We start from the raw sequence: 56,101 nt of genomic DNA on the forward strand, positions 1-56,101 counted from the left end.
GCCGGGGCCAGCGGCTTCGCGCTCGCGCCCGACGCGGGCGCCGCGGGTGCCCCGGTCGAGCTGCGCGCGGCGGGCCTGCCCTTTGCCGCGCTGGGGCTGGCGCCCGGGCCGGCGGCGCAGGCTGTGGCGCCGCGTCACGGCTTCGCGCTGGCCCTGCCGCAGCTCGCCCGGACCGAACCGGTCCGCGTGGTGCCGCTGGTCGATCCCCCGCCGGCCGCCGTCCTCCGCGTCCTTGCCGGCCTGGGCTGTGCCCTGGCGGACTGGCCGGGGCTGGTCGCCCTGGGCTGGGAGGCGGCCGGGACGGCGATGGCCCCGGACTATGTCCGCCGCATGGTCGGCGCCTGGCTGGATGGCGGCGCCTTTCCCGGGCTCGGGCTGGCCGCGCTGGTCCGTGAGGGGGGGCTGCTGCGCAGCGACGGCCTGATCGCCTGGCTGGGCCATGAGATCGCCTTGCACCCGGCCGCCGGGGAAACGCCGGCCGCCACCGCCAGACGGGCGCTGCGGGCGATGCACGGGCTGGTGGAGGGCGAATGCACCGCGACCACGGTGGGTCCCTATCTTGGCGATTCGGGCCTGGGCGGTGCATTCTCGGCGGATGGACGCCTGCTTACCCTCGGCTGACCCCTGGCGGGGCTTGCCGCGCGGCCGTCTGCCGTTCCGGGCCGTCAACCGGGTGGGCGCGCCGGACTATCATCCCGGGCTGCAACGGCATCACCTGCTGCCGCGCGCCGTGCTGGCCGCGCCATCCTTCGCCGCGCTGTTCGCCGCGCTGGGGCCGGGGTGCGTCGGCTTCGACGATTTCCGCCGCAATGGCCTGCTCCTGCCGGGAACCTGCGAGGCGGCGCAGCGGCTGGGCCTGCCGCTGCACCGCGGGCCCCATCCGCACTATACCGCAGTGGTGATGGACCGGCTTGGCGCGATCGAGCGCGACTGGGCCGGCCAGCACCGCCGCTGCGCCCGCGCGGCCCGGCGCGATGCGCTGTTCCGGCTGGGCCTGCTGCAGCGCGGGCTGCGCCAGTCACTGCTGCGCGAACGCCCGCGCCGCCGTCCGCTCAGCCGCCGCGATCCGCGGCTGCGCGATGACCTGTTCGCCGATCTGGATGCCATGGCCGAAGCGATCTGGGGCGCCTGCGCGCCCTGGTCTTGAGCGCGGGGGGCTGTTTCACTGGGGCTGAACCCGGTCCGGCACCGCCCTGACGCCAGTGCCTGCTGGCCTAGGCCAGCCCCATGGCCCGGCCGAAGGCCAGCTTGAAGCGCTCCATTTCGGCCGCGGTGCCGATCGAGATGCGCACCCAGTTCGGCATGTGCTTGCGCGGGCCCGAGATGAACACCCGTTCGCGCGCCAGCGCGGCCTGGACCTCGCCGCCCGGCCGGCCGACGTGGATCATCATGAAATTGGTCGCCGAGGGCAGATAGCGCACCCCGCGCGCGTCAAGCCATTGCTCGACCCCGCGGCGGACCCGCGTGTTCTCGGCGCGCCGGGTGGGGATCAGCGCGGGATCGAGCAGGCTGGCCTCGGCGGCGACGATCGCGGGGAGCGGGGCGAAGTTGTTGGCATAGCGATCGAGCTGCGCGAGCAGATCGGGGCGCCCGGCGACCAGCCCGATGCGCAGCCCGGCCAGCCCGTAGATCTTGGAGAAGGTGCGTAGCACCAGCACGTCGGCGCCCTTGGCGACGAGATCGAGGCACGAGGGCGCGTCGCTGTAGTGGATATAGGCCTCATCAACGAGCAGGATCGAGCCCTGCGGCTTGCGCGCCAGCAGGGCTTCGATCTGGCTGCGCGGAGTGATCGTCCCGGTCGGGTTGTTGGGGTTGCAGAGGTAGTAGATCCCGGCGTTCGGGGCGGCTGCCAGCAGGGCCGCGGGATCGCCCAGGCCCTGGCCGTCGAGCGGCAGGGTGACCGTGCCGGTCAGGGGCTTGCCGTTGGCGCCAAGGAAGCCGCTGTCGAAGGTGGGCTCGAAATAGGCGATCGGGCGCTCGGCCGAGCTGAAGGCCAGCCCGGCGGCGCGCAGCGGCACGTAGGAGCCGGCATGGACCGCCACCGCCTCGGCCGGGAGGCCGTGCTGGCGGGCGAACAGCGCGCCCAGCCGCGGGCCCAGCGGCATGCCGTAGCGCCCCGACAGCGCCGGCAGCCGCTGCAGCGCGGCCAGGGCAGCGGGGCAGGGGCCCAGCGGGTTCTCGTTGGCGTTGATGTAGATCCCGTCGGTCAGCCCGGCGATCATCGCCTCGGGGCTGTCCGGCGCGGGCGCTGCGGCGAGTGCGGACCCGGCCGTGCCCAGTGCGGGGGCAAGGGCGCCGGCGAGGCTGGCGGCGCCCAGCAGATGGCGGCGGCTGAGAGCAGGCTGGTCCATGGTCGATCCCCGGCAAGGTGCGTCCGGGCGAGACTGCCGCCCGGACCCGGCCTTGCCAAGGGGAGGAACTGCGTAGCGGCCCGCCGCCCCGCCCCGCCGCGCTCAGCGCGCGGCGGAGTTGGCGGCGCTGAGCATGGCGCGGACGCTGGCCGTGGCGACATCCTCGTCGATGCCCACGCCCCAGACCACCGCGCCCGTGGCGGTGACGCATTCGACATAGGCCGCGGCGCGCGCGTCCGAGCCCGAGCCTAGCGCGTGCTCGGTGTAGTCACGCACCTCGAGCGCGACGCCGAAGCTGTCGCGCAGCGTGGCCGCGACCGACGAGATCAGGCCATTGCCGCGGCCCGAGACCGACTGCTCCTGGCCATTCACGCCGATCTTGCCGGCGAAGACCCGGGTGCCGTCGGCGGCGCGGCCCTCGTCCCAGTCAAGCAGCTGGAAGTGCTGCGGCTCGTCGATCCGGTAGACCTTGCGGAACACGTCCCAGATGTCGCCGGCCTGCAGCTCGCGGCCCAGTTCGTCGGCCAGTTCCTGCACGTGGCGGCTGAAATGGGCCTGCATGCGCTTGGGCAGCTTGAGCCCCTGGTCCTGCTCGATCACCCAGGCGAAGCCGCCCTTGCCGCTCTGCGAGTTGACGCGGATCACCGCCTCGTAGCTGCGGCCGAGGTCGGCGGGGTCGATCGGCAGGTAGGGCACCGACCAGAGCTGGTCGTTGCGCGATTCCTGCGCGGCGAAACCCTTCTTGATCGCGTCCTGGTGGCTCCCCGAGAAGGCGGTGTAGACCAGCTCGCCACCATAGGGGTGGCGCGCCGGCACCGGGAGCTGGTTGCAGTATTCGACCGTCTGGATCACCTCGTCGATGTCCGAGAAATCGAGCCCGGGATTGACCCCCTGGGTATACAGGTTGAGCGCCACGGTGACGAGGCAGCAGTTGCCGGTGCGCTCGCCGTTGCCGAACAGGCAGCCTTCCACCCGGTCGGCCCCGGCCATCAGCCCCAGCTCGGCCGCGGCGACGCCGGTGCCGCGGTCGTTGTGGGTGTGGAGCGAGATCACCGCGCTCTCGCGGTTCGGCAGGTTGCGGCAGAAGTATTCGATCTGGTCGGCGTAGATGTTGGGCGTCGCCGCCTCGACCGTGGCCGGCAGGTTGAGGATGATCGGATGCTCGGGAGTGGGCTGCAGCACCTGCATCACCGCCTCGCAGCACTCGATCGAGAAGTCGACCTCGGCGGTCGAGAAGGTCTCGGGCGAATACTCGAAGTGCCACTTGGTCTGCGGGAAGCGCGCGGCCTGGTCGCGCAGGTACTTCGCGCCCTGGCTGGCGATCTCGCGGATCTGCGGCTTCTCCAGCCCGAACACCACCTGGCGCCACAGCGGCGAGACCGCGTTGTAGACATGGACGATCGCCTCGGGCGCCCCGGCGAGGCTCTCGAATGAGGTCCTGATCAGGTCCTCGCGCGACTGGGTGAGCACCTGGACCAGCACGTCGGCGGGGATCCGCCCGGTGTCGACCAGGCCGCGGATGAAGTCATACTCGGTCGCCCCGGCGCTGGGGAAGCCGACCTCGATCTCCTTCAGGCCGATGCGAACCAGCAGATCGAAGAAGCGGGTCTTCTTCTCGGCCCCCATCGGATCGATCAGCGACTGGTTGCCGTCGCGCAGGTCGGTGGACAGCCAGCGCGGGGCCTGGGTGATGGTGCGGCTGGGCCACTGGCGATCGGGCAGGTTGATCTGCGGGAAGGGGCGGTACTTGACCGAGGGGTCTTGCAGCATGGTCATGATCGGGTCTCGGATGGCTTGCAGGCGGCTTGCAGGGCCGGTGCGGTCGGATTGTTGGGGTGGCGGTGCAGGCTCCCTTGGGCGCCGCACGCGCCGGACCGACCGACGCGTCAGCTCACGCCCAAGGGCGGATAAGTCGCAGGGTAAGGCCGGTCCGCAGGATCATCCCGGCTCCTATGGTCATTCGCGCGGCGGCTGTAAAGGGGCCGATCGGTTTCATCCGCCTACCAGTCACGCTGGCGCAGGTTGGCCTGGACCATCCGGCGCCGTTCGAACCGCGGGCCGAGGAAACGGTAGAAGAACCAGTCCTTCAGCGCGAACGGGGTGACATGGTAGAGGATGCGTTCCGCCAGGGTCCAGCGCACGTGGGCATTGGCCGAGCGGCGCGGCGAGGGCAGGCACCACAGGTCGCGCGATCCGGTCGCGGTGCCATGCTTGAGCACGCGCTGGATCAGCTCGTGATCGTAGAGGACATAGGGCCAGCCGGGGCTGAGCGGCCCGCCGGCGGCACGCAGGGCGGGGGTGGGGAAGCACTGCCCGAACGAGCCGGTATGCCCCTGCCGCGACAGCAGCAACTGGGTCAGCCGCATCCGCACCCGGCGGCGCCGGCCTGCCGCGGACAGCGGGTCGGCATAGACGTCGATCGCCTGGGCCACGGCGTGCCGCCCGGAGGCCAGCAGCCGCTCGGCCTCGGCCAGATAGTGCGGCGGATAGGTGGTATCGGCGTCCCAGAAGGCCACGAACGGCGTGGTGACGCTGGCGAAGCCGCGCGCCAGGGCGTGGTTCTGTCCGGGGGTGTCCTCGCGCAGGTAGACCACCTCGAGCGTGGGCGCCGCGGCCAGCACGGCCCGGGCGACCGCCTCGCTGCCGTCGTCCGAGCGGTTGTCGACCAGGATCAGGCGCAGGCTGGTGCCCTGCTGCGCCATGGCGCTGCGCACCGGGACGGGCAGGAAGGCGGCCTCGTTGAAATAGGGGATGATCACTGACCAGCGCGGCCCGGTCCCGCCGCCGATCGCGCTGTCGCTGCCTGTGCCGCTCACATCTACCCCACGCTGCTGTCCCGCGGCCGCGGTTCTTGCCCGATCGTCGTCGCGCGCGCCAGAGGCTTACCGCCGCAGCCAGCGCAGCAGCGGGGCGAAAGGCTGGAGCAGGCGCGGCAGCCAGAACCGGGCCGGTCCGTCCCACGGGGCGGCCCAGGCGAACCACCAGGGTGTCCAGCACAGGTCCGGCCGTTCGACCCGCAGATGGGCCAGGCAGCGCGCCCGCTGCGCCACGCGTTCCTGATCGGCGGTCAGCCCGTTGCGGAACACCTTGCCGTCGCTGGTGATCGGTCGGGTGTGGCGCATCACCACGTCATCGTAGATCACCGTGGTGGGCAGATCGAGCATGCGCTGGAGCATCGGCATGACGAACTGGTCGATCCCGTAGGACGACGTGTTGCCGGCGATCAGGGGCCCGGCGCGGCGCAGCATCTCCCAGCGGATGAACGGGGCCATCACCTCGACCCAGGCGATCGCCCGCTTGCCGCCGCCGGGACGGGTGACGAAGCGGCGGTGCGAAAGGTGGCTGTCGGCGCTCAGGCTGGCCGAGAACGAGGCGTGGCCGTGCCGGCGGGCGTCGGCGAGCATGGCGTTGATCCCCGAGACGCTCAGCACCACGTCATCGTCAATAAAGCCGACATAGCCCAGCGGTGCATCCTCGGCCTCGAGCGCCGCGATCAGGGCGCTGAACGCCTCGCCCTTGCACTGGGTCGCCCGGGCATAGACCGGGCCGCCGCTCCACGCCTCGTGCGGCGCCCCGGTGTAGCAGAAGGCCGCGAGCCGGAACGCGGGCACGGCATCCCGGGCGATCAGGGCGAAGGGATCGCCCGTGCCATTCCAGGCGACCACCACCAGATCTGTGCTCACGCCTGCACCCTCCTCGTCTGGCCTGCCTGCCCGGGCCTGGCCTGCCCGGCCGGGCCGGGCTTAGGCCAAGGTCCCTGCGCCGCCAAGGGGCCTGGCCCGCCAACGGCAAGGGCCGGAGCCGCCCCCGCGCGGGGACCGCTCCGGCCCGGTGCTCATCCTCGCCGCCAGAACGGCGCGGCGATCAGTTCTTGGCCTTGTCGACCAGGGCGTTGGCCTTGATCCACGGCATCATCGCGCGCAGCTTGCTGCCCACCTCCTCGATCTGGTGGCGCTGCGCGGCCTTGCGCGAGGCCTTGAGCTCGGGCTGGCCGGCGCGGTTGTCGAGCACGAAGTCCTTGACGAAGCGGCCCGACTGGATGTCCTCCAGCACGCGCTTCATTTCCTTCTTGGTCTCGGCGGTGATGATCCGCGGGCCGGTCTTGATGTCACCGTATTCGGCGGTGTTCGAGATCGAGTAGCGCATGTTGGCGATGCCGCCCTCGTACATCAGGTCGACGATCAGCTTGAGCTCGTGGAGGCACTCGAAATAGGCCATTTCCGGCGCATAACCGGCCTCGACCAGCGTCTCGAAGCCGGCCTGGACCAGCGCGGTGGCGCCGCCGCAGAGCACGGCCTGCTCGCCGAACAGGTCGGTCTCGCATTCCTCGCGGAAGTTGGTCTCGATGATGCCCGAGCGGCCGCCGCCGACGCCCGAGGCATAGGCCAGCGCCACGTCATGGGCATTGCCGGTGGCGTCCTGGTGCACCGCGACCAGGCAGGGCACGCCGCCGCCGCGCTGGTATTCGCTGCGCACGGTATGACCCGGGCCCTTGGGCGCGATCATGATCACGTCGATGTCGGCGCGCGGCTCGATCAGGCCGAAGTGGACGTTCAGACCGTGCGCGAAGGCCAGCGCCGCGCCGGGCTTGAGGTTCGCGTGCAGGTCCTCGGCATAGATCGCGGCCTGGTGCTCGTCCGGGGCGAGGATCATCAGGATGTCGGCCCACTGGGCGGCCTCGGCATTCGACAGCACCTTGAAGCCGGCGCCCTCGGCCTTCTTCGCGGTGGCCGAACCGGCCCGCAGCGCGATCGCCACCTCCTTGACGCCGCTGTCACGCAGGTTCTGCGCATGGGCGTGGCCCTGCGAGCCATAGCCGAGCACGGCGATCTTCTTGCCGGTGATCAGGTTGATGTCGCAATCGGCGTCGTAGTAAACCTTCATGTCTTTCGTCCTCATGTCGTCATCCCGGCGCAGGCCGGGATCGCTATCGGTTCGCGCCGCCCTGAGGCCAGCGGTCCCGGGTCAGGCCCGGGACGACGCGAGGGTTGAAATCACACGCCCGTGGCGCCGCGGGCCATGCCGACCACGCCGGTGCGGCCCACCTCGACCAGCCCGAGTTCGCGCATCAGGCCGATGAAGGTATCGATCTTGTCGGGCGTCCCGGTCAGCTCGAAGATGAAGCTCGCGGTCGTGGTGTCGACTGGCTTGGCGCGAAAGATCTCGGCCACCCGCAGCGCCTCGACCCGGGCGTCGCCGGTGCCCGAGACCTTCACCAGCGCCAGCTCGCGCTCGACGTAGGGGCCGACCTCGGTCAGGTCGATCACCTTGTGCACCGGGATCAGCCGCTCGAGCTGGGCATGGATCTGGTCGATCTGCGCCGGCGGACCGTGGGTGACGATGGTGATGCGGCTGACCGCATGGTTCTCGGTGATGTCGGCCACGGTCAGGCTGTCGATGTTGTAGCCGCGCGCGGTGAACAGCCCGGCGATCTTGGCGAGGATGCCGGCCTCGTTGTCGACGATGACGGTGAGGACGTGGCGTTCCTCGGCTTCGTGGGTGATCTTCATAGCGGTTCTCTCAGGCCCAAATCACACCAGTGCCTTGGCTTCATCGTCCATCGTGCCGGCCACGGTATCGCCGTAGAGCAGCATCTCGGTATGGGCCGCGCCCGAGGGGATCATCGGGAAGCAGTTGTGCTCCTTGGCCACCAGGCAGTCGACGAAGACCGGACCGGGATGGTCGATCATCGCCTGGATCCCGGCGTCAAGCTGGTCCTCGCGCTCGATCCGGATGCCCTTCCAGCCATAGGCCTCGGCCAGCTTGACGAAATCGGGCAGGCTGTCGGAGTACGAGTTCGAATAGCGGCTCTCGTAGGTCAGTTCCTGCCACTGGCGAACCATGCCCATGTATTCGTTGTTCAGCGTGAACACCTTGACCGGCAGGCGGTACTGCGTGGCCGTGCCCAGCTCCTGGATGTTCATCTGGATCGAGGCATCGCCAGCCACGTCGATCACCAGGCTGTCCGGGTTGCCGAGCTGCGCGCCGATCGCGGCGGGCAGGCCATAGCCCATCGTCCCGAGCCCGCCCGAGGTCAGCCACTTGTTCGGACCGAAGAAGCCGAAATACTGCGCCGCCCACATCTGGTGCTGGCCCACCTCGGTGGTGATGATCGGGTCCTTCGCGCGGGTCAGCGCGAACAGCCGCTCGACCGCGTACTGCGGCGCGATCGCGTCCTTGCGGCGCGGATAGGCCAGGCTGTTGCGGCCGCGCCAGGCGGTGATCTGCTGCTTCCAGGCCGACAGGTCCTGCGCCGGTCGGCCGGCCCAGGCGGCGATCAGCTGCGCCAGCACCTTGCCGCAATCGCCCACGATCGGCAGGTCGACCCGCACGGTCTTGTTGATCGACGAACGGTCGATATCGATGTGGATCTTGGTCGAATTGGGGGCGAAGGCATCGAGCCGGCCGGTGACGCGATCGTCAAACCGGGCGCCGACGCAAAGGATCAGGTCGGCCTGGTTCATCGCCATGTTGGCTTCGTAGGTGCCGTGCATGCCCAGCATGCCGAGCCAATCGGGGTGATCGGCCGGGAAGCTGCCGAGGCCCATCAGCGTCGAGGTCAGCGGCGCGCCGGTCAGCGCCTGCAGCTCGCGCAGCAGGCGGGTGGCGGCAGGACCGGAATTGACCACGCCGCCGCCGGTGTAGAACACCGGACGCTGCGCCCTGGCGAGCAGGTCGATCGCGCGGGCAATCTCGTCGGCGGTGCCTTCGGTGCGGGGATTGTAGCGGTTGCGCCGCTGCGGCGGACTGTCGCTCCACGCCGCGGTGGCGATCTGGACGTTCTTGGGGATGTCGACCAGCACCGGGCCGGGGCGGCCGGTCGTGGCGATCTGGAAGGCCTCGTCCAGCGTCGCGGCCAGCTCGGCCGGGTCCTTGACCAGATAGTTGTGCTTGCAGCAGTGCCGGGTGATGCCGACGGTATCGGCCTCCTGGAACGCGTCGGAGCCGATCACCGTGGTCGGCACCTGGCCGGTGATGATCACCAGCGGGATCGAATCCATGAAGGCATCGGCAATGCCGGTAACCGCATTGGTCGCACCCGGGCCCGAGGTGACCAGCACGACGCCGGGCTTGCCGGTCGAGCGCGCGTAGCCCTCGGCCGCATGGGCCGCGCCGGCCTCGTGCCGGACCAGGATGTGGCGGATCTGCGGGTGTTCGAACAGGGCATCGTAGATCGGCAGCACCGCGCCGCCCGGATAGCCGAACACATATTCGACGCCCTGACGGATCAGGGTTTCGACCAGGATGTCCGCGCCGCTGCGCTCTTCCGTCACCGTCTGTTCCTTCTTGCGCCGGCGGGTGTGACCGCCGCTTGCCGTGCCCGCCCGCGCCTGCCGCCGCGGGGCTGCCCATCGGATTCAAGGCGCGGTGTGTCAACCCGCGATTGCAGCCGATGGAGCGGGGCGGCTATACGATTAAAAATGTCTCGTCAACACCTATTCGTGTAATAAAGATGCAAATGGAATGCCGTGGGCATAGTCTTCGTATCCCAGCCGCGGCCAGTCCGGCGGACACTGGTGGCGCAGCCAGGTCAACTGGCGCTTGACGTAGTGGCGCGTGGCCTGGGCGCCATCGCGTTCGGCCTCGGCCCAGCTACGCTCGCCGCGCAGCGCGGCGGCGATCTCGGGCACCCCGATCGCGCGCATCACCGGCAGGGCCGGATCGAGCCCGCGCGCCAGCAGGGCTTCGACCTCGGCGATCGCGCCGCCGCCCAGCATGGCGGCGAAGCGCCTGTCGCAGCGGGCATAGAGCCAGGCCCGTTCGGGCAGGAGGATCGCCGGGTGCAGGGTGATCCGCGCGGCGATCCCGCCGACCCGCTCGGCCTGCCACGCCGCCAGCGGGCGCCCGGTCGAGCGCACCACCTCGAGCGCGCGGGCGACGCGCGTGGTGTCGGCCGGGTGGAGCTGCGCCGCGCGCGCCGGGTCCTCGCGCTGCAGGGCGGCATGGGCCTCGGCCACGGCCAGCGCGCGCACCGCGGTGCGGACCGCGGGGTCGATCGGAGGCACCGGGGCGATCCCGTCAAGCAGGGTGCGCAGGTAAAGCCCGGTGCCGCCAACCAGGATCGGCACGGCCCCCGCGGCGTGTGCCCGGTCGATCTCGGTGCGTGCGGCGTCAGCCCAGTCCGCCGCCGAACAGGCTTCGGCCCCGTCCCAGCTGCCGTAGAGCCGGTGCGGCACCCCGCGCATGTCGGCCGCCTGGGGCCGCGCGCTCAGCACCGCGAGGTCGGCATAGACCTGCGCGCTGTCGGCGTTGATCACCACCGCGGCGCGGCCCCGGTCGGCCAGGGCGAGGGCCAGGCCGACCGCACAATCGCTCTTGCCGCTCGCGGTCGGCCCTGCGATGAGCGCGACCGGCGGCGCCCCGGACGGGCCGGAGGTCGTGCCTGGAGAGGAATGCGCAGTGCTCATCGCCCGGCTGATAGCAGAGACATCGACCCTTGCAGCAAATCTCGACACGGCCCGTGCGCGTCTGGCCGAGCAGGGACTGGCGGTGGCCCTGGCCGAGCCGCTGGCGAGCGACGAGGAGGTGATCGAGCTGCAGCTCCCGGCGGGTGATCCGGCCACCGTGCGCGGCGTGCTCGACAGCTGCTTCGCGCCCGCCGACCTGCTCCTGGCGGACCGGCCTTTCACCGTGCCCGGGCTGTTCGTGTCCGACATGGATTCGACCATGATCGCGGCCGAGTGCATCGACGAGCTGGCCGATTTCGCCGGTCTCAAGCCGCAGATCGCGGCCATCACCGAACGCGCCATGCAGGGCGAGCTCGACTTCGCCCAGGCGCTGACCGAACGCGTCGCGCTGCTGGCGGGGCTGGACGAAAGCGCGATCGCGCAATGCCTGGCCGAGCGGATCCCGCTGATGCCCGGCGCGGCCACCCTGGTCGCCACGCTCAAGGCGCAGGGTTGCCATACGGTGCTGGTCACCGGCGGGTTCCACCAGTTCGCCGACCCGGTGGCCGAGCAGCTCGGCTTCGAGCGGGTTGTCGCGAACCGGCTCGGGATGCACGGCGGCAAGCTCACCGGCGGGCTGGTCGGCGGGATCACCGACAGCGGGGTCAAGCGGACGGTGCTGCTCGAGGAAGCCGCCCGGCTCGGCCCGGCGACGGTCAGCCTCGGCACGGGAGATGGCGCCAACGACATCCCGATGCTGGAGGCGGCAAGCTTCGGGCTCGCCTACTACGCCAAGCCCAAGGCCCGCGCCGCCGCCGACGGCTGGATCGACCGCGGTGATCTGACCAGCGTGCTGCGCCTACTGGGCATCCCGCGCGGCGAATGGGTGCTGGGCTAGGGGCCGCACAGCCGGCGCAGGCTATCGCCCCCCGAACTGGCCCAGCCTCACCGTCGCCCGGTCGGAGGCGGCGGCCCAACCCGGGTGCTGCTCCGTTACCGCGCTCTCTAGGCCGAAACAGGTTGGGTTAGCCCCCTGTCTCCGCCCGGGCGACGCGAAAGCGGCGAGGCTGGTTGCCGCGATTTTCCTAAGTCGTGAGGGGCTGCTAAACTCCGCGCGGCTCTTTGCATTGTCGATCCATGACCCACGTCGTACGGCGACTTTGCATGGCGGATCTGTGTGAGCTTTGCGAAGTTCGATAAGTTGCGACGGACAAAGACCGGACCGCTCAGCCCTCCATCCACTCGCGGAAGAAGCGCTCGTTCTCGGCCTTCAGCGCGGCAATGCTCACCGCGAAGCCGGGGCCGCGGACAGAGTCACCGCCGGTCGTGCCGATGCGGGTCATCGGGATGCCCGCGGCCTGGATCGTCTCGGCCACGGCGCTGGTCACGACGTAGCGGGCCTGGTCCTCACCGAAGGCGGTGAAGTGGTCGCCGATCTCCTCGATCGTGCAGCCGATCCCGCTGGCCATGGCCATCTCGGCCAGGGCGACCAGCAGGCCGCCATCCGACACGTCGTGCACCGCGCTGACCTTGCCCGCCGCGATCAGCTGGCGGACGAATTCGCCATGGCGGCGCTCGGCGGCCAGGTCGACCGGGGGCGGGGCGCCATCCTCGCGGCCGTGCAGCTCGCGCAGCCACAGCGACTGGCCGAGGTGGCCATTGCTCTGGCCGATCACGAAAATCGCCTCGCCGGCGGCCTTGAACGGGACGGTCGCCATGATGGAGTGATCCTCCATCAGGCCCACGCCGCCGATCGCCGGGGTCGGCAGGATCGCCGAGCCGCCACCGGTCGCCTTCGATTCGTTGTAAAGCGAGACGTTGCCGCTCACGATCGGGTAGTCGAGCGCCCGGCAGGCATCGCCCATGCCGCGCAGCGCCTCGACGATCTGCGCCATGATCTCGGGCCGCTGGGGGTTGGCGAAGTTGAGGCAGTTGGTGATCGCCAGCGGGCGCGCGCCGACCGCGCAGATGTTGCGCCAGGTCTCGGCGACCGCCTGCTTGCCGCCCTCGTAGGGATCGGCAAAGCAATAGCGCGGGGTGCAGTCGGTGCTGATCGCCAGCGCCTTGCGCGTGCCGTGTACGCGGACGACCGCGGCATCGCCGCCCGATTTCTGCATCGTGTCGGCGCCGACCTGGCTGTCGTACTGCTCGTAGATCCAGCGCCGGCTGGCGAGATCGGGGCAGCCGATCAGCTTGAGGAGATCCACGCCGAGATCCGCGCTGGCGGGCACCTGGTCCAGCGGGGCAACCTGCGCCCAGACCTTGTAGTCCTCGAGCGAGACGTGCGGGCGATCGTACAGCGGCGCGTCGTCGGCCAGCGGCCCCAGCGGGATATCGCAGACCACCGCGCCGTCGAATTCCAGCACCATGTGGCCCGTATCGGTCACCTCGCCGATCACGGCGAAGTCGAGCTCCCACTTGCGGAAGATCGCCTCGGCCATGGCCTCCTTGCCCGGCTTGAGCACCATGAGCATGCGCTCCTGGCTCTCGCTCAGCATCATCTCGTAGGGGGTCATGCCCTCCTCGCGGCAGGGCACGGCGTTCATGTTCAGGCGGATGCCGGCGCCGCCCTTGCTCGCCATCTCGACCGAGGACGAGGTCAGCCCCGCGGCGCCCATGTCCTGGATCGCGACGATCGCGTCGGTGGCCATCAGTTCCAGGCAGGCCTCGATCAGCAGCTTTTCGGTGAAGGGATCGCCGACCTGCACGGTCGGGCGCTTCTCTTCGCTCTTCTCGTCGAAGTCGGCGCTGGCCATGGTCGCGCCGTGGATCCCGTCGCGCCCGGTCTTCGAGCCGACATAGACGATCGGATTGCCGATCCCGGTGGCGGCCGAATAGAAGATCTTGTCCTGATCGGCCACGCCCACGGTCATCGCGTTGACCAGGATGTTGCCGTCATAGGCCTTGTGGAAATTGGTCTCGCCGCCAACCGTGGGCACGCCGACGCAGTTGCCGTAGCCGCCGATCCCGGCGACCACGCCCTGGACCAGATGCTTCATCTTGGGGTGGTCGGGCCGGCCGAAGCGCAGCGCGTTCATGTTGGCCACCGGCCGGGCACCCATCGTGAAGACGTCGCGCAGGATGCCGCCCACCCCGGTCGCCGCGCCCTGGTAGGGCTCGATGTAGCTCGGATGGTTGTGGCTCTCCATCTTGAAGATCGCCGCCTGCCGGGTGCCATCGGGGCCTTCGCCGATATCGATCACGCCCGCGTTCTCGCCCGGGCCGCAGATCACCCAGGGGGCTTCGGTGGGCAGCTTCTTGAGGTGGATCCGGCTCGACTTGTACGAGCAGTGCTCGGACCACATCACCGAGAAGATGCCGAGTTCGACCAGGTTGGGTTCACGGCCGAGCGCGTGCAGCACCCGGGCGTACTCATCTTCGGACAGGCCATGGGCGGCGACGACATCGGGCGTGATCTGGCTCATGTCGGCGCCCTTAGCCCGCACTTATGCGGGACGCAAACCACGGCTGCGCTTGACCGTGCCTTTCCGCAGCGCCATGGCTGTGCGCATGGTGGATAGCCCTGCAGAATTTGCCGGATTGAGCTTCGAGGACGCCTTGCGCGCGCTCGAGGACGTGGTGCGCAAGCTGGAGAGCGGCGAGGTGCCGCTCGACGATTCGATCACCCTGTACGAACGCGGCGAGGCGCTGCGGCGGCACTGCCAGGCTCGGCTCGACGCGGCCCAGGCGCGGATCGAAAGGATCGTGGCCGGTGCCGATGGCCGGGTCGGCACGGTCCAGTCGTTCGACGATCCAGAACGCTGATCCAGACGCGGGGAGGGGTATGAGCTCGTTCGAAGGCAAGGCGCTGCTGGCTGCGGCACTCACCCGGATCCAGGCCGATGTCGACGCCGGGTTCGATGCCCTGTTGCCCGTGCCCGACGATGCCCGGGCTCGGCTGGTCGAGGCGATGCGCTATGCCACGATCGGGGGCGGCAAGCGGGTCCGCCCGCTGCTGCTGACCGCGACGGCAGAACTCTTGGGGGTGGACCGGGCTCTGGCCGTGCGCGCCAGCCTGGCGATTGAAGCGATCCACGCCTATTCGCTGATCCATGACGACCTGCCGTGCATGGACGATGACGCCACGCGCCACGGCAAGCCGACCACGCACCTCGCCTTCGACGAGGCGACCGCGGTGCTGGCCGGCGACGCGCTTCACGCCTTCGCCTTCGAGGTGCTGGCCGATCCGGCGCTGACCGGGGATCCCTTCACCCGCTCTGAACTTGTATTGTGTCTCGGCACCGCCAGCGGGATGCACGGCATGGCCGGCGGGCAGATGATGGATATCGCCGCCGAAACGGAATCGTTCGATCTGCCCACGGTGACCCGGCTGCAGCAACTCAAGACGGGCGCCCTGCTCGGCGCCGCGGTCGAAATGGGCGCGATCCTGGGCAAGCTGCCGGCGGAGGGCCGCACCCACCTGCGCGGCTACGCCCGCGATATCGGGCTCGCCTTCCAGATCGCTGACGACCTGCTCGACTACGAGGGCGACGAGGCTGCCGCCGGCAAGGCGCTGCGCAAGGACGCGGCGGCGGGCAAGCAGACCTTCGTTTCGCTGCTCGGCGCCGAACGCGCGCGCGCGCAGGCGGCCATGCTGGTTGAGCAGGCGATCGCCCATCTGGCCCAGTACGGGCCCGAGGCCGACCTGCTCCGCGCGCTCGCGCGCTTCATCGTCGCACGGGACCACTGACATGGCGGATCACAGGGCTGAGCGCATCGGCGTCTATCCGGGTACGTTCGATCCGATCACCCTGGGCCATACCGACATCATCCGGCGCGGCGCCAAGCTGGTCGATCGCCTGATCATCGGCGTCACCACCAATCCGTCGAAGAACCCGATGTTCACCCCGGAAGAGCGCATGGCGATGGTCGAGCGCGAGGTTGCCGCGCTCGGGATCGAGAACGTCTCGGTGGTCGGGTTCAACGCCCTGTTGATGAAATTTGCCGAGCGGCAGGGCGCGACCGTTATCGTGCGCGGGCTGCGGGCGGTGGCCGATTTCGAGTACGAGTACCAGATGGCCGGGATGAACCAGCAGCTCAATCCGGGCATCGAGACGGTGTTCCTGATGGCCGCAGTGGAACTGCAGCCGATCGCCTCCAAGCTGGTCAAGGAGATCGCGCTGTTCGGCGGCGATATCGGCCGCTTCGTCAGCCCGGCGGTGCGCGACGATGTGCTGCAGCGCGTCGCCCGGCTGGGCCAGCTGGGCGACTATTGAGGCGGGGTGATCCCTGCGTCGCTGCCATCGGGGAGGGGGCGGGGGCGTTCATTGCCATGACAGTCTCTCCCCGCTATCCCGCCTGCCGACGGGCCCGCTGGCCGGGCCGCTTGCGTGAGTGATCGAATGAACCGCCGGACGCTGTATTCTGCCCTCTGTGTCGCCCTGGTCTGCGGGGCGGCACCGGCGCTGGCCAAGGATCCGCCGCCCGTCGCACCGCCCGTGTTGAGCGCCGCGGTCGATAACGATCCAACCCATGATCCCGACAACGTGCTGCTGCTCGACCTTTCCAACGGCGGCCGCGTGGCCATCCGCCTGGTGCCGGCCTGGGCGCCGCAGCATGTCGAGCGGATCAAGACCCTGGCCAAGAGCGGCTTCTACAACGGGATCATCTTCCACCGCGTGATCGACGGGTTCATGGCGCAGACCGGCGATCCGACCGGCACCGGCCAGGGCGGTTCGCAGCTGCCCGACCTCAAGGCCGAGTTCAACGCCATGCCGCATGTCCGCGGCACGGTCTCGATGGCCCGGACCGACCAGCCCGATACCGCCAACAGCCAGTTCTTCATCGTGTTCTACCCGCGCTTTGCGCTGGACCGGAAGTACACCAATTTCGGCCGGGTGATCGCCGGGATGAACCACGTCGACGCGGTCCAGCGCGGCGAGCCGCCCAGCAATCCCACCAAGATCCTGCAGGCCTCGCTGGCCAGCGAGAACAAGCCGCAGCTGCTGCCGCCACCGGTCTCGGCTGCGCCCAGCCTGACTGCCTCGGGGCTGTCCGGCGCGGCTCCCAGCCTGCTCGACGCACCGCGTCCCGTGAGCCCGGCCGCCGCCGCCAAGACCGCCAGGCCGGCCGCGAAGCCCGCCACTGCTGGGCGTCCGGCCGCGATCGCCGCGGGCGCCAAGCCCAAGCCCTGATCGACATACGACGTCCGTCCCATGCGGGTTGACCTGTTCGACTTCACTCTGCCGCCCGAGCGCATCGCGCTGCGCCCGGCCCGCCCGCGCGATGCGGCAAAGATGCTGTTGGTGCCCAGCGAGGGGCCGTTCGGCGATCATGGGGTACGCGATCTGCCGCGCCTGCTGACCCCCGGTGACGTGCTGGTGTTCAACGACACCAGGGTGATCCCGGCGCAGCTCGAAGGCTATCGCGGCGCGGCGCGGATCGGGGCGACCCTGCACAAGCGCGTCGACCTGCGGCGCTGGCAGGCTTTCGTGCGCAATGCCAAGCGGCTCAAGCCGGGCGATCCGATCGTCTTCCCGGCTGGGGTCGAGGCGTTGGCTGAAGCGCGCCACGATGATGGCAGCTGGACCCTGTTCTTTCCCGGTGACGAGCCGGTCGAGGTCCTGCTCGAGCGGGCCGGGACCATGCCCCTGCCGCCCTATATCGCCGGCAAGCGCGCGACCGACGAGGCCGATCGCAGCGACTACCAGACCATGTTCGCGGCCAAGGACGGGGCGGTCGCGGCGCCGACCGCGGCGCTCCACTTCACCCCGGAACTGCTCGCTGCGCTGGCCGCGGCCGGGATCGGGCACGAAACGCTGACCCTGCATGTCGGTGCGGGCACCTTCCTGCCGGTGAAGGCCGAGGACACCGACGACCATGCGATGCATGCCGAATGGGGCACGATCGACGCCGCCACCGCGGACCGCCTGAATGCGGTGCGCGCCGCGGGGCGCCGCGTGATCGCGGTGGGGACCACTTCGCTGCGGCTGCTGGAAAGCGCTGCGGGCGAGGACAAGGTGATCCGCCCCTTCGAGGGTGACACGTCGATCTTCATCACCCCCGGCTACCGCTTCCGCGCGATCGACGGGCTGATGACCAATTTCCACCTGCCCAAGAGCACGCTGTTCATGCTGGTCAGCGCGCTGATGGGGCTCGACCGCATGCAGGCCGCCTACGCTCATGCCATCGCCGCCGAGTACCGGTTCTACAGCTACGGCGATTCCAGCCTGCTCCTGCCATAAAGCGCAGTTTCGGCCACCGCGCCCTCGTCTAGCCTCATCGCAACGACGAGAAAGGGGAGCGGGCGATGATTCCGGCACATGTCCCGGCCGAGCGCGTGGTCGATTTCGACATCTTCAACCCGCCGGGTGTGGAGCGCGATTTCTTCGCGGCCTGGACCACCCTTCTGGGAGGACCGGGCCTGGTCTGGACCACGGCCAACGGCGGGCACTGGATCGCCGCCAGGGGTGAGGTGGTGCGGGCGCTGTGGAACGATGCCGAGCGTCTGTCGAACGCGTGCCTCGCGGTGACTCCCGGGCTGGGCGAGGTGATGCGGTTCATCCCGCTCCAGCTCGACGGGGCCGAGCACAAGGCGTTCCGGACCCCGGTGATGAAGGGCCTGGCCTCGCGCTTCGTGGTGGCGCTCGAGCCCAAGGTCGAGACGGCCGCGCGCGATCTGATCGAAACGCTGCGTCCGCGCGGCGGCTGCGAGTTCGTCGCCGAGTTCGCCGAGATCCTGCCGCTCAACATCTTTCTCAGCCTGATCGACGTGCCGCTGGAGGATCGCCCCCGCCTTCGTCGGCTCGGGGTGCAACTGACCCGGCCGGATGGATCGATGACGGTCGAGCAGCTCAGGCAGGCGGCCGACGACTATCTCTGGCCGTTCATCGTGGAGCGGCTGGCCCGCCCCGGTGACGATCTGTTCAGCCGGATCCTGTCCGAGCCGGTCGACGGGCGGCCATGGAGCGAGGACGAGGCGCGGCGGATGTGCCGCAACCTGCTGTTCGGCGGGCTCGACACGGTCGCGGCGATGATCGGCATGGTCGCGCTGCATCTTGCGCGGCATCCCGCGGACCAGCAGCTGTTGCGCGAGCGACCCGAGCTGATCCCGGCGGCGGCTGACGAACTGATGCGCCGCTATCCCACGGTCGCGGTCAGCCGCAATGCCGTGGCCGACGTGCCGGTGGACGGGGTGACGATCCGGGCCGGCGATCTCGTCTACCTGCCCAGCGTGCTGCACAATCTCGATCCGACCTGCTTCGAGGCGCCCGAAACGGTCCGTTTCGACCGGGGTCTTGCTCCGATCCGGCATACGACGCTGGGCGCCGGCCCGCACCGCTGCGTCGGGGCCGGGCTGGCGCGGATGGAGGTGATCGTGTTCCTGCGCGAATGGCTGGCGGGCCTGCCCGAGTTTCGGCTCGATCCCGTCCGGCCGGTGGCCATGAAGGGGGGCAATGTGGGCGCCTGCACGATCCTGCCGCTTGAATGGTAAGCCGCTGTTCGCGGGCGGCAAACAGCACGCGCAGGGTTGAGAGATGGCAAGCTATGCCGAAACGGGCGGCGACGACCGCTTCGTCGGGACAGATGACGAGGATGTGTTCACGGCCAGCAGCGCATGGGATGTTGTTGAAGGTGGAGGCGGAGTTGACGCCTTAAAGGCCGGCTACTCGGCTCAGCCGCTCGGGTGCCGCGGCGAACTTCGGCCTCGGCGCGGTCGCCACGACCGCCGCTCAGCGGTTCATCTACAACGACCGCTCGGGCGCGCTGTTCTATGACAGCGACGGCACCGGTGGGGCTGCGCAGATCCAGATCGCCCAGTTCAACGGGCGCCCGGCGCTGACGGCGGAATCGTTCGTCGTGATCTGACCGGCGGGGCAGGCGCGGGGATTCCCGGGCCTGCCTTCCCCGTGTAACGGCCGGCTAGCCGGCGAACCAGCCCCAGATGAGCTTGGTGGTCAGTGCCAGGCTGGCGGTGACCAGCAGGGGGCGGATCAGTCGGGCGCCGAACCGGGTGGCGCTGTGCGCCCCCAGCCAGGCTCCCGTCACCGCGCCCACCGCCATGCACAGCCCGAGCAGCCACATCACCTGCCCGCCCAGCGCGAACACGATAAGGCTGGCGAGGTTGCTGGTGAGGTTGAGCAGCTTGGTCAGCCCGGTCGCCCGGGTCAGGCCCAGCCCGCGCAGGCCGACCAGGCTGACCGCAAAGAACGAGCCGGTGCCCGGGCCGAAGAACCCGTCATAGAAGCCGATTCCCCCGGCAAGCGGCAGATAGGCGCGGTCGCTGATCCGGGGTTCGCCCTCGTGATCGTCCATGCGCGGCGACAGGACGGTATAGACCGCAACGCCCAGCAGCAGCACCGGGACGAGCAGCGACAGCGCGCGGGCATCGATGCGCTGGATGGTCAGGGCCCCGGCCAGCGCGCCGAGGAAGACCACCAGCACCAGCAAGCGGTTGGGCGTGAACCGGAACAGGCCGGCCCTGCGGTAGCGGTAGGCCGCCATGGTTGTCCCGCAGATCGACTGCAGCTTGTTGGTGCCCAGCGCGATGTGCGGCGGCAGCCCGGCAAACAGCAATGTGGGCATCATGATCAGCCCGCCGCCGCCAGCGATCGAATCGATGAATCCGGCGACCACGGCGACGCCGGTCAATCCCGCATAGAGCCAAGGTTCGATCATTTGCGCCCCATCGCGTTTCCTCCTAAGGCGCGCAACGCCCCATGACCCGCTTTTCCTTCACCCTTCACGCCACCGATGGCAAGGCCCGCACCGGTACGATCCGGATGAAACGCGGGGAGATCCGCACCCCGGCGTTCATGCCGGTGGGCACCGCGGCCACCGTCAAGGCGATGAAGCCGGAGGCGGTGCGCGCAACCGGAGCGGACATCATCCTGGGGAACACCTATCACCTGATGCTGCGCCCCGGCGCCGAACGGGTGGCCCGACTGGGCGGGCTGCACCGCTTCATGAACTGGCCGCGTCCGATCCTGACCGACAGCGGCGGCTATCAGGTGATGTCGCTCTCGGACCTGCGCAAGATCACCGAGGAGGGGGTGACCTTCGCCAGCCATCTCGACGGGTCGCGCCACCTGCTCACGCCGGAACGGTCGATGGAGATCCAGCGCCTGCTCGGCTCGGACATCGTCATGGCCTTCGACGAATGCCCGCGCGCCGATCGCCCGCGCGACGAGATCGCGCGGTCGATGGAGATGTCGATGCGCTGGGCCCGGCGGAGCCGCGACGGTTTCGATTCAGGGGGGCAGCACGCCGCGGACGCCGCGCTGTTCGGCATCCAGCAGGGCGCGCTCGACGAGGAGCTGCGGCGCCACTCCGCCGAGGCCCTGACCGACATCGGTTTCGATGGCTATGCGATTGGCGGGCTTGCTGTCGGCGAAGGCCAGGAGGCGATGTTCGCCACGCTCGACTTCGCCCCGCAGCAGCTCCCGGTGGACCGGCCGCGCTACCTGATGGGCGTGGGCAAGCCCGACGATCTGGTCGGCGCGGTCGAGCGCGGCGTGGACATGTTCGACTGCGTCCTGCCCAGCCGATCCGGGCGCAACGGCCAGGGCTTCACCTGGGCCGGTCCGGTCAACCTGCGCAACGCCCGCCATGCCGAAGATACCGGCCCGCTCGATCCGCGCTGCACCTGCGCGACCTGCGGCACCTACAGCCGCGCCTATCTGCATCACCTGCACAAGTCAGGCGAAATCCTGGGCGCGGTGCTGCTCACCGAACACAACCTGGCGTTCTACCAGCAGCTCATGCAGGCCATGCGCGAGGCGATCGCGGCGGGGACCTTCGCCGCCTTCGCCGCCCGCTTCCGCGCCGATTACCGCAAGGGCTGAACCTCTGGCCCGGCTTCGGCCACTTCCAGCCGGGTTTCGCGATAGGCGCAGAACTCTCCGCTCCGCTCGGCAAGAAAGCCCGCGCCGATCTCGCAGGCGTGGCGCTGCGCGGTGGCGAGGTCGGGATACCATTTGCCCGCGCGGTGCGGGGTGATGAAGCGATAGAGCTGCATATCGGGTCAAGGCCTGTCCGGCAGGGTTGTTCCCACCGCGGCCGCCCTTGGCGCCGGATTGTGAAACCTGTGCGACAGGATCAGCCCGACAATTCCGACCCGCTGACGCAATAAGGGCGGCCACGCGGGCCGCCCTTCGTATCGGTGTCCTGGCGGACGCCGGATCAGCGCGAGTAGAACTCGACCACCAGATTCGGTTCCATCTTCACCGGATAGGGCACCTCGTCGAGCGTCGGCACGCGCACGAAGGTCACCTTCTCGGTGCCGTCGGCGGCGACGTAGTCGGGGATCTCGCGCTCGGGCAGCGACTGCGCCTCGGCGATCAGCGCCATTTCCTTGGCCTTGGCGCCCAGGCTGATCACGTCACCCGGACGGACGCGGCGCGAGGCGATGTTGCACTTCACGCCGTTGACGCGGATGTGGCCGTGCGAGACGATCTGGCGCGCTGAGAAGATGGTCGGCGCGAACTTGGCGCGATAGACCACCATGTCGAGGCGCTGCTCGAGCAGGCCGATCAGGTTCTGGCCGGTGTCGCCCTTCATCCGCGAGGCTTCCTGGTAGGTCGCCTTGAACTGCTTCTCGGTGACATCGCCGTAGTAGCCCTTGAGCTTCTGCTTGGCGCGCAGCTGGATGCCGAAGTCCGAGAGCTTGCCCTTGCGGCGCTGGCCATGCTGGCCCGGGCCGTAGGAGCGGCGGTTGACCGAGCTCTTCGGGCGGCCCCAGATGTTTTCGCCGAGACGACGGTCGATCTTGTACTTGGAAGCGTGACGCTTCGACATGCTTGGCTCTTTCCAACTTGCGTGGCCGGGCAATGGCGCCCCGCCTTCAGGTCCCGGACCCGCAACATCCGGCCTGTTGCCGGATGCGACCACCGCTTCACCGGGAATGCGGGGTCAATCGCGAAGGCGCGCCCTTGACCGGCCGGGCGCGGAAAGTCAACCCTCTTCGGGCTCCGTCGGGGGTGTCCCGCCATCCCCGGCCGGCTCGATGCGGCGCTCGAGCGCCGAGAGCACGCCCCGCATCGTGCGCACTTCAAGGTGGTTCCAGCCCGGCTTGGTCAGCATGTTGCGCAAGGTGCGCCGCGTGGCGGCAGCCCGGCTGGGCGGCCGGAAATAGCCGCGCGGCTCGAGCAGGGCCTCGAACTGCGCGATCATTCCCTCCAGTTCGTCCTGCGGGGCCGGGGGCAGCAGTTCCTCGACGGTCGGCTGGACCAGCGCGGCCCCCTTGGACCATTCGTAGGCGCAGAGGATCACGGCCTGGGCGAGGTTGAGCGAGCCGAACTCGGGATTGATCGGCACGGTGATGATGGCCCGCGCCAGTGCGACGTCATCGGTTTCCAGCCCCGAGCGTTCTGGCCCGAACACGAAGGCCGATCGCCCGGGCTGGCCATGGACCTCGGCCGAGGCCTCGGCGGGGGTGAGCACGGGCTTCGTGACCCCGCGCTTGCGCACCGTGGTGGCATAGACGTGGGCGCAGTCGGCCACCGCCTCGGCGAGAGTTTCGAACACCGCAGCCCGTTCGAGCACGACGTCGGCCCCGGCCGCGGCCGGACCGGCCGAGGGATTGGGCCAGCCGTCGCGCGGGCTCACCAGGCGCAGCTCGGTCAGTCCGAAATTGAGCATGGCCCGCGCGGCCTTGCCGATGTTCTCGCCCAGTTGGGGGCGAACCAGCACGATCACCGGCCGGGCAGGGGCAGGGGTGGTGCTCATGCCCCGCCCAGCTCCCGGACGCTGCTGGCGAACTGTTCAAAATCCCGCGCCTCACTGAAGTCGCGGTAAACGCTGGCGAAGCGGATATAGGCCACGCTGTCGAGCTGGCGCAGCCCATCCATCACCATTTCCCCGATCGTCTGGGTTGAAACTTCCGTTTCGCCCAGCGTCTCGACCTGGCGCTGGATGCCGGACACCAGGCGATCGATCCGCTCCTGCGAGACGTTGCGCTTGCGGCAGGCCAGCGTGACCGACTGCTCGATCTTGCCGCGGTCGAACGGCTCACGCGCGGCGTTGGACTTCACCACCAGGATCTCGCGCAGCTGCACGCGCTCGAAGGTGGTGAAGCGGGCGCCACAGCCCTCGCACTGGCGCCGCCGCCGGATCGCGGCATTGTCCTCGGCAGGGCGCGAGTCCTTTACCTGCGATGTCTCATGGGCACAGAACGGACAGCGCATTCAGCCTCAGCGCTTGATCCGGCCATAGAGCGCGAAGGCGCCGCCGGCGATCAGTCCGAGCGGCAGCGAGACCACCGGGAGCAGCGCGCCGGCCACGGCCCCCACCCCCATGCCGATCAGCACGGGCTTGGTCGAAGGATGGGCCATGCCCTCCTTGGCCATGCCCGAGATCTCGGTCTTGGCGGCATCCAGCAGATTGTTCGCATCGCTCATCGCGGGGCTCCTTGGTCGGTCCGTCCTCTGGCTGCCCTGTTCACAGCGTCGGGTAAATGGGGAACTTTGCGCACAGCGCCTCGACCCGCGCGGCAACCGACGCTTCAACCTGGGCATCTCCCTCGTCGCCGTTCTTGCGCAGCCCGTCGACCACCTCGGCGATCAGTTCCCCGATCAGCGTGAATTCGGCCGTTCCGAACCCGCGGGTGGTGCCGGCCGGCGTGCCGAGGCGGATGCCCGAGGTGACGAAGGGCTTCTCGGGATCGTTGGGGATCGCGTTCTTGTTGCAGGTGATCGCGGCCCGGTCGAGCGCATGCTCCGCATGCTTGCCCTTTGCGCCGTAGGGTCGCAGATCGACCAGCATCAGGTGATTGTCGGTCCCGCCGGAAACGATGCCGAGGCCCTGGGCCTGGAGGCTGGCGGCCAGGGCCTTCGCATTGTCGGCGATGGCCTGGGCATAGACCTTGAATTCCGGCGTCATCGCCTCGGCGAAGGCGACGGCCTTGGCGGCGATGATGTGCATCAGCGGGCCGCCCTGCATGCCGGGAAAGATCGCGGTGTTGATCTTCTTGGCGATCGCCTCGTCATTGGTGAGCACGATGCCCGAGCGCGGACCGCGCAGCGACTTGTGCGTGGTGGTGGTGGTGACATGGGCATGCGGTACCGGCGAGGGGTGAACGCCGCCGGCGACCAGACCCGAGATGTGGCTCATGTCGGCCAGCAGGTAGGCGCCCACCTCATCGGCGATCTCGCGGAACCGGGCCCAGTCCCAGAAGCGCGAGTAGGCGGTACCGCCGCAGATGATCAGCTTGGGCTTGGTCTCGCGCGCGATGCGGGCGACATCGTCCATGTCGATCTGGTGATCGTCGGGGCGCACGCCATAGGGGATCGGCTTGAACCACTTGCCGCTCATGTTGACCGGCGAACCGTGGGTCAGGTGGCCACCTGCGGCCAGGTCCAGCCCCATGAAGCTGTCACCGGGCTGGAGCAGGGCCAGGAACACCGCCTGGTTCATCTGGCTGCCCGAGTTGGGCTGGACGTTGGCGAACCGGGCGCCGAACAGGGCCTTGGCGCGCTCGATCGCCAGGGTCTCGATCTCGTCGACGTATTCGCAGCCACCGTAGTAGCGCTTGCCCGGATAGCCCTCGGCGTACTTGTTGGTGAGGATCGATCCGGCCGCTTCGAGCACTGCGCGCGAGCAGATGTTCTCGCTCGCGATCAGCTCGATCTTGTCGCGCTGGCGACCGAGTTCCTTGCCGATCCAGGCAGCGATGGCCGGATCCTGCTGGGTGAGGCCGGCGGTGAAGAAGCCTTCGGGCGTTACGGCGTTCATCGGTAGGTCCCTGTGTTCGAAGCGCGGGAGGTCAGAGCGCGGGGGTGGTCAGCTTGGCGACGCGGCCGGCATGGCGGCCACCGCCGAAGCTGGTGGTGAGAAAGGCGTCGAGGCAGGCCTTGGCCATGTCCACTCCGGTCAGCCGGGCGCCCATCGCGATGCAGTTCGCATCGTTGTGTTCCCGCGCGAGGGCGGCCGACAGCGGCTCGGAGACGAGCGCGCAGCGGCACCCGGGATGGCGGTTCACCGCGATGGAGATGCCAATGCCCGACCCGCACAACGCCACGCCGAACCGGGCGGTGCCATCGGCCACCACGGCGGCCAGGCGATAGCCGAAGTCGGGATAGTCAACCCGGTCGGTGGTATCGGGGCCGAGGTCGGCAACCTCGTGGCCCAGCCCGATCAGGTATTCGCGCAGCTCGGCCTTGAGCTCCACGGCGGCATGGTCGGAGGCGATGGCGATGCGCAAGACTTCACCTGCTGGACTGGCGACGGAATCGACGTGAGCGCCCCTTAGGCGCGTGCGGCGGCGAAGGCCAGACCCCCATCGGGCATGTCCCCAGCCGGCCGGTCAGGAGCCGGTGGTCGGCTTCGGCGGGTTCTTGCTGAAGTGCTCGACCAGCTCGCGCGTCAGGGTCTCGCGCATGCGCTCGATCTGGGGCTGCAGCTCGCGGATGTAATCCTGGTTGGCCGCGGCAAAGGCCGGGTCGGCGAGGATCGCCGAGCTGCGCAGGAAGAAATGGCTGCCGACCGGGGTCTTCACGAAAGTCAGGAGTTCTTCGAGCTCGGGCACCGAGAACTCACGCGCATAGCCCTTGGCATAGGCATCCATGAAGGCCGGGATGTGCCGGTCGATGATCGGTTTGCTCGCCGCCACGAACCGGTCCATGTTGCGGTCCATGATCGCCTTGGCGGCCGGGTCGTTGTTGAACCGCGCCATGGTGACCCCGCGGATCTGGCTGGTCATCGCATCGACCGCGCCGAAGAACATCGCCGCGCGCTTGTCTTCGGGATAGCCGATCCGGACGACTTCGCGCGCCAGCGCGAGGGCCTTGCCGTCATCCGCCGCCGCAGGCGCGGGCGCGGATGAGGCGGTCTGGGCCAGCGCCGCGGCGCCCGGCGCCAGCAGCGCGGCCAGAACCAGGACCGTGTGCGCGAAGAAGGGGGGGCGCGGCACCGTCACTGATCCAGGAACGAGCGCATCTTGCGACTGCGGCTCGGATGCTTGAGCTTGCGCAAGGCCTTGGCCTCGATCTGGCGGATGCGTTCGCGCGTCACCGAGAACTGCTGGCCGACTTCCTCCAGCGTGTGATCGGTGTTCATGCCGATGCCGAACCGCATGCGCAGCACGCGCTCCTCGCGCGGGGTCAGGCTGGCCAGGACGCGGGTGACCGTTTCCTTGAGGTTGGCCTGGATCGCCGCGTCCACCGGGATGATCGCGTTCTTGTCCTCGATGAAATCACCCAGGTGGCTGTCTTCCTCGTCGCCGATCGGGGTTTCGAGGCTGATCGGCTCCTTGGCGATCTTCATCACCTTGCGCACCTTCTCCAGCGGCATGGAGAGGCGCTCGGCCATTTCCTCGGGCGTCGGCTCGCGGCCCTGTTCGTGCAGGAACTGGCGGCTGGTGCGGACCAGCTTGTTGATCGTCTCGATCATGTGCACCGGGATGCGGATGGTCCGCGCCTGATCGGCGATCGAGCGGGTGATCGCCTGCCGGATCCACCAGGTGGCATAGGTGCTGAACTTGTAGCCGCGCCGATACTCGAACTTGTCGACCGCCTTCATCAGGCCGATGTTGCCTTCCTGGATCAGGTCGAGGAATTGCAGGCCGCGGTTGGTGTACTTTTTGGCGATCGAGATGACGAGCCGCAGGTTGGCCTCGACCATTTCCTTCTTGGCGATGCGCGCCTCGCGCTCGCCCTTCTGGACCATGTTCACGATCCGGCGGAACTCGGTCAGGCTCATGCCCGTCGCGGCGGCGATGTCGGCCACCTCGGCGCGGATGCGCTCGACCCCGGTCGCCTCGGCGGCAGCGAAGGCCGCCCACTTCTTGTCCCGGCCGGCATTGACCTGCAGCCAGTTCTCGTCGAGCTCGTGGCCCATGTAGGCGTCGAGGAAATCCTTGCGGTTGACCTTGTGACGCTCGGCCAGGCGCAGCATCTGCCCGCCCAGCGTCGTCAGCCGGCGGTTGAAGGCATAGAGGTTGTCGACCAGATACTCGATCTTGGTCGCGTGGAACTGCACGCTCTCGACCTGCGCGGTGAGGTCCTCGCGCAGCTGCTGGTAGCGCTTTTCCTTGGCGTCGGGGAACAGCCCGCCCGAGCCGAGCACATCGAGGCGCTCGGCCTGGATCTTCTCGAATTCGCGGAACAATGCCGTGATTTCGGCGAAACGCTCTAGCGCGGCCGGCTTGAGCTGCGCTTCCATCTGGGCGAGGCTGAGGGTGTTGTCCTCCTCCTCTTCCTCGACCGGACGACGGGCACGGCGCTCAATGCCGTCCTCATCCTCCTCGTCGGCGGACTCTTCTTCCTCGACCTCGTCCTCTTCCTTGAACGAGGGGCCGGCGGTGGCTTCGCTGATCTCGCCGTCGCCGTCCTCGCCGTCCTCGGACAGGTTTTCGGGCTGCGGCTCCTTCGAGAGCATCGCGTCCAGATCCAGGATCTCGCGCAGCTGCATCTCGCCGGCGTTCAGCGCCTCGGACCACTGGATGATCGCGTGGAAGGTGATCGGGCTATCGCAGAGCCCGAGGATCATGGTGTCGCGACCGGCCTCGATCCGCTTGGCAATGGCGATCTCGCCTTCGCGGCTGAGCAGCTCGACCGCGCCCATCTCGCGCAGGTACATCCGCACGGGATCGTCGGTGCGGTCGACCGTTTCCTTCTTCTTCTCGGCGACCGGACGGTCGCCGACAGAGTCGGCGTCCTCGACATCGTCGACCGGCGGCTCATCGGGATCGACCGCGTCCTCGTCGGTCTCGACGATGTTCACGCCCATTTCCGAGATCGCGGCCATGATGTCCTCGATCTGCTCGGATGACATCTGGTCCTGCGGCAGCGCTTCGTTCAGCTCGTCATAGGTGATCACGCCGCGGCGCTTGGCGCGGGCGATCAGCTTCTTGACCGAGGCATCATTGAGATCGATCAGCGGGGCATCGCCGCCATTGTCGGTGCCGGTAAGTTCTTCGTCCATTGGTCCGCCATATGGATGCGGGCCCGGCGTCGGGGCCGCAATCGGTTGTCCGTATCTTGTGCCGGATTATACCGCAGACCGGGCCATGCCTGATCCCTACGGCAAATTCCAGTATTCGTTTGGGGCAATCCGCGATCACCCGTCAAAAAGTTCATGCCGCGGGCCGGCCCGGCACCGCTCAACCGCGCATCAGCGCCTTGAGGCGATTGTCCAGCTCATCGCGCCGGGCCCGCAGGCGGCCCTGCTCCTCGATATCGAACCGCTCGGTCGCTGCGGCAATCGCCGCATCCAGCGCCGGTCCTTCCACCAGCACGCCGATCGCGGCGGTCAGGCATTCGTCGGCCCAGTCCGGGGGGCAGCTGTCCTGCAGGAACGGATAGGGGATGTTGCCGCAGTCCGCCGCGCTGGGCAGGGTCATGTTCCGTTGCGCCAATGTGGTGGCAATATGATGGGTTTCAAGGGCTTGTCCCTGTTCGGCGGCATCGAGCAGCGCGTCGAGCAGGGGGGCAAGCGGCGAGCGCGGCAGATCGCTGCGCAGCAGGGCCTCGGCATGGCGCGCGATCAGCTGCGGCCAGCGGGCCAGGCCGAGCAGCACCGCAGCGCCCAGCGCCTGGCGCTGTCCGCCCGCGCCGCGCTGGACGAAGCGCATCGTCGCCTCGGCCGGGGGCAGGGGCGGCGGATTGCGCCACGATCCCGGCCGCCCGCCGCGTGCGGGACCGCGCCCGCCCGGCTGCGCCCGCCATTCGCTGCTGCCCTCCCGCCGGGGGAAGGCGTGGTCGGAGAAGCGCTCGAGCAGCTCGCGCCGGTACAGCGCGCGGATGTCGGGATCGCCGATCGTCTCGACATGGGCGAGCAGGCGGGCCTTGAGCCCGGCCTTGTCCTCCGGGGTGGCCAGGGGCAGGGCATCGCGCTCGTGCTCCCACAGCGTATCGATCAGCGGCTGCGCGGCGCCGAGCAGGGCCTCGAACGCGGCGGGTCCCTGCTGCCTGAGCAGGTCGTCGGGATCGAGCCCGGCAGGCAGGCGCACGATCCGCAGCGAATGGGCCGGCTTGAGCAGCGGCAGCGCCCGGGTCACCGCGCGCAGCGCCGCGCGCTGCCCGGCCGCGTCGCCGTCGAAGCAGAGGGTCGGGGTTTCCACCATGCGCCAGAGCAGCGTCAGCTGGTGCTCGGTGAGGGCCGTGCCGAGCGGCGCCACCGCCTCGGTGAAGCCCGCCGCGGCGAGAGCGATCACGTCCATGTAGCCTTCGACCACGATCATCCGGCCCGTCTGGCGCGAGGCGGGACCGGCGCGATGCAGGTTGTAGAGCGTGCGGCCCTTGTCGAACAGCGGTGTGTCGGGAGAGTTCAGGTACTTGGGCGCATCGGTCTTGCTCTTGTCGAGGATCCGTCCGCCAAACCCGATCACCCGGCCGCGCGCATCCTCGATCGGCAGCATCAGCCGGCCGCGGAAGCGGTCATAGGGCTCGCGCTCCTCGACCGCGATGCGCAGGCCCGCCTCGATCAGCTTGTCCTCGGGGAATCGGCCCAGGGCCGCCTTCAGCGCCTGCCGGCCTTCGGGCGCATAGCCGAAGCCGAAGCGCTGGACGGTGTGAGGGTCGAACCCGCGCGTCGCCAGGTAGGCGCGGGCCTTCTCGCCCTCGGGCCCGGCCAGCTGCGCGACGAACCAGTCCTGCGCGGCCCTGGTCACGTCATGCAGGCTGTCCCGCTGCTCGGCCTGCTTCGCGGCGCGCGGGTCTGGCGCAGGGACCTCCATCCCGGCCTCGGCGGCAAGCTCCTTCACCGCATCCATGAAGGCGAGCCCGCGCTGGTCGGTCATCCAGCGGATCACGTCGCCATGCGCGCCGCAGCCGAAGCAGTGGTAGAAGCCCTTGGCATCGTTGACCGTGAAGCTGGGCGACTTCTCGTTGTGGAACGGGCAGCAGGCCTTGAACTCGTGCCCGGCCTTCTGCAGCCGCGTCGTCCGCCCGATCACGCTGGAGAGCGTGATGCGCGATCGCAGTTCGTCGAGCCATTGGGGGGAGAGCATCAGATACTTCCGCGGGAGCGGAGCGACCTGCTCCATAAACTCCCCTCCCGCCTGCGGGAGGGGCCGGGGGAGGGCCTGTTGTCCAAAGCTTCCCCGATCCGCATCAATACCGCTTCGATGTTCTCCATCACCTCGTTATTCCAAAACCGGATCACACGGTATCCCTGCGCTTCTAGAAACTGCGTCCGCCGGAGATCGTAATCCAGCACATGCGCGTGATGTCCGCCGTCCAACTCGACAATCAAGCGCTGCTCCCGACAGGCGAAGTCACAGATAAATTGACCGACCGGAAACTGCCTGTTGAACCTTTTTCCCCTTAGTTGCCGGTTGCGCAGCTGCTGCCACAGCCGCCTTTCGGCCTCAGTGGTATTCCGGCGCAGTTCACGCGAACGGGCTGTTGGGCGACTGTAGCCCTTGTCATTGGCGCGGAACCAATCGTTGTCCAACAGGCCCTCCCCCGGCCCCTCCCGCCAGCGGGAGGGGAGAATGCGGTGCCCCGGCCGCGCGGGACGCTTACGACAAAGCCGCCTTCACCAGCCCCGACGCCTTGCCCATGTCGAGCTGGCTGCCATGCCGCGCCTTCAGCTCGGCCACCACCTTGCCCATGTCCTTCATGCTCGAAGCGCCCAGCTCGGCCTTGATCGCCTCGATCGCGGCCTTCACCGCATCTTCGTCCATCTGCTGGGGGAGGAATTCCTCGATCACGGCCAGTTCGGCCTTTTCGACATCGGCCAGTTCCTGCCGGCCGCCCTGTTCGTAGAGGGTGATCGATTCCCGCCGCTGCTTGGCCATCTTCTGCAGCACGTCGACGACGACCACGTCGTCGTCGGGCACGGCGCTGGCCGTGCGCAGTTCGATGTCCTTGTCCTTCAGCTTGGCCAGAATCAGGCGCACCGCGGCGAGCCGCGGCTTGTCCCCAGCCTTCATCGCCGCAACCTGCGCGGCCTTGATCGAATCGCGGAGCATGCTTCCCCCGGAAATGCGTGGATATGCGCGAAGAGCCGCGCGGATGGCCTCTCCCTAGCCGCAATTTCCGGATATTCCTAGGTTGACGGGACGGGGTCGGGGGTCTAGCGGCCGGGCCTTAGCACCCATTGCCAGACCCTTGCCTACGGAGCGCCACCCCATGGCCGACGCCGCCTCTTCGCACGCCCAACCTTCCGCCGGGCAGCAACCGAAAGGCGCCACCGGTGTCCTCGTGCTGGCCGATGGCACGCTGGTCTGGGGCAAGGGCTTCGGCGCTGTCGGCGAGGCCGTGGGCGAAGTCTGCTTCAACACCGCGATGACCGGCTACCAGGAGGTGATGACCGACCCCTCCTACGCCGGGCAGATCGTGACCTTCACCTTCCCGCATATCGGCAACGTCGGCTGCAACGACGAGGACCTGGAGAGCAAGGTCGACGGCGCTGTCGGCTGCGTGGTGCGCGAAGACGTGACCGTGCCGAGCAACTTCCGCTCGCGTGAGGAGTTCACCCGCTGGCTGGCCGCCAAGGGCAAGATCGGCCTCGCCGGGATCGACACCCGCGCGCTGACCCGCCGTATCCGTCTGTCCGGCGCGCCGAACGCGGTGATCGCGCATCACCCCGAAGGCCGGTTCGACCTGCCGGCCCTGCTCAAGCGGGCGCAGGCCTGGCCGGGCCTGGAAGGGATGGACCTGGCCCGCGTGGTCAGCCGAGAGAAGCAGGAGGGCTGGGAAGGGGGCGTGTGGACGCTGGGGCAGGGCTATGCCCGCTCGCCGCGTGATGCCCGTCCGCACGTGGTCGCGATCGACTATGGCGCGAAGGACAACATCTTCAGAAACCTGGTGAAGGCCGGCGCGCAAGTGACGGTGGTTCCGGCCCAGACCCCGCTCGAGACGATCCTTGCGCTCGAACCGGCGGGCGTGTTCCTGTCGAACGGACCGGGCGATCCGGCCGCGACCGGCGCCTATGCCGTGCCGACGATCAAGGCGCTGCTGGACCGGGACGTGCCGGTCTTCGGCATCTGCCTCGGCCACCAGATGCTCGGCCTGGCCGCCGGGGCCACCACGATCAAGATGCAGCAGGGCCACCGCGGCGCCAACCACCCGGTCAAGCGGCTGGCGGACGGCGTGGTCGAGATCACCTCGATGAACCACGGCTTCGCGGTCGACAATTCCGCGCTGCCCGACACGCTCGAGGAAACCCACGTCTCGCTGTTCGACGGCTCCAACTGCGGGATCGCGGTAAAGGGCAAGCGCGCCTTCGGCGTGCAATACCACCCAGAGGCGAGCCCGGGGCCGATGGACAGCTTCTACCTATTCGAGAAGTTCGTGGGGATGCTCCAGCGATGAACGTGCGTCCGTTCACCGCCAGCACCTTCACCCGATACCAAGGCTGACCCATGCCCAAACGCACTGACATCTCCTCGATCCTCGTCATCGGCGCCGGCCCGATCATCATCGGCCAGGCCTGCGAGTTCGACTATTCCGGCACCCAGGCGATCAAGGCGCTGAAGGAGGAGGGCTACCGGGTGATCCTGGTGAACTCCAACCCGGCCACGATCATGACCGATCCGGAGTTCGCCGACGCGACCTATGTCGAGCCGATCACCCCCGAGGTAGTCGCCAAGATCATCGAGAAGGAGCGCCCTGACGCGGTCCTGCCGACGATGGGCGGACAGACCGCGCTGAACACCGCGCTGGCGCTGTTCAACGATGGTACGCTGGAGAAGTTCGGCGTGACCATGATCGGCGCCGATGCCGATGCGATCGACAAGGCCGAGGACCGCCAGCGCTTCCGCGAGGCGATGGACAAGATCGGGCTGGAAAGCGCCCGCTCCGGGGTCGCACACACGGTGGAAGAGGCCTACAAGGTGCTTGAACGCACCGGCCTGCCTTCGATCATCCGTCCCAGCTTCACCCTGGGCGGCACCGGCGGCGGCGTCGCCTACAACAAGGCCGAGTTCGAGGCGATCGTGAAGAGCGGGCTCGAGGCCTCGCCCACCACGGAAGTCCTGATCGAGGAATCGCTCCTCGGCTGGAAGGAATACGAGATGGAGGTCGTCCGGGACCGGAACGATAATGCCATCATCATCTGTTCGATCGAGAACGTCGATCCGATGGGGGTCCACACCGGCGATTCCATCACCGTCGCCCCGGCGCTGACCCTGACCGACAAGGAATACCAGATCATGCGCTCGGCGAGCATCGCCGTGCTGCGCGAGATCGGGGTGGAGACCGGCGGGTCCAACGTGCAGTTCGCGGTCAATCCCAAGGACGGCCGCCTGATCGTCATCGAGATGAACCCGCGCGTCTCGCGCTCCTCGGCGCTGGCCTCGAAGGCCACCGGCTTCCCGATCGCCCGCGTCGCCGCCAAGCTGGCGGTGGGCTACACCCTGGACGAGCTGACCAACGAGATCACCGGGGCCACGCCCGCCAGCTTCGAACCGACGATTGACTATGTCGTCACCAAGATCCCGCGCTTCGCCTTCGAGAAGTTCAAGGGCGCGCAGCCGCTGCTCTCCACCGCGATGAAATCGGTGGGCGAGGTCATGGCGATCGGCCGCAACATCAAGGAATCGATGCAGAAGGCCCTGCGCGGGCTGGAGACCGGGCTCGACGGGTTCAACCGTGTGCTCGAGCTGGAGGGCGCTAGCCGCGACGAGATCACCGCGGCGCTGGCCAAGCAGACTCCAGACCGGCTGCTCAACGTGGCCCAGGCGTTCCGCGAGGGGTTCACGGTGGAGGACGTCCACGCGATCACCCATTTCGATCCCTGGTTCCTGCGCCACATCCACGAGATCATCGCCGAGGAGGCGAACATCCTGGAGAACGGGCTGCCGCTGGATGCCGAGGGGCTGCGCCGCCTGAAGGCCATGGGCTTCTCGGACCGCCGGCTGGCCACCCTGGCGGTGCGGTCGGTCCATGTCGCGGGCGGGCTGGGCGAGACCCAGGCGCGGCGCTCGGGCCTGCTCCACGATGCGCTCAAGGGCCTGGCCGGCGCGACCAGCGAGGCCGAGGTGCGCGAACTGCGCGAGAAACTGGGCGTGCGCCCGGTGTTCAAGCGGATCGACAGCTGCGCCGCCGAGTTCGAGGCCGTCACGCCCTACATGTACTCCACCTACGAGGCGCCGAGCTTCGGCGAAGCGGAGTGCGAGGCGCGCCCGTCGGACCGCACCAAGGTGGTGATCCTGGGCGGCGGTCCCAACCGCATCGGGCAGGGGATCGAGTTCGACTACTGCTGCGTCCACGCCTGCTTCGCCCTCGAGGAAGCCGGCTACGAGACCATCATGGTCAACTGCAACCCCGAGACGGTCTCGACCGACTATGACACCTCGGACCGCCTCTACTTCGAGCCGCTGACCGCCGAGGACGTGCTCGAGATCCTGCGCGTCGAGCAGTCGAACGGCACCCTGCTGGGCGTGATCGTGCAGTTCGGCGGGCAGACCCCACTCAAGCTGGCCCAGGCGCTGGAGGATGCGGGCATCCCGATCCTGGGCACGTCGCCCGACGCGATCGACCTGGCCGAGGACCGCGAGCGCTTCGCCGCCCTGGTCGAGAAGCTGGGCCTCAAGCAGCCGCTCAACGGCATCGCCCGCAGCCGCGACGAGGCGGTCGCCGTGGCGAGCCGGATCGGCTACCCGGTGCTGATGCGCCCCAGCTATGTGCTCGGCGGCCGGGCGATGGAGATCGTCGACAGCCAGCAGCAGCTGGATGACTACATCACCACCGCCGTGCAGGTCTCGGGCGACAGCCCGGTGCTGATCGACCAGTACCTGCGCGACGCGATCGAGTGCGATGTCGATGCGCTGTGCGACGGCGAGCGCGTGGTGATCGCCGGCGTGATGCAGCACATCGAGGAAGCCGGGATCCATTCGGGCGACAGCGCCTGCACCCTGCCACCCTACAGCTTGCCGGCCGAGGTCGTGCGCGAAATGGAGCGCCAGGCCGAGGCGCTGGCCCTGGCGCTGGGCGTCAAGGGCCTGATGAACGTCCAGTTCGCGGTCAAGGACGGGGTGGTCTACCTGATCGAGGTGAACCCGCGCGCCAGCCGCACCGTGCCCTTCGTCGCCAAGGCGATCGGCCAGCCGATCGCCAAGATCGCCGCCCGCGTGATGGCGGGCGAACCGCTGACCAACTTCCCGCCGATCAAGCGCGACCTGCCCTATATGGCGGTGAAGGAGGCGGTGTTCCCCTTCGCGCGCTTCCCCGGGGTGGACCCGGTCCTCTCGCCCGAGATGAAATCGACCGGCGAGGTCATGGGGCTCGATCTCGATTTCGCCACGGCCTTCGCCAAGGCGCAGCTTGGCGCCGGGGTGCGCCTGCCCGATAGCGGACTGGTGTTCGTCTCGGTCAAGGATACCGACAAGCCGGCGATCCTCCCGGCCGCCCGCAAGCTGGTCGCGCTGGGTTTCACCCTGGTCGCGACCGGCGGGACCGAGCGCTATCTGGCCGAGGCCGGGGTGCCTGTGCAGCGGATCAACAAGGTGGCCGAAGGCCGGCCGCACATCGTCGACCGGATCGTCGATGGCGACGTCGCGCTGATCTTCAACACCACCGAGGGGTGGCAGAGCCTGAAGGACTCCCAGTCGATCCGCATGGCCGCGCTGGGTGGGCGGGTGCCCTACTTCACCACGGCCGCCGGCAGTGTCGCCGCGGTCGAGGCGATCGGGTCGCTGCGCGGCGCGCAACTTGAAGTGCGCTCGCTTCAGTCCTATTATGCCTGAACCAATCGCGTTTTCTCCCAACCGCGTCGGTCCCGTTTGTCCGTCTGGCGCATTGATCGCGCAGGGCGGAACGGGGAAGCCGTCGCCAGCGGACGCCTAAAGGAACGAACAGGGATGGCGAGTGTCGAAAAGCTGCCGATGCTGGCGGAGGGCTATGAGCGGCTCATCGCCGAGCTGAAGGCGCTGCGCGAGGAACGGCCCAAGATCGTCGATGCGATCGAGGAGGCCCGCGCCCATGGTGACCTGTCTGAGAACGCCGAGTATCACGCAGCCAAGGAGCGGCAGGGCCAGGTCGAGGCGTCGATAGCCGACCTGGAGGACAAGGTCAGCCGCGCCAACATCATCGATCCGACTTCGCTGTCGGGCGACCGGATCGTGTTCGGTGCCACGGTGACCTTGCTCGACGATGACGACAAGCCCGTGCGCTACCAGATCGTCGGCCCCTACGAGGCCGATGCCAAGATGGGCCGGATCAGCTACAATTCGCCGCTCGGCCGCGCCCTGATCGGGCGCCGGGTGGACGACGAGGTCGAGGTCACGGTGCCCTCGGGCGATCGCTGCTATCTGGTGCAGAAGATCGAGTTCATCTGAACCGGCCTGCCTGGCAACCAAAAGGGGCGCCGCGTCATCGACGCGGCGCCCCTTTGCGGTTGTCCGGCTGGCGGCAGCCCGCTCAGCTGGCGGGCTCGTCGGGCTCGAGCAGCTTGTGGAGATGGACGATCACGTACTTCATCTCGGCATCGTCGACGGTGCGCTGGGCGCAGCCGCGCCAGGCTTCCTGCGCCTCGGCGAAGGAGCCATAGACGCCCACCAGATCGAGGTTGGCGAGATCGACAAATTCGAGGCCCTGCGGGTCAGCGACCCGGCCACCCATGACAAGGTGCAGTTTGCTCATGCGGTTTGGTTTCCCGGGGAGAGAGGATGGGAGACCTGCTCCCTAACCGCTCACCCCCACGCAACGCAAGCGTCAGTGGCGCAGCTGCGAGGTCAGGCGGATCACCTGGCGCGCCAGGCCCTCGGCCGAATGGCGCAGGCTGGCCACGGCCTGTTCGGCCGTCTCGGCGGCCTTGCCGCCATAGGTTCCGGCCTTGTCGCCGGCGGCCTCGATCAGGTCACCGGCCCGCTCGCCCACCACGCTGGCCACCTTGCCGCCGGCTTCGGCCGCGGTACCGGCAGCCTCGCCGACACCGTCGATCGCCTTGCGGGCATAGCTGAGCCCCACTTCGCCTGCCACCGCGGCAAGGGCCCCGACGGTCTTCGACAAGCGGCCCGAGCGCGGCAGCAGCGAGCCGATCACGACCCCCGCGACGATCCCGCCGGCGATCAGCGCGAAGGGATAGTCCAGCGCCAGCGCGCGCACCCCCTCGGGCGGCGCCGGCTCGGCCGCGCTATCTGCGGCGGGGTTGTCTGCGGCGCGGCTGTCGCCGCTCCGGCCGCCTTCGCGGTTACCCTTGGTCTTGTCGCTCACAGCTTGGCCTTTCTGGATGTCCACTCACGGAAACGCTGCCACGCAGCGCGCGGTTCCCCCTGATCGAGCCGGGTGGCCAAGCTCCGGCCAACGCGGACCAGGGGTGCCCGCAGCACCCACAGCGCCAGCAGCGCCGCCGTGCCCACAACCACCCAGCGCGATTCCCGCGCCACGGCGATGGTCTCTTCCGCCGCGCCTTTGACGCGGGTGACGGCATCGTGGCGCACCCGTGCGCCCACGCTTTGCCCCGCCAGCGCGGCCTCGATCGCGGACAGCCGCTCCTGCACGGCGCCCAGGGTGGCCTCGCGGGCGGCGCGGGCCTCGGCCAGCTCATCCAGCGGGGCGTTCATGGCGCCGCATCCCGGCCTGGGGAGACCGCAGCCAGCGTTTGCCGCCACGCCCTGACGGCGCCGCGCAGACACAGCAGCCCGGTCAGCGCCAGGCCCCCGGCGACGATCGCAGTCGCCCCCAGGGCCGACACCAGCGGGGTGAGCGCGATGAGCAGTCCCACGGTCAGGGCGACCAGCGCGAACACCGCAAACACGAAGGCAAACAGGCCAAGCAGCGCCAGGCGCCGCACCCCGCCGCCGACCACCCGGAGCCGGGCCTGCTGGAACGCCAGCTCGGCCTCGGCATAGGCCCTGGCCTCGCCGGCGAGCTGGCGCAGGTCGTCGAGCAGCGGGGCGACTCCCTCGGGGGTGGGATCGCCAGGCGCTTTGTCGTCGGCGTCATCTGGCGCCGCCCGGGTCTGGTCGTTGGTCATTCTGGAGGACACGCCGCGGCGGTTCGTGCGGTCAATCGTCCGTCTTCGCCGATCCCCGGAACAGGCGCGAGACCAGGAACCCGAAGGCTGCCGCGATCCCGACCGCCAGGGCAGGGCTCTTGCGGACAAACGCGCGGGCATCCTCGCCCAGTTCGCCCAGATCCTTGGCCTCGAGCTTGGCGGCGGTCTCGTCCAGCGAGCGTGCGGCCGAGCGGGCGTAGTCGCCATACTTGGCGCCCAGCTTCTCGTCGATCACCGGTGCGTTTTCGGCCACCAGCTTGGACACGGTGGCGATTCCATCGACCGCACGGACCTTGCCTTCCTTGGCCAGCGCCGCGGCCTTTTCCTTGGCCTGGGCGGCAGCGGCCTTGGCATCCTCGATCAGCGCCTCGCCCTGACCGACGACCTTCTCGCGGTAGGCGCCCGCGGTATCCTGCACCTGCGTGGAGAGCGCTGTGGCGCCGGCCTTGGCCTCTTCGATCGCCTTGGCAAACTTCGCCTTGGGATCGGGCGTGGCGGCGGCCGGGGTCGATTCGACCGGGGCGGCGGCCTTGGGGGCCCGGGGCTTGCGGGCGGGCTTGGCTTTGGCGGGGGTGACAGTGCTATCGGCCATGGTTCGTCCTAGAGTTGGGAGGGCCGCGGCGGCCACTCGGTGACTATGTGGGGCGCGGTGAGGGCCATGCAAGGGTGCAAAGCCGCCCAGGGACCCGGGTTTGGCAGCATGATGCGCCAACGTGGCTTGCCTGCCAAGGTTCCATCGGCCAAGGGGCGTGCAATCACAGCCCGCAACCAGCCAGGAGCCGGAGAATGACCGCCATCATCGATATCCACGGCCGCGAGATCCTCGACAGCCGCGGCAACCCGACCGTCGAAGTCGACGTGCTGTTGGACGATGGCAGCTTCGGCCGCGCCGCCGTCCCGTCGGGCGCCTCGACCGGAGCGCACGAGGCGGTCGAGCTGCGCGATGGCGACAAGAGCCGCTATCTCGGCAAGGGCGTGCTCAAGGCGGTCGACGCGGTCAACGGCGAGATCAGCGAGACCCTGCTGGGCCTCGATGCCGAGGACCAGCGCGACATCGACCTGGCGCTGATCGCGCTGGACGGCACCGAGAACAAGGCGCGGCTTGGCGCCAATGCCATCCTCGGTACCTCGCTGGCGATCGCCAAGGCCGCCGCAGCGGCCCGCGGACTGCCGCTTTACGCCTATGTCGGGGGCGTTTCGGCCCATGTCCTGCCGGTGCCGATGATGAACATCATCAACGGTGGCGAGCATGCCGACAACCCGATCGACTTCCAGGAATTCATGGTCATGCCGGTCGGTGCCAGCTCGCTGGCCGAGGCCGTGCGCTGGGGCGCCGAGATCTTCCACACGCTGAAGAAGGGCCTGCACGAGAAGGGCCTGGCCACGGCGGTGGGCGACGAGGGCGGCTTTGCCCCGAACCTGGCCAGCACCCGCGCTGCGCTGGATTTCATCATGGCCTCGATCGAGAAGGCCGGGTTCAAGGCCGGCAGCGAGGTCAAGCTGGCGCTCGACTGTGCCTCGACCGAGTTCTTCAAGAACGGCAAGTACGAGATCAGCGGCGAGGGACTGTCGCTCTCGCCCGTCCAGTTCGCCGACTACCTGGCCGACCTGACCACCGCCTACCCGATCATCTCGATCGAAGACGGCATGAGCGAGGATGATTTCGAGGGCTGGAAGGCGCTTACCGACAAGATCGGTCACAAGGTCCAGCTGGTCGGGGACGATCTGTTCGTCACCAATCCCAAGCGCCTGACCATGGGCATCGAGATGGGCCTGGCCAATTCGCTGCTGGTCAAGGTCAACCAGATCGGCTCGCTCACCGAGACGCTCGAGGCGGTCAGCATCGCCCAGCGCAACGGCTACACCGCCGTGATGTCGCACCGCTCGGGCGAGACCGAGGACGCGACCATCGCCGACCTCGCGGTCGCCACCAACTGCGGCCAGATCAAGACCGGCTCGCTTGCCCGGTCGGACCGGCTCGCGAAGTACAACCAGCTGATCCGCATCGAGGAAGAGCTGGGTTCCGCGGCAGTCTACGCCGGACCGGCGGCGTTCGGCCGGCTGGGCTGAGCACACCCACCGGCGGGGGGCGCCCCCCCGCCGGAGCTCAGCGCACCTGCGGGCGGTGGGCGCGCTGGAAATAGCGTTCCATGCGCTCCATCGCCTCGGGCGAGAGCCGCACGTGGGCCCGGCGCGCGTCGGTGGGATCGGGCTCGCGCACCACCAGCCCGCGCTCTTCCATCAAGGCCAACCAGCGCAGCGCCGTCGTGGTCGGCACGCAGGCGCCGATGCAGGCGCTGGTGACCGGCACCTGTTTGCCTTCCAGTCCGGCGATGAACAGGTCGAGCAGCATGTCCCAGGCCGGTTCGCCGAACAGGGTATCGTTGTCGAAGAACTGGCCGCGGTTGCGGCGACGCCGGTATTCTGCCCGGGCCATGACCAGCACTGTCGCAGGATCGGCGGCGCGGGCAGCGTCGTCGCCGTGCGGAACGATGCCTTCCAGATCGGCTGCCAGCGCCAGCAGCTCGTTGGCCATCGCGATCAGCTGCCGGACGTCGAGGCGGGTGGCCGCGAACTGTCGATCGTCGGCCGGGCGCGGCGCCAAGGCCGGCGCCGCGGCTTCCCGATTGCTGCCGCCCCCCATTGTTTCAACACCTCCAGCATGGTTCCGTCCGGGCCAAGGCCCTGGTCCGCAGTCAGGCCGGGAAGGATAGAGCGGGAGCGCCGGGGGCGCGGCGCGAGACTAGTCCGATCCCGAGGAATTCTCGGGCAGGCCGAACTGCGCGCGCAGGTGCTCGATCGCCGTGGCCAGATGGACGGCCGGCAGCCCGGCTCCGATCCGGTCGAGTGCCGCAAGGCAATCCTCCAGGCGGCACAGGATCTCCGCTGGGCTGTCGGGGTCGGGGTTCGACCACATGCATTCGACTCCGCCGGTTCGGGCAAACATGAAACGCGACATGGGTTGTTCCACCGCGCCGGTGGGGGGCGGCGCATCGCACCGTTATGGAACAATAACATGAAGTCGATGTTGCCCGGCGAACCCGCACAAACCCCGAGAAGCCCGGTCGCCCGCTCGCCGCGGGGGCTGCCACACTCGAATCGGTGCACCGGCTGCCCGCGCCGTCACCGCACCGACCGGCAGGGGTGGCCGCAACCGGCGCAAGCGCCTATAGAGTGCGGCCGCCGCCCGGTCGCTGCCATTCCCGAGGTGACATGCCGATTGCCCCGCCGCTACTCCTGACCTCCGGACAACGCCTGCGTGCGCTGTTGCCGGCATTGGGACTGCTGGTGGCGGTGGTGGCTGGCGGGCCGGTCGGCTGCGCGCCCGATCCCGATGGCGATGCCGCCCGCAGCCCGGGCACCGGGCTGGGGATCGATCAGGCGGCGATGGACAAGACCGTCAAGCCGGGCGACGATTTCTACGGCTATGCCAACGGCAGCTGGATGCGTGCGGCGGTCATTCCCGACGACAAGTCCCAGCTTGGCGCCTTCGATACCGCGCGCGAGCGGACCGAGGAGCAACTCACCCGGCTGGTCGACGACATCGTCAAGGGGGATGCCCCGCCCGACAGCGACCCGGGCCGGATCAAGACCTATTACACCGCCTATGTCGATACCCGGAGCATCGATGCGGCCGGACTGGCGCCGGTCCGGCCCGCCTTGGCGCGTTTCGCCGCGATCCGCGACGTTGCGGCGCTCTCACGCGTGCTGGGCGCGCAGCTGCGGGCCGACGTCGACCCGCTGAACAACACCCATTTCCACACCGAGAACCTGTTCGGCCTGTTTGTCACCCAGTCGCTCAGCGGCTCGGCTGTGATGCCCTACCTGCTCCAGGGCGGGCTTGGCCTGCCCGACCGCGACTATTATCTCTCGGACAAGCCCAGGCTGGCGGCGATCCGGACGCGCTACCGGGCCTATGTGGCCGACCTGCTCACCGCGGCCGGCTTGCCCGATGCCGCAGGCCGCGCCGACCGTGTGGTCGCGCTCGAGACGCGCATCGCGCAGGCCCATGCCACCGCGGAGCAGAGCGCGGATTTCCAGACCGCCGCCACGGAATGGACCCGCGCCGACTTTGCGCGCAAGGCCCCAGGCATCGCCTGGGACGGGTTCTTCGCCGAGGCGGGGCTCGCCAGCCAGGAGCGGTTCGTGGCCTATCACGCCGCGCCGATTGCGCGACTGAGCGCGCTGGTCGCGCGCGAACCGCTTGAGGCCTGGCAGGACTGGCTGGTGTTTCACGAGCTCAACCGCAATGCCGATGTCCTGCCCAGCCGGCTCGACCAGCTGCACTTCGCCTTCTACGGCACAGTGGTCGAGGGCCGTACGGCGCAGCGTCCGCGGCCAAGGCGGGGGATCGATGCGCTCAATGCCGCGCTCGGCGAGCCGCTCGGCAAGCTCTATGTCGAACAATACTTCCCGGCGCGCGCCAAGGCCGAGATCGAAGGCATGGTCAGCGAGATCAAGCAGGCCTTTGCGCAGCGCATTGCCCGGCTGGACTGGATGGCGCCGACCACCCGGGACGAGGCGCTCGCCAAGGTGCGCTCGATCGTGGTCGGGATCGGCTATCCGGACCGCTGGTCCGACATGTCCGGGCTCGTGCTCCAGCCCGGCCGGGCCTATGCCAACAAGCAGGCTGCCGAGCTGTTCCGCACCCGTCAGCAGCTGGCCAAGCTGGGCAAGCCGCTCGACCGCAGGGAATGGTGGATGAACCCGCAGCTGGTCAATGCGGTGAACCTGCCGGTGCAGAACGCGCTGAACTTTCCCGCGGCGATCCTGCAACGGCCCTTCTTCGATCCCGGCGCCGATCCCGCTTTCAACTACGGCGCGATCGGTGCGGTGATCGGGCACGAGATCAGCCACAGTTTCGACAACAATGGCGCCGCCTTCGATGCCGCAGGCAAGCTGCGCAACTGGTGGAGCGAGGCCGACCTGGCGCGCTTCCGCCGTTCGAGCCGGGCGCTGGTCCTGCAGTACAACGCCTATCGTCCGTTCCCGGACCTGCCGCTCAACGGCGAGCTCGAGCTGGGCGAGAACATGGCCGACGTCGCCGGCCTGGCCGCCGCCTACGATGCCTACCGCGCCTCGCTCAAGGGTAAGGAGCCCCCCGTGATCGAGGGCTTCACGGGCGACCAGCGGTTCTTCATCGCCTATGCCCAGGCTTGGCAAAGCAAGATGCGCGACGAGGCCCTGCGCGCCCGGGTGGCGACCAATGGCCATGCCCCAGCCCCCTACCGCGCGCTGACCGTTCGCAACATCGATGCCTGGTACCGCGCCTTCGATGTCCAGCCGGGGGATCGGCTTCACCTGCCCGAAAGCAAGCGCGTACGGATCTGGTAAGCGCTCCCGAAAAGCCGCACGGCCGCTTCAGCGGTCCGGCCGTTTTCCCGTTAACACAACCGATGAGGGTGAGGGAGGGTGGTGGACGCACTAGGGCTCGAACCTAGGACCCGCTGATTAAGAGTCAGCTGCTCTACCAACTGAGCTATGCGTCCACATGGCTTACCGCGCTGGTCTGCCAGGGTTCCCGTCGCCGGGAGCGCCCCCTATAGCGTCGAAATCCGGGGTGGGAAGGGGGTAATTCGCCGCAGCGCGAAAAAATGCGCGGGGGTCGCCGGGACCCGGTCAGGCCAGGCTGCGTGCGCCGCTGCGGTTCCAATTGGCCACGGCCATGATCGTGCCGATGCAGATCATGTTGGTCATCATCGACGAGCCGCCGTGGCTGAGGAAGGGCAGCGGAATGCCCACCACCGGGGCCAGCCCCATGACCATCATCAGGTTGATGCAGACATAGAAGAACACGGTGAAGACCATGCCCCCGGCGAGCAGCTGGGCAAAGCGGTCGGTCGTGCCGCGCGCGGTGCGCCAGCCCCAGCCCAGCACCCAGGCGAAGGTGAGAATCACGAACAGCCCGCCAAGCATCCCCCATTCCTCGGCCATGGTGGCGAAGACGAAGTCGGTATGGGCCTCGGGAAGATAGTCCAGATGGCTCTGCGAACCGTTGCCGAAGCCCTTGCCGGCCAGTCCGCCCGAACCGATCGCGATGGTCGATTGGAGGATGTGATAGCCGGTGCCGAGCGGATCTGCCGCAGGATCGAGGAACACGAACACGCGCTGGCGCTGGTAGTCATGAAGCAGGGTGAAGAAGGCCAGCGGAGCGGCCACCGCGGCAACGCTGCCGGCGGCGATGAACCACCACAGTGGCACGCCGGACAGGAACACCACCACCGCCGCACCGAAGGTGATGGCCAGGCCCGTCCCGAGGTCGGGCTGGATGATGACCAGCCCCGCCGGCACCGCCAGTAGCGCCGCGGCAGGCACCAGCGCGCGCCAGCTGGCGGTCATCGACGGCGGCAGATCGTCGTAGAAGCGCGCCAGCACCAGCACGATAACCGGTTTCATCAGCTCGGACGGCTGCAGCGTCATGAAGCCGAGGTTGAGCCAGCGCTGGCTGCCGCCGCCGATCCCACCGATCAGTTCCACCAGCACCAGCAGGACGAGGACCACGCCATAGATCGGATAGGCCAGCTGCTTGAACGTCTCCTTGCGCACGCGACTGATCACGATCGCCATGCCGAGGAACACGAAGAAGCGCACGAAGTGGTTGAGCGCCCAGGGCCGCAGCGATCCGCCCGCCGCGGAATAGAGCACGGTCGCGCCGAAGGTGACCAGCGCGAGCAGCGGCAGGATCACCTGCCACGGCTGCCGGGCAACGGGATCGGGAACCAGGCTGCTGTTCATGGCGCCGCCCCCCGATCGCCGCCGCCATCGCCGTCCGCTGCGGGCTGGGGAGCGGGACCGGATCCGGCCGCTGCCGCGCCGGGCTGCGGCGGCTCCTCGCGCACGGTGTCGGGCGTGGTGCCCGCCGCCTCGACCGGGGCCTCGGTGTTGTCGGCCTGGGTGATCGCCGCGGCCACGGCGGAATCGTCGCCCACGCTGGGCGCCCCTGTCCCGACCTTGGCGACATAGGCGCGGTAGCGCGCCTCCATGCGCTCGGTCGGGGTGCCGCCCCAGGTCTTCTCCATCGCCAGCAAGGTGTCCCAGGCCCGGGCCGGGTCGAACAAGTAGGTCATCACGTCCCGCGCGATCGGGGCGGCGGCGCGCGCGCCGAACGTGCCGTGCTCGACCACCACCGACACCGCATAGCGCGGCGCCTCGGTCGGGGCATAGCCGATGAACAGCGAATGGTCGCGCGACTTCCAGTCCCCGACGTGGCCGCGGCTGACCAGCGCGCGCACCTGGGCCGTGCCGGTCTTGCCCGCCATGCGGATGTCGCCCAGCTGCAGCTTGCTGGCCACGGCAGTACCGCGCCCGTTGACCACGGCGAACATCCCGTCACGGGCCACGGCGAGTTGCTCTGCGGTGAAGGGCAGGGCCGGTCCGGGCGATGCCGGCTTGCCGAAAATCAGCGAGGGATTGAGCGTGCGGCCCGAGGCGATCCGCGCGGTCATCACCGCCAGTTGCAGCGGCGAGACCGAGACATAGCCCTGGCCGATCGACGCGTTCAGCGAATCCGCGGCGGTCCATGGCTGCTTGTAGCGGCGCATCTTCCAGGCCGCGTCGGGCACGGTGCCATAGCGCTGGTTGGTGCCGGGCAGGTCGAACTCCTGCCCCAGCCCGAGCATCCGGGCGACCGGCGCGATCGCATCGTAGCCGACGCGGTGCGCCATCGACCAGAAGTAGGTATTGCAGCTGTGTTCGATGGCCCCGCGCATGTCGACCGAGCCGTGAACCGCGTCGCAGCGGAAGAAGCGCCGTCCCAGCCGGTAGCCGCCGGGACAGCCAACCCGCTCGGCCGGATCAACTCCGGCCTGCTGCAGGGCGAGCGTGGCCATCGGCTTCATCGTGGAACCGGGCGGATAGAGCCCGCGCAGTGCCTTGTTGAGCAGTGGGATGTGATCATCCTCGTTGAGCATCTTCCACTGCAGCCGGCCGATCCCACCGACAAAGCTGTTGGGATCGAACGCCGGCATCGAGACCAGCGCGAGGATCCCGCCGGTCAGGCAGTCGACAACCACCACCGCCGCGGATTCGAGGCCGATGCGCCGCGCGGCGTAGTCCTGCAGGCCGCCGTCGATGGTCAGCTTGATCGTGCCGCCGGGAACGTCCTCGCGCATCGACAGGTCGCGCACCACCCGGCCCGTGGCGGTCACCTCGGTCCGCCGCGCGCCGGGCACGCCGCGCAGCGTGGTCTCGAATTCCTTCTCGAGCCCGTCCTTGCCGACCTTGTAGCCCGGGGTGATCAGCAACGGATTGCGATCGACCTCGTAGTCCTCGGCCGAGGCCGGGCCGACATAGCCGATCAGGTGTGCCACCGCCGGGCCGGTCGGATAGTAGCGCAGGAACCCGCGCTGGGGGATTACCCCGGGCAGTTCCGGCAGGCGGATGCTGACCGCCGAGAAGGCATCGAAATCCAGCTTGGTCGCCACTTCGACCGGCTGGAACCCGCGGCTCCGCTTGATCTTGTCCGACAGGTCCTGCAGCTGGACGGGGTTGAGCTTCAGCAGGCTGCCCAGCTCGGCCACGGTCCGCTCGGGATCGACCACGCGCTCGGGCACGAGATCGACGCGGAAATCGGTGCGGTTGGTCGCCAGCGGCGTGCCGTGCCGGTCGAGAATCCACCCGCGCCGCGGAGGGATCAGCGACAGGTTGACGCGGTTGCTTTCGGACAGCGTCTGATAGCGTTCGTTCTGGAACAGCGCGATGTAGCCCATCCGTGCGGCCAGCAGCACCCCGATACCGCCCTGGACCGCGCCAATCACCACGCTGCGCCGATCGAAGCTGTTCGCCAGCGTGCCCTGGCTGATATGCCGGCCAACCGACTGGCGCGTGCTGTCGCGGCGGCTGAATGGCCACATCAGCTGATGCTCCGGAACCGCAGCAGGCGCAGCCGGTCACACAGCGCGATGAAGCGCTCGACGAGAGGAAAGATCAGGATCGCCAACACCAGTTGCGGCCCCAGCACGCGAATCAGCGGCAGACTGCCCGGGGGGACGGCGATGATTCCGGCGAGGACCAGGTAGCCGGTCATGAACCCGGCGGCCACCGCCCAGTCGAGCAGATAGGAGCGCCAGGGGAAGCGCTGTTCGATCAGGTCGAGGCTGATCATCGCCACCGACCACAGGAACATGGCCGCCCCCATGGGCTGGCCGCTGTAGAGATCGTCGATCAGGCCCAGCGGCAGACCGGCCCAGACCGGCAACAGCCCGGGATTGAGCTGTCGCCAGCCCAGCAGGACCATGAAGCCGAGCGGCGGCGCCACCGGGGCGGATGCGATGAATGGCAGGGTCTGGACCACCGAGGCGAGTGCGACGGTCAGCCAGGGCACCGCGCGGGCCAGCAGCGGGGAGTGCACCCGGTTGATCGAACGCGTCTCGCCGAGGCCGAACGGCATCAGTTGGCTGCTTCCGGCTTGGGTGCGGGCTTGCGGGCCGGACGCAGCTGGGGCGTGACAGCCGGGGGCGGGGCCAGCGCCTCGGGCATGCCGGCAGCCTGGGCATAGACCGGATAGATCGCGACGTAGTCGGCCGTGGCAGGATCGCCCAGCACGCGGGCGATGGCGCCGTCGCGGGTCAGTTCGACCACCACGGCCACGATCGTGCCGGGCGCATAGAGCCCGCCCGAGCCCGAGGTGACGAACACGTCGCCCGGCTTGAGCGGATTGAGCCCCAGATTGACCAGGCGCAGTTGCAGGGTGCCATCGCCATGTCCCTGGGCCAGCGCCGGCACGCCATCGCGCGCGCGTTGCACCGGCACCACGCTTTCCGGATCGGTGACCAACAGCACCCGCGCGGTGCTGCCGCCTACCTCAAGCACGCGGCCGATCAGCCCGGTCGGGGTGCGCACCGGCATGCCGACCTGGACACCCTGCCGGGCCCCGGCGGAAACGGTGGCGAAGCGGCGGGTACTCGAAGCCGTGGAGGCGATCATCCTGGCAAAGGCGACCGGGCGCTCGGGCACCTCGCGCAGCCCCAGCAGCGCGCGCAGGTGCCGGTTTTCGTCCGCCAGTGCGGCGGCTTCGGCCAGCCGGGTGCGGGCCAGCTCGATCTCCCGGCGCATCCGTGCATGGGTCGCCCCGCTGGTCAGGAACCCGCCGAGGATGGCCCCGAGATCCTGCGCGCCCGCCCGTCCGGCTGCCACCGTGCGTCCCGCCGGCGCGGCGACGTCACTGGCCATGCCGCGCAGTCCGCCGAACGCGTCCTTGTTGATGAAGGCGACAACCAGCACCGCGGCGCCCGCGAGCATCCCCGCAAACGCGGCCACATAGCCGAGAAACGTCCCGTATTGCGCGCGCTTCGAAAAGCCCGTGCGCCGGGAGGTCGGCGGCGCCATGCGCAGCTCCTTCCTTATCCGGGCGGACCGACCCGGCAGGACCGTCCATCCGGTCCCGGCCCGGATCGGGCCCGCAACCGATCCCGCAACCCGCTCAGGCGGTGGTCAGCACGCCCCGATAGATCGGATCTTCCATCGCGCGGCCCGTCCCCAGGGCAACGCACGACAGCGGATCCTCGGCGATCGACACCGGCAGGCCGGTCTCCTCGCGGAGGAAATCGTCCAGCCCCTTGATCAGCGCCCCGCCGCCGGTCAGGACAATGCCCTGGTCGACGATGTCGGCGGCCAGTTCGGGGGCGGTGTTTTCCAGCGCGATGCGCACACCCTCGACGATCGCGCCGATCGGCTCCGACAGGGCCTCGGCGATGTTCGCCTGGGTGATCGTGATCTCCTTGGGTACGCCGTTGACCAGATCGCGGCCCTTGATGTGGATCGTCTCGCCCACCCCATCGGCCGGGATCACGGCCACGCCGTAGTCCTTCTTGATCCGCTCGGCGGTGGATTCGCCGATCAGCAGGTTATGGTGACGGCGCACATAGGAGACGATCGCCTCGTCCATCTTGTCGCCGCCGACGCGCACCGAGGTGGTATAGGCCAGGCCGCGCAGCGACAGCACGGCCACCTCGGTGGTGCCCCCACCGATATCGACCACCATCGAGCCGACCGGTTCGGTGACCGGCATGTCGGCGCCGATCGCGGCGGCCATCGGCTCGAGGATCAGAAACACCTGGCTGGCCCCGGCGTTCGACGCGGCGTCACGGATCGCGCGGCGCTCGACCGAGGTGGAGCCCGAGGGCACGCAGATCACGATTTCCGGGTAGCGGAACATGCTGCGCTTGCCGTTCACCTTGCGGATGAAATGCTTGATCATCTCTTCCGCGATCTCGATGTCGGCGATCACGCCGTCCCGCAGCGGGCGGATCGCTTCGATGTTGTCCGGGGTCTTGCCCATCATCATCTTGGCGTCATCACCAACCGCCTTGACCTTCTTGATCCCGTTCGTGGTCTCGATCGCAACGACCGAGGGCTCGTTGAGGACAATGCCGCGATCCTGCGCGTAGACCAGCGTGTTGGCGGTGCCGAGGTCGATCGCGAGGTTCTGCGAGCCCAGCTTGAAGAATCGGGATATCATTGAGGACATCTATGGATTTCCGTGACTTCTTGGCTCATCGGAGGCCGCGCCCGCGATGCGGTCCGCGTCTGCCGGGGGGTTGGGGACGCGGCTCCTTAGCGCAGCCCCGCGGCAAAGGCCAAAATTTTGTCGCGAAAGCGGGGGACAGGATGGTTGGTCGGCTCGAAATGGGGCCGGTTCATCGTTAGCCTCGCCAACCTGCCGCCCAGCCATGATTGCGCCATGCCCACGATCCGCCGTCTTCCGGAAACCCTGATCAACCGCATCGCCGCCGGCGAGGTGGTCGAGCGCCCGGCCGCGGCGCTCAAGGAGCTGGTCGAGAACGCGATCGACGCCGGGGCGCGGCAGGTCGCCGTGCGGCTCGGCGGGGGCGGGCTCGACCTGATCGAGGTGACCGACGACGGCTGCGGGATGGACCGCGACGAGATGGCACTCGCCCTCGAGCGCCATGCCACCTCGAAGCTCCCCGACGAGGCAATCGAGCGGGTCACCACGCTGGGTTTCCGCGGCGAGGCGCTGCCGTCGATCGCCAGCGTCGCGCGGCTGACCGTGGAAAGCCGGCCGGGCGCGCAGGGCGAGGGCTGGCAGCGCGTCGTCGATCATGGGGCGTCCGTGGCCGAAGGCCCGGCCGCGCTCCCGCCGGGGACTCGGATCCGGGTCGAGGACCTGTTCGGCCGCATCCCCGCGCGGCGCAAGTTCCTGCGTTCGGCCCGGTCCGAATATGCCGCCTGCCTCGATGTGGTGCGCCGCCTTGCCATGGCCCGCCCGGAGGTGGGCTTCACGCTCGAGCACGATGGGCGCCGCGCCCTGGCGGTCCAGGGCGGCGAAGGGCTGGCCCGGCGGGTCGCCCAGCTGGTCGCGCGCGAACTGGCCGACGACGGCGTCGCGATCGAGACCGAGCGCGGCCTTGCCACAGGTGGCAGCGCCCGGCTGACCGGGGTCGCCGGTCTGCCCACCTTCAACCGCGGGGTCGCGGATCACCAGTACCTGTTCGTCAACGGCCGGCCGGTGAAGGACCGCCTGCTGATCGGTGCGGTGCGCGGCGCCTATGCCGACATGCTGGCGCGCGATCGCCATGCCGTGCTGGCCCTGTTCCTCGAGGTGCCGCCCGAGGAGGTCGACGTCAACGTCCACCCCGCCAAGACCGAGGTGCGCTTCCGCGATCCGGCGTTCGTGCGCGGCTTCATTGTATCCGGCCTGCGCCACGCCTTGGATGGCGCCTCCCGTCGCAGCGCCCAGCCCGCCGCGGCCAGCGCGATGGCGCAGTGGCAGGTCGAGCCGGTCAGCGCCCCGCCGCCGCCGGCGGTGGGCTCGCTGTTCGCCCCGCGCCCGATCCCGCCGGCGGCGCGCCTCGGCGAGGCCGGCGTAGTCTGGCGCCAGCATGAGGCGGCGGTGCTTGCGCCCGACGGGCTTCTCCCGACCGGGCGCGCCGAGGCGGCCGCGGCGGGGGCCGAGCCCGTCCCGGACTATCCACTTGGCGTGGCCCGCGGGCAGGTCGCGCAGACCTACATCGTCGCCGAAGCGGCCGACGGTCTGGTGATCGTCGACCAGCACGCCGCGCACGAACGGCTCGTGCTCGAACGGCTGCGCGCCGCGGGGGCGGGAGAGCGGGTGGCGGCGAGCCAGGCGCTGCTGATTCCCGAGGTGGTCGAGCTGGACGAACCGGCCTGCGACCGGCTCGAAACCTGCTCCGCCGGTCTTGCGGGTTTCGGCCTTGCGCTCGAGCGGTTCGGACCCGATGCCATGCTGGTCCGTGCGGTCCCGGCCCCGCTCGCCGGGGGTGACATCCAGGCGCTGGTCCGCGACATCGCTGACGATATCGCGCGTCACGGCGCGGCGCTGCTGCTGGGCGAACGGCTCGATCTGGTGCTGGCGACCATGGCCTGCCATGGCTCCGTCCGCGCCGGTCGTGCGTTGTCGGTCGCGGAGATGAACGCCCTGCTGCGCGAAATGGAGCGCACGCCCCGATCAGGGCAGTGCAATCATGGCCGCCCGACCTGGGTCAAGCTGGCGCACGGCGACATAGAAAAGCTTTTCGGGAGATCCTGATGTCATCCCCAGTCCGCTGCGCCCTGGTCCTGCTGGCGAGTGTAGGGGGAGTGGCCGCCTGCGAGCGCGGACCAAGTGCCACCGAGCGGGCCCGCGAGGACGCTCGGGCGGTCGCCATGGTCGAGGCGGCGCAGCGGGCCCATCCACCGCCTGTCGCCTTGACGCCGCAAGCGCTGTCGGCAGCGGAACTCACCGGTCACCGGCTGACGGGATCGGCTTGCCGCTTCACCGCGCGCACCGGCCAGGTCCCGGCCGGCACCACCGAGACGCTGCTGCTGGTCAATGGCGAGCGCGCGCTGCTCAAGCTTGAGGACCGTTTCATCACCCTTGCGGCGGACGGTGGCAGCCCCGAGCTGGTGCCGGCGGTCCGCCACCACTACGTCGGCAAGGCGCAATCGCTCACGCTCGAGCGCCCGCCCGGCGACGGCAGCGCGCTCGGCGTCGAGGGCCTGCGCTGGCCGGCGGTGCTGACGATCCGCGACCCCTGGCAGCAGATCGTCTTCACCGCCCCCGGCGCGCTGGTCTGCTGACCGACGCGGCGGCGCGCTAGCGGCCGATGCGCAGGCGCAGAAACAGCGTGCCCTGCACCGGCTGGCGCCCGTAGCTGGCGTCGAGCCGCGCCGGCTTGAGGAAGGTCGCCACGGTCCCGCCCAGGGCCAGCTCGCCCAGCGCGGTCGGCAGGCGCCGCGCATAGCCGGCCTGCAGCTTGGTGACCGGCACCGCGTGCTCGTGATCGGCCGCGGCATGGTCGGGGAAGAGCTCGTCGTTGCCGAGATGCTCGATCCGGCCGAACAGCGCGTGATGCCGGCCCGGCGCCCAGGTCGCCTCGGCCAGCCAGGCGGTCAGGGTCTCACCGGGCACGCGCCGCTTGGCGCTGACCGCGGCCATGGCCGAGAGCGCCCCGTCGGCGTAGTGTGCCGAGGCGGTGAACCTGCGCTCGTTCTCGCCCGGATGCAGCGCCTCGGGTTCCTTGATCGCGCCGTAGCTGGCCTGGATCGCCCAGCGCGGCGATGGCGTCCAGGTGCCGCGCACCGACCACGAATCGAGCTTGCCGGTCTCGATCGCCCAGCGCCGCTCGTCCGGCTCGCGGCCGCGGAAGGCCGAAGCCTCAAGCTGGAACTGGCGCCCGGCCACGCCCGCGGTGACCACGCCGTAGGTGATGTGGGTCGAATCGAACCAGTGGTGCGCGATGGGGGGCTCGGGATTGTAGATCGCCGAACCGCGCATCATGAACATGCTGGGTCCCAGCGCCGGTTCGCCCGCCGGTCCGCCATAGACGAACAGCGTGGTGTCGGGCGCCACGGTCACATCGACCCGGGCCGACAGCTCCATCACCAGATCGTGCGGATGCTGGCGATCAACCAGCGGCTGGCCATAGGCCGTCTCGCCGGTGGCGAAGAGGTTGGGATAGCCATCGCGCGCCAGGGTGGGCTCGTGGCTGAGCATGGTGCGCACCTGCACGCGGCCCCAGCCGGTCTCGCGGGCGAGCGTGCCCATCAGCATCGAGGTGGTGTAGAGCTTGCCGGTTCCGCGCGGGCCGCTGGCCGCGGTGTACTGGGCCGAAACGATGCCATGGAGCATCGCCATCCAGTTCCCGGCCATCAGGTGGAAGGCCGGACCGGGAGCCTCGGCTCCCGGCAGCCGGGCGGTGCCCGACCCGGTGCTGTAGGATCCGTCGGCCGGACCCATCCGGTGGGTGTAGCGGGAAGCGGACCCGGGCGGGGCGGCATGGGGCATCGCGCCGTGGTCCATCGCGCCATGATCCATCCCCTGGTGGTCCATGGCGGCGTGATCGGACGGGGGTGGCGACGGCTGGTCGACCGGGGCGGGCGCGGCGGCAAGGCTGGCGCTGGCCAGCGCCGCCATCAAGACGTGCGACATCGGGAAAATTCCTGTTCTGAACGGGTGCGGTCACGCCCGGGGTGCGGGCGCGGCGATCAGGACAGGCGTCGCGGGGGCGGGGTTTCCGGAACGGCAGGGTGCCCCTGCAAGGCGACCAGGGCCGGTGTGGCCGGCGGCAGGCCGGCCAGGACCATGTGGGCCGCCAGCGGCGCGGCGGGCTCACGCAGGGCCGCGCACCCGAGGCAGTCCTTCATCGCCGCACCGTGATGGGCGGCCGGTTCGGTTGGCGCGGGAGCAGACTCCCGGGCGTCAGAAGCGTGCCCCATTCCCGCATGGTCCATCCCGGCGGGCATGGCGGTGCCGGGCCCAGCGCGATGGTGAGCCGACGCCATGGCCGACGCCCCGGCGTCAGCCCGCCCGTGCGTTTGCGCCGTCGCGGCGGCGTGGCAATCGGGCAGCGGGGCGCAATGCAGCGGCATGGCCATGGCGGGCAGGGCCAGGCCGCAGATCAGCAGGAAGGCAAGCAGGCGGCCCAGCATGGCGCGGGATATAGCGCCTCAGACGTTGAACTTGAAGTGCATCACATCGCCGTCCTGCACCACATAGTCCTTGCCTTCCTGGCGCAGCTTGCCGGCATCCTTGGCGCCGGTCTCGCCGCCCAGGGCGACATAGTCGGCATAGGCGATGGTCTCAGCGCGGATGAAGCCGCGCTGCATGTCGGAGTGGATCGTGCCGGCCGCCTCGGGCGCCTTGGCCCCCTGGTGCACGGTCCAGGCCCGGGCTTCCTTGGGGCCGACGGTGAAGAAGGTCAGCAGGTGGAGCAGGGCATAGCCGGCGCGGATCACGCGGGCGAGGCCGGTTTCATGCAGTCCCATCTCCTCGAGAAAGACGAGCCGTTCGTCCGCGTCCATCCCGACCAGATCCGCCTCGATCGCAGCCGAAACGATCACCGCGGTCGCGCCCTCGGCCTTGGCCTTCTCGAACACCCGCGCGGAAAAGGCATTGCCGGTCCCGGCGCTGTCTTCCTCGACGTTGCAGACATAGAGCACCGGCTTCGCGGTCAGGAGTTGCGCCTGACGGAACACCCGGGCCTCGTCCTCGTCCTTGGGCACGGTCAGCCGCGCCGGCTTGCCGTCGCGCAGCAACTCGAGCGCCTGGCCCAGAACCGAGGCGACCAGCTTGCTCTCCTTGTCGCCTTGCGCCGCCTTCTTCTGCGCCGCGGGGACGCGCTTCTCGAGGCTTTCCAGATCCGACAGCATCAGCTCGGTCTCGACCGTCTCGGCGTCGGAGATCGGATCGACCTTGTTGTCGACGTGCTGGATGTCGTCGTTCTCGAAGCAGCGCAGCACGTGGACGATCGCGTCGACCTCGCGGATGTTGCCGAGGAACTGGTTGCCCAGTCCTTCACCCTTGCTGGCCCCGCGCACCAGCCCGGCGATGTCGACGAAGCCAAGCTGGGTCGGGATGATCTTGGCGCTTCCGGCGATCCGCGCCAGCTCGTCGAGCCGGGGATCGGGCACGCCGACATTGCCGACGTTCGGCTCGATCGTGCAGAACGGATAGTTCGCCGCCTGCGCCGCCTGCGTCTCGGTCAGCGCATTGAACAGCGTCGACTTGCCGACATTCGGCAGTCCGACGATCCCGCAACGAAAGCCCATCACATACTCCGAAATCCAAGTCTGGCGCGCCCATAGAGGGGATGGCTGGCACATGCAAACCACCGCGCCCCGATGCCGACCGAAGGGCGCGATGCCGACCGAAGGACGCGATCAACCGATCGGCAGCAATTTCCGTGCTAGGGAGGCAGCATGATCGTGTTTCCCCGTTCCCTGCTGATCGGTGCCGGCCTGCTGCTTCTCGCGGGCTGCGGCCCCGACCCCGCCGCCCTGCTCGACCGGGCGCGCAGCGCCATCGCCGCCGCCGATGACCAGGCCGCCCGGCTTGACCTGCTTGGCGTGCTCAGAGCGCGCCCGGAAGACCCGACCGCGCTGGCCCTGCTGGCCGAGGTCCAGCTGCGGCTGGGCGATGGCGAAGGCGCGATCACCGCGCTCGACCGCCTGGAGGCGGTGCGGCCGCCGAACCCGTCCTCGCGGCGGCTGCGCGCCGAAGCGGAGCTGCTGCGCGGAAAGCCCGCGGCAGCCCTGGCGCTGATCGCGCAGGACCGTTCCGCCCAGGCCTGGCGGTTGCGGGCT

At 69.2% G+C, this 56,101-nt stretch carries 54 protein-coding genes, 1 tRNA gene and 1 pseudogene (1 of these 56 cut by a window edge); 18 read left to right on the plus strand and 38 right to left on the minus strand.

From position 1 onward, the window contains the following. Together H7F53_RS09410 and H7F53_RS09415 are read left to right on the plus strand one after the other, a co-directional pair. A pseudogene (locus H7F53_RS09410) lies at positions 1-621 on the plus strand (hypothetical protein); the annotation flags it as partial. Positions 622-634: 13 nt separating this feature from the next. Then, positions 635-1,147, plus strand: coding sequence for an AHH domain-containing protein (locus H7F53_RS09415; protein WP_246438794.1), 513 nt, complete (start codon positions 635-637; stop codon positions 1,145-1,147). A gap of 67 nt (positions 1,148-1,214) precedes the next feature. Here H7F53_RS09415 and H7F53_RS09420 read toward each other — a convergent pair whose 3' ends face one another. The 8 genes from H7F53_RS09420 to miaA all read right to left on the minus strand — a co-directional run bounded on the left by H7F53_RS09420 (position 1,215) and on the right by miaA (position 10,759). Beyond that, entirely contained in the window at positions 1,215-2,351 is a 1,137-nt protein-coding gene (locus H7F53_RS09420; RefSeq protein ID WP_185679229.1) for an aminotransferase class I/II-fold pyridoxal phosphate-dependent enzyme, read from the minus strand. A gap of 102 nt (positions 2,352-2,453) precedes the next feature. Next, positions 2,454-4,127: a 2-isopropylmalate synthase gene (gene leuA / locus H7F53_RS09425; RefSeq protein WP_185679230.1), complete on the minus strand. Its 1,674-nt coding sequence runs from the start codon at positions 4,125-4,127 to the stop codon at positions 2,454-2,456. Between the two features lie 224 nt (positions 4,128-4,351). After that, positions 4,352-5,167: a glycosyltransferase gene (locus H7F53_RS09430; protein ID WP_185679231.1), complete on the minus strand. Its 816-nt coding sequence runs from the start codon at positions 5,165-5,167 to the stop codon at positions 4,352-4,354. 66 nt (positions 5,168-5,233) lie between these two features. Then, positions 5,234-6,034 carry a hypothetical protein gene (locus H7F53_RS09435; protein WP_185679232.1) on the minus strand — a complete coding sequence of 267 codons (801 nt, stop codon included), beginning with the start codon at positions 6,032-6,034 and terminating at the stop codon, positions 5,234-5,236. Between the two features lie 181 nt (positions 6,035-6,215). Continuing rightward, on the minus strand, positions 6,216-7,250 hold the full coding sequence (gene ilvC / locus H7F53_RS09440) for a ketol-acid reductoisomerase (RefSeq protein ID WP_185679233.1): 1,035 nt from the start codon (positions 7,248-7,250) through the stop codon (positions 6,216-6,218). A gap of 95 nt (positions 7,251-7,345) precedes the next feature. Beyond that, a complete protein-coding gene (gene ilvN, locus H7F53_RS09445; protein WP_185679234.1) occupies positions 7,346-7,861 on the minus strand; it encodes an acetolactate synthase small subunit in 516 nt (171 codons plus the stop codon). 21 nt (positions 7,862-7,882) lie between these two features. Beyond that, positions 7,883-9,625 (minus strand): biosynthetic-type acetolactate synthase large subunit, encoded by a 1,743-nt coding sequence (gene ilvB, locus H7F53_RS09450; RefSeq protein ID WP_185679235.1) that lies wholly within the window; start codon positions 9,623-9,625, stop codon positions 7,883-7,885. Between the two features lie 162 nt (positions 9,626-9,787). After that, the gene (miaA, locus tag H7F53_RS09455) at positions 9,788-10,759 is read right to left on the minus strand and encodes a tRNA (adenosine(37)-N6)-dimethylallyltransferase MiaA (RefSeq protein WP_185679236.1); all 972 of its coding nucleotides are present in this window, start codon (positions 10,757-10,759) and stop codon (positions 9,788-9,790) included. Here miaA and serB point away from each other — a divergent pair. Then, positions 10,752-11,636, plus strand: coding sequence for a phosphoserine phosphatase SerB (gene serB, locus H7F53_RS09460; protein WP_343062005.1), 885 nt, complete (start codon positions 10,752-10,754; stop codon positions 11,634-11,636). The genes miaA and serB overlap by 8 nt on opposite strands. Before the next feature lie 328 nt (positions 11,637-11,964). On the opposite strand, the gene purL is transcribed toward serB, so the two are convergent. After that, on the minus strand, positions 11,965-14,163 hold the full coding sequence (gene purL / locus H7F53_RS09465) for a phosphoribosylformylglycinamidine synthase subunit PurL (RefSeq protein ID WP_185679238.1): 2,199 nt from the start codon (positions 14,161-14,163) through the stop codon (positions 11,965-11,967). 85 nt (positions 14,164-14,248) lie between these two features. Here purL and H7F53_RS09470 point away from each other — a divergent pair, with 85 nt between their 5' ends. The 6 genes from H7F53_RS09470 (at position 14,249) to H7F53_RS09495 (ending at position 19,172) form a co-directional block, all read left to right on the plus strand. Then, positions 14,249-14,503, plus strand: a complete 255-nt coding sequence (locus H7F53_RS09470; RefSeq protein WP_185679239.1) for an exodeoxyribonuclease VII small subunit — start codon at positions 14,249-14,251, stop codon at positions 14,501-14,503. Between the two features lie 19 nt (positions 14,504-14,522). Next, positions 14,523-15,428, plus strand: a complete 906-nt coding sequence (locus H7F53_RS09475) for a polyprenyl synthetase family protein (protein ID WP_185679240.1) — start codon at positions 14,523-14,525, stop codon at positions 15,426-15,428. A 1-nt stretch (position 15,429) separates the two neighbouring features. Beyond that, complete coding sequence (gene coaD / locus H7F53_RS09480) at positions 15,430-15,954, plus strand: pantetheine-phosphate adenylyltransferase (RefSeq protein WP_185679241.1); 525 nt, start codon at positions 15,430-15,432, stop codon at positions 15,952-15,954. A gap of 126 nt (positions 15,955-16,080) precedes the next feature. Beyond that, positions 16,081-16,872, plus strand: coding sequence for a peptidylprolyl isomerase (locus H7F53_RS09485; RefSeq protein WP_185679242.1), 792 nt, complete (start codon positions 16,081-16,083; stop codon positions 16,870-16,872). A gap of 21 nt (positions 16,873-16,893) precedes the next feature. Next, entirely contained in the window at positions 16,894-17,922 is a 1,029-nt protein-coding gene (gene queA, locus H7F53_RS09490; RefSeq protein ID WP_185679243.1) for a tRNA preQ1(34) S-adenosylmethionine ribosyltransferase-isomerase QueA, read from the plus strand. Positions 17,923-17,987: 65 nt separating this feature from the next. Then, positions 17,988-19,172, plus strand: coding sequence for a cytochrome P450 (locus H7F53_RS09495; RefSeq protein ID WP_185679244.1), 1,185 nt, complete (start codon positions 17,988-17,990; stop codon positions 19,170-19,172). Between the two features lie 428 nt (positions 19,173-19,600). Here the strand turns inward: H7F53_RS09495 and H7F53_RS09500 are convergent, their stop codons facing one another. Continuing rightward, positions 19,601-20,356, minus strand: a complete 756-nt coding sequence (locus H7F53_RS09500; protein ID WP_185679245.1) for a TSUP family transporter — start codon at positions 20,354-20,356, stop codon at positions 19,601-19,603. Positions 20,357-20,397: 41 nt separating this feature from the next. On the opposite strand from H7F53_RS09500, the gene tgt reads away from it, so the two are divergent. Further along, positions 20,398-21,522 (plus strand): tRNA guanosine(34) transglycosylase Tgt, encoded by a 1,125-nt coding sequence (gene tgt, locus H7F53_RS09505; protein ID WP_185679246.1) that lies wholly within the window; start codon positions 20,398-20,400, stop codon positions 21,520-21,522. Here tgt and H7F53_RS09510 read toward each other — a convergent pair. The 12 genes from H7F53_RS09510 to H7F53_RS09565 all read right to left on the minus strand — a co-directional run bounded on the left by H7F53_RS09510 (position 21,507) and on the right by H7F53_RS09565 (position 31,589). Next, positions 21,507-21,695: a hypothetical protein gene (locus tag H7F53_RS09510; protein ID WP_185679247.1), complete on the minus strand. Its 189-nt coding sequence runs from the start codon at positions 21,693-21,695 to the stop codon at positions 21,507-21,509. The two genes, tgt and H7F53_RS09510, sit on opposite strands and share 16 nt — an antisense overlap. A gap of 164 nt (positions 21,696-21,859) precedes the next feature. Continuing rightward, the gene (gene rpsD, locus H7F53_RS09515; protein ID WP_185679248.1) at positions 21,860-22,474 is read right to left on the minus strand and encodes a 30S ribosomal protein S4; all 615 of its coding nucleotides are present in this window, start codon (positions 22,472-22,474) and stop codon (positions 21,860-21,862) included. Between the two features lie 156 nt (positions 22,475-22,630). After that, positions 22,631-23,404 (minus strand): RNA methyltransferase, encoded by a 774-nt coding sequence (locus H7F53_RS09520; protein WP_185679249.1) that lies wholly within the window; start codon positions 23,402-23,404, stop codon positions 22,631-22,633. Further along, a complete protein-coding gene (gene nrdR / locus H7F53_RS09525) occupies positions 23,401-23,862 on the minus strand; it encodes a transcriptional regulator NrdR (protein ID WP_185679250.1) in 462 nt (153 codons plus the stop codon). Before nrdR ends, H7F53_RS09520 begins: the two co-directional genes overlap by 4 nt. Before the next feature lie 6 nt (positions 23,863-23,868). Further along, a complete protein-coding gene (locus tag H7F53_RS09530) occupies positions 23,869-24,075 on the minus strand; it encodes a hypothetical protein (protein WP_185679251.1) in 207 nt (68 codons plus the stop codon). Between the two features lie 40 nt (positions 24,076-24,115). Then, the gene (gene glyA, locus H7F53_RS09535) at positions 24,116-25,408 is read right to left on the minus strand and encodes a serine hydroxymethyltransferase (protein WP_185679252.1); all 1,293 of its coding nucleotides are present in this window, start codon (positions 25,406-25,408) and stop codon (positions 24,116-24,118) included. Positions 25,409-25,439: 31 nt separating this feature from the next. Next, positions 25,440-25,877, minus strand: a complete 438-nt coding sequence (gene rpiB, locus H7F53_RS09540) for a ribose 5-phosphate isomerase B (protein ID WP_185679253.1) — start codon at positions 25,875-25,877, stop codon at positions 25,440-25,442. Between the two features lie 102 nt (positions 25,878-25,979). Continuing rightward, positions 25,980-26,585, minus strand: a complete 606-nt coding sequence (locus H7F53_RS17905; protein ID WP_185679254.1) for a DUF2059 domain-containing protein — start codon at positions 26,583-26,585, stop codon at positions 25,980-25,982. 2 nt (positions 26,586-26,587) lie between these two features. Then, positions 26,588-28,597: an RNA polymerase sigma factor RpoD gene (gene rpoD, locus H7F53_RS09550; RefSeq protein ID WP_185679255.1), complete on the minus strand. Its 2,010-nt coding sequence runs from the start codon at positions 28,595-28,597 to the stop codon at positions 26,588-26,590. A 178-nt stretch (positions 28,598-28,775) separates the two neighbouring features. Then, positions 28,776-30,623 (minus strand): DNA primase, encoded by a 1,848-nt coding sequence (gene dnaG / locus H7F53_RS09555; protein WP_185679256.1) that lies wholly within the window; start codon positions 30,621-30,623, stop codon positions 28,776-28,778. Further along, entirely contained in the window at positions 30,623-31,069 is a 447-nt protein-coding gene (locus H7F53_RS09560; protein WP_185679257.1) for an endonuclease domain-containing protein, read from the minus strand. The genes dnaG and H7F53_RS09560 overlap by 1 nt, the downstream gene beginning before the upstream one ends. 67 nt (positions 31,070-31,136) lie before the next feature. Then, a complete protein-coding gene (locus tag H7F53_RS09565) occupies positions 31,137-31,589 on the minus strand; it encodes a GatB/YqeY domain-containing protein (RefSeq protein WP_185679258.1) in 453 nt (150 codons plus the stop codon). A 160-nt stretch (positions 31,590-31,749) separates the two neighbouring features. Between H7F53_RS09565 and carA the strand changes: the two genes are divergently transcribed. The 3 genes from carA (at position 31,750) to greA (ending at position 36,899) form a co-directional block, all read left to right on the plus strand. Beyond that, the gene (carA, locus tag H7F53_RS09570) at positions 31,750-32,934 is read left to right on the plus strand and encodes a glutamine-hydrolyzing carbamoyl-phosphate synthase small subunit (protein WP_185679259.1); all 1,185 of its coding nucleotides are present in this window, start codon (positions 31,750-31,752) and stop codon (positions 32,932-32,934) included. A 50-nt stretch (positions 32,935-32,984) separates the two neighbouring features. Then, on the plus strand, positions 32,985-36,308 hold the full coding sequence (carB, locus tag H7F53_RS09575) for a carbamoyl-phosphate synthase large subunit (RefSeq protein WP_185679260.1): 3,324 nt from the start codon (positions 32,985-32,987) through the stop codon (positions 36,306-36,308). Between the two features lie 114 nt (positions 36,309-36,422). Next, positions 36,423-36,899 (plus strand): transcription elongation factor GreA, encoded by a 477-nt coding sequence (greA, locus tag H7F53_RS09580; RefSeq protein WP_185679261.1) that lies wholly within the window; start codon positions 36,423-36,425, stop codon positions 36,897-36,899. An 82-nt stretch (positions 36,900-36,981) separates the two neighbouring features. Here greA and H7F53_RS09585 read toward each other — a convergent pair whose 3' ends face one another. From H7F53_RS09585 to H7F53_RS09605, 5 genes are all read right to left on the minus strand, one after another. Next, complete coding sequence (locus tag H7F53_RS09585; protein ID WP_185679262.1) at positions 36,982-37,203, minus strand: DUF4170 domain-containing protein; 222 nt, start codon at positions 37,201-37,203, stop codon at positions 36,982-36,984. A 72-nt stretch (positions 37,204-37,275) separates the two neighbouring features. Then, a complete protein-coding gene (locus H7F53_RS09590; protein WP_185679263.1) occupies positions 37,276-37,776 on the minus strand; it encodes a hypothetical protein in 501 nt (166 codons plus the stop codon). Then, entirely contained in the window at positions 37,773-38,126 is a 354-nt protein-coding gene (locus H7F53_RS09595; RefSeq protein WP_185679264.1) for a hypothetical protein, read from the minus strand. The genes H7F53_RS09590 and H7F53_RS09595 overlap by 4 nt, the downstream gene beginning before the upstream one ends. After that, positions 38,123-38,539, minus strand: a complete 417-nt coding sequence (locus H7F53_RS09600) for a phage holin family protein (RefSeq protein WP_185679265.1) — start codon at positions 38,537-38,539, stop codon at positions 38,123-38,125. Before H7F53_RS09600 ends, H7F53_RS09595 begins: the two co-directional genes overlap by 4 nt. Positions 38,540-38,570: 31 nt before the next feature. Continuing rightward, positions 38,571-39,152 (minus strand): hypothetical protein, encoded by a 582-nt coding sequence (locus H7F53_RS09605; protein WP_185679266.1) that lies wholly within the window; start codon positions 39,150-39,152, stop codon positions 38,571-38,573. Positions 39,153-39,346: 194 nt separating this feature from the next. Here H7F53_RS09605 and eno point away from each other — a divergent pair, with 194 nt between their 5' ends. Beyond that, a complete protein-coding gene (gene eno / locus H7F53_RS09610; protein WP_185679267.1) occupies positions 39,347-40,630 on the plus strand; it encodes a phosphopyruvate hydratase in 1,284 nt (427 codons plus the stop codon). 37 nt (positions 40,631-40,667) lie between these two features. On the opposite strand, the gene H7F53_RS09615 is transcribed toward eno, so the two are convergent. Together H7F53_RS09615 and H7F53_RS09620 are read right to left on the minus strand one after the other, a co-directional pair. Beyond that, the gene (locus H7F53_RS09615) at positions 40,668-41,165 is read right to left on the minus strand and encodes a helix-turn-helix domain-containing protein (RefSeq protein ID WP_185679268.1); all 498 of its coding nucleotides are present in this window, start codon (positions 41,163-41,165) and stop codon (positions 40,668-40,670) included. Between the two features lie 138 nt (positions 41,166-41,303). Then, positions 41,304-41,519 (minus strand): hypothetical protein, encoded by a 216-nt coding sequence (locus tag H7F53_RS09620; RefSeq protein WP_185679269.1) that lies wholly within the window; start codon positions 41,517-41,519, stop codon positions 41,304-41,306. A gap of 254 nt (positions 41,520-41,773) precedes the next feature. Between H7F53_RS09620 and H7F53_RS09625 the strand changes: the two genes are divergently transcribed. Further along, on the plus strand, positions 41,774-43,894 hold the full coding sequence (locus tag H7F53_RS09625) for a M13 family metallopeptidase (RefSeq protein ID WP_185679270.1): 2,121 nt from the start codon (positions 41,774-41,776) through the stop codon (positions 43,892-43,894). 79 nt (positions 43,895-43,973) lie between these two features. Here H7F53_RS09625 and H7F53_RS09630 read toward each other — a convergent pair. From H7F53_RS09630 to H7F53_RS09655, 6 genes are all read right to left on the minus strand, one after another. Beyond that, positions 43,974-44,049, minus strand: a tRNA-Lys gene (locus tag H7F53_RS09630). Between the two features lie 130 nt (positions 44,050-44,179). Then, positions 44,180-45,295 carry a rod shape-determining protein RodA gene (gene rodA, locus H7F53_RS09635; protein WP_185679271.1) on the minus strand — a complete coding sequence of 372 codons (1,116 nt, stop codon included), beginning with the start codon at positions 45,293-45,295 and terminating at the stop codon, positions 44,180-44,182. After that, positions 45,292-47,412: a penicillin-binding protein 2 gene (gene mrdA / locus H7F53_RS09640; RefSeq protein ID WP_185679272.1), complete on the minus strand. Its 2,121-nt coding sequence runs from the start codon at positions 47,410-47,412 to the stop codon at positions 45,292-45,294. The genes rodA and mrdA overlap by 4 nt, the downstream gene beginning before the upstream one ends. Continuing rightward, entirely contained in the window at positions 47,412-47,948 is a 537-nt protein-coding gene (gene mreD / locus H7F53_RS09645; protein ID WP_185679273.1) for a rod shape-determining protein MreD, read from the minus strand. Before mreD ends, mrdA begins: the two co-directional genes overlap by 1 nt. After that, positions 47,948-48,886, minus strand: a complete 939-nt coding sequence (gene mreC / locus H7F53_RS09650; protein WP_185679274.1) for a rod shape-determining protein MreC — start codon at positions 48,884-48,886, stop codon at positions 47,948-47,950. The genes mreD and mreC overlap by 1 nt, the downstream gene beginning before the upstream one ends. A 94-nt stretch (positions 48,887-48,980) precedes the next feature. Beyond that, positions 48,981-50,027, minus strand: a complete 1,047-nt coding sequence (locus H7F53_RS09655) for a rod shape-determining protein (protein WP_281384772.1) — start codon at positions 50,025-50,027, stop codon at positions 48,981-48,983. 213 nt (positions 50,028-50,240) lie between these two features. Between H7F53_RS09655 and mutL the strand changes: the two genes are divergently transcribed. Both mutL and H7F53_RS09665 read left to right on the plus strand, forming a co-directional pair. Then, on the plus strand, positions 50,241-52,067 hold the full coding sequence (gene mutL, locus H7F53_RS09660; RefSeq protein WP_185679276.1) for a DNA mismatch repair endonuclease MutL: 1,827 nt from the start codon (positions 50,241-50,243) through the stop codon (positions 52,065-52,067). Beyond that, positions 52,067-52,597, plus strand: coding sequence for a hypothetical protein (locus H7F53_RS09665; protein WP_185679277.1), 531 nt, complete (start codon positions 52,067-52,069; stop codon positions 52,595-52,597). The genes mutL and H7F53_RS09665 overlap by 1 nt, the downstream gene beginning before the upstream one ends. A 16-nt stretch (positions 52,598-52,613) precedes the next feature. Here H7F53_RS09665 and H7F53_RS09670 read toward each other — a convergent pair whose 3' ends face one another. From H7F53_RS09670 to ychF, 3 genes are read right to left on the minus strand one after another with little or no spacing between them, the layout of a single operon-like run. Next, the gene (locus H7F53_RS09670) at positions 52,614-53,948 is read right to left on the minus strand and encodes a hypothetical protein (protein WP_185679278.1); all 1,335 of its coding nucleotides are present in this window, start codon (positions 53,946-53,948) and stop codon (positions 52,614-52,616) included. Between the two features lie 56 nt (positions 53,949-54,004). Continuing rightward, the gene (locus tag H7F53_RS09675; RefSeq protein ID WP_185679279.1) at positions 54,005-54,448 is read right to left on the minus strand and encodes a hypothetical protein; all 444 of its coding nucleotides are present in this window, start codon (positions 54,446-54,448) and stop codon (positions 54,005-54,007) included. Between the two features lie 18 nt (positions 54,449-54,466). Continuing rightward, the gene (ychF, locus tag H7F53_RS09680; RefSeq protein ID WP_185679280.1) at positions 54,467-55,567 is read right to left on the minus strand and encodes a redox-regulated ATPase YchF; all 1,101 of its coding nucleotides are present in this window, start codon (positions 55,565-55,567) and stop codon (positions 54,467-54,469) included. A gap of 150 nt (positions 55,568-55,717) precedes the next feature. On the opposite strand from ychF, the gene H7F53_RS09685 reads away from it, so the two are divergent. Then, positions 55,718-56,101: the 5' end (the start) of a tetratricopeptide repeat protein gene (locus tag H7F53_RS09685; RefSeq protein ID WP_185679281.1), read on the plus strand. 1,146 nt of this gene lie beyond the right edge of the window; the window shows 384 of its 1,530 coding nt (coding positions 1-384); it begins with the start codon at positions 55,718-55,720; its stop codon lies off the right edge, out of view.

Source organism: Novosphingobium piscinae, from assembly GCF_014230355.1.
GTDB lineage: Bacteria > Pseudomonadota > Alphaproteobacteria > Sphingomonadales > Sphingomonadaceae > Novosphingobium > Novosphingobium piscinae.

Bases quoted from the DNA above. Each gene is read 5' to 3' on its own strand.
- H7F53_RS09420 (WP_185679229.1), bottom strand. From the start codon at position 2,351: ATGGACCAGCCTGCTCTCAGCCGCCGCCATCTGCTGGGCGCCGCCAGC.
- leuA (WP_185679230.1), bottom strand. From the start codon at position 4,127: ATGACCATGCTGCAAGACCCCTCGGTCAAGTACCGCCCCTTCCCGCAG.
- ilvC (WP_185679233.1), bottom strand. From the start codon at position 7,250: ATGAGGACGAAAGACATGAAGGTTTACTACGACGCCGATTGCGACATC.
- ilvN (WP_185679234.1), bottom strand. From the start codon at position 7,861: ATGAAGATCACCCACGAAGCCGAGGAACGCCACGTCCTCACCGTCATC.
- miaA (WP_185679236.1), bottom strand. From the start codon at position 10,759: ATGAGCACTGCGCATTCCTCTCCAGGCACGACCTCCGGCCCGTCCGGG.
- purL (WP_185679238.1), bottom strand. From the start codon at position 14,163: ATGAGCCAGATCACGCCCGATGTCGTCGCCGCCCATGGCCTGTCCGAA.
- H7F53_RS09470 (WP_185679239.1), top strand. From the start codon at position 14,249: ATGGTGGATAGCCCTGCAGAATTTGCCGGATTGAGCTTCGAGGACGCC.
- H7F53_RS09475 (WP_185679240.1), top strand. From the start codon at position 14,523: ATGAGCTCGTTCGAAGGCAAGGCGCTGCTGGCTGCGGCACTCACCCGG.
- coaD (WP_185679241.1), top strand. From the start codon at position 15,430: ATGGCGGATCACAGGGCTGAGCGCATCGGCGTCTATCCGGGTACGTTC.
- H7F53_RS09485 (WP_185679242.1), top strand. From the start codon at position 16,081: ATGAACCGCCGGACGCTGTATTCTGCCCTCTGTGTCGCCCTGGTCTGC.
- queA (WP_185679243.1), top strand. From the start codon at position 16,894: ATGCGGGTTGACCTGTTCGACTTCACTCTGCCGCCCGAGCGCATCGCG.
- H7F53_RS09495 (WP_185679244.1), top strand. From the start codon at position 17,988: ATGATTCCGGCACATGTCCCGGCCGAGCGCGTGGTCGATTTCGACATC.
- H7F53_RS09500 (WP_185679245.1), bottom strand. From the start codon at position 20,356: ATGATCGAACCTTGGCTCTATGCGGGATTGACCGGCGTCGCCGTGGTC.
- tgt (WP_185679246.1), top strand. From the start codon at position 20,398: ATGACCCGCTTTTCCTTCACCCTTCACGCCACCGATGGCAAGGCCCGC.
- H7F53_RS09510 (WP_185679247.1), bottom strand. From the start codon at position 21,695: ATGCAGCTCTATCGCTTCATCACCCCGCACCGCGCGGGCAAATGGTAT.
- rpsD (WP_185679248.1), bottom strand. From the start codon at position 22,474: ATGTCGAAGCGTCACGCTTCCAAGTACAAGATCGACCGTCGTCTCGGC.
- H7F53_RS09520 (WP_185679249.1), bottom strand. From the start codon at position 23,404: ATGAGCACCACCCCTGCCCCTGCCCGGCCGGTGATCGTGCTGGTTCGC.
- nrdR (WP_185679250.1), bottom strand. From the start codon at position 23,862: ATGCGCTGTCCGTTCTGTGCCCATGAGACATCGCAGGTAAAGGACTCG.
- H7F53_RS09530 (WP_185679251.1), bottom strand. From the start codon at position 24,075: ATGAGCGATGCGAACAATCTGCTGGATGCCGCCAAGACCGAGATCTCG.
- glyA (WP_185679252.1), bottom strand. From the start codon at position 25,408: ATGAACGCCGTAACGCCCGAAGGCTTCTTCACCGCCGGCCTCACCCAG.
- rpoD (WP_185679255.1), bottom strand. From the start codon at position 28,597: ATGGACGAAGAACTTACCGGCACCGACAATGGCGGCGATGCCCCGCTG.
- dnaG (WP_185679256.1), bottom strand. From the start codon at position 30,623: ATGCTCTCCCCCCAATGGCTCGACGAACTGCGATCGCGCATCACGCTC.
- H7F53_RS09565 (WP_185679258.1), bottom strand. From the start codon at position 31,589: ATGCTCCGCGATTCGATCAAGGCCGCGCAGGTTGCGGCGATGAAGGCT.
- carA (WP_185679259.1), top strand. From the start codon at position 31,750: ATGGCCGACGCCGCCTCTTCGCACGCCCAACCTTCCGCCGGGCAGCAA.
- carB (WP_185679260.1), top strand. From the start codon at position 32,985: ATGCCCAAACGCACTGACATCTCCTCGATCCTCGTCATCGGCGCCGGC.
- greA (WP_185679261.1), top strand. From the start codon at position 36,423: ATGGCGAGTGTCGAAAAGCTGCCGATGCTGGCGGAGGGCTATGAGCGG.
- H7F53_RS09585 (WP_185679262.1), bottom strand. From the start codon at position 37,203: ATGAGCAAACTGCACCTTGTCATGGGTGGCCGGGTCGCTGACCCGCAG.
- H7F53_RS09595 (WP_185679264.1), bottom strand. From the start codon at position 38,126: ATGAACGCCCCGCTGGATGAGCTGGCCGAGGCCCGCGCCGCCCGCGAG.
- H7F53_RS09600 (WP_185679265.1), bottom strand. From the start codon at position 38,539: ATGACCAACGACCAGACCCGGGCGGCGCCAGATGACGCCGACGACAAA.
- H7F53_RS09605 (WP_185679266.1), bottom strand. From the start codon at position 39,152: ATGGCCGATAGCACTGTCACCCCCGCCAAAGCCAAGCCCGCCCGCAAG.
- eno (WP_185679267.1), top strand. From the start codon at position 39,347: ATGACCGCCATCATCGATATCCACGGCCGCGAGATCCTCGACAGCCGC.
- H7F53_RS09620 (WP_185679269.1), bottom strand. From the start codon at position 41,519: ATGTCGCGTTTCATGTTTGCCCGAACCGGCGGAGTCGAATGCATGTGG.
- H7F53_RS09625 (WP_185679270.1), top strand. From the start codon at position 41,774: ATGCCGATTGCCCCGCCGCTACTCCTGACCTCCGGACAACGCCTGCGT.
- rodA (WP_185679271.1), bottom strand. From the start codon at position 45,295: ATGAACAGCAGCCTGGTTCCCGATCCCGTTGCCCGGCAGCCGTGGCAG.
- mrdA (WP_185679272.1), bottom strand. From the start codon at position 47,412: ATGTGGCCATTCAGCCGCCGCGACAGCACGCGCCAGTCGGTTGGCCGG.
- mreD (WP_185679273.1), bottom strand. From the start codon at position 47,948: ATGCCGTTCGGCCTCGGCGAGACGCGTTCGATCAACCGGGTGCACTCC.
- mreC (WP_185679274.1), bottom strand. From the start codon at position 48,886: ATGGCGCCGCCGACCTCCCGGCGCACGGGCTTTTCGAAGCGCGCGCAA.
- H7F53_RS09655 (WP_281384772.1), bottom strand. From the start codon at position 50,027: ATGTCCTCAATGATATCCCGATTCTTCAAGCTGGGCTCGCAGAACCTC.
- mutL (WP_185679276.1), top strand. From the start codon at position 50,241: ATGCCCACGATCCGCCGTCTTCCGGAAACCCTGATCAACCGCATCGCC.
- H7F53_RS09665 (WP_185679277.1), top strand. From the start codon at position 52,067: ATGTCATCCCCAGTCCGCTGCGCCCTGGTCCTGCTGGCGAGTGTAGGG.
- H7F53_RS09670 (WP_185679278.1), bottom strand. From the start codon at position 53,948: ATGTCGCACGTCTTGATGGCGGCGCTGGCCAGCGCCAGCCTTGCCGCC.
- H7F53_RS09675 (WP_185679279.1), bottom strand. From the start codon at position 54,448: ATGCTGGGCCGCCTGCTTGCCTTCCTGCTGATCTGCGGCCTGGCCCTG.
- ychF (WP_185679280.1), bottom strand. From the start codon at position 55,567: ATGGGCTTTCGTTGCGGGATCGTCGGACTGCCGAATGTCGGCAAGTCG.